48 protein-coding genes, 4 pseudogenes and 1 riboswitch (1 of these 53 cut by a window edge) are annotated in these 57349 nt (G+C 64.0%); of the genes and pseudogenes, 26 read left to right on the forward strand and 26 right to left on the reverse strand.

The window, feature by feature from the left end:
• Positions 1 to 654: 654 nt before the first annotated feature.
• The 4 genes from BHE01S_RS20855 to BHE01S_RS20870 form a co-directional block, all read right to left on the reverse strand.
• On the reverse strand, positions 655 to 1680 hold the full coding sequence (locus BHE01S_RS20855) for a ParB/RepB/Spo0J family partition protein (protein WP_042267292.1): 1026 nt from the start codon (positions 1678 to 1680) through the stop codon (positions 655 to 657).
• A complete protein-coding gene (parA, locus tag BHE01S_RS20860) occupies positions 1670 to 2356 on the reverse strand; it encodes a ParA family partition ATPase (protein WP_042267293.1) in 687 nt (228 codons plus the stop codon). Before parA ends, BHE01S_RS20855 begins: the two co-directional genes overlap by 11 nt.
• Positions 2357 to 3237: 881 nt before the next feature.
• The gene (locus BHE01S_RS20865) at positions 3238 to 4611 is read right to left on the reverse strand and encodes a replication initiation protein (RefSeq protein ID WP_042267294.1); all 1374 of its coding nucleotides are present in this window, start codon (positions 4609 to 4611) and stop codon (positions 3238 to 3240) included.
• Positions 4612 to 6131: 1520 nt separating this feature from the next.
• Complete coding sequence (locus BHE01S_RS20870) at positions 6132 to 6446, reverse strand: DUF4148 domain-containing protein (RefSeq protein WP_042267295.1); 315 nt, start codon at positions 6444 to 6446, stop codon at positions 6132 to 6134.
• Positions 6447 to 6879: 433 nt separating this feature from the next.
• Between BHE01S_RS20870 and BHE01S_RS20875 the strand changes: the two genes are divergently transcribed.
• The 5 genes from BHE01S_RS20875 to BHE01S_RS20895 all read left to right on the forward strand — a co-directional run bounded on the left by BHE01S_RS20875 (position 6880) and on the right by BHE01S_RS20895 (position 12103).
• The gene (locus BHE01S_RS20875; RefSeq protein ID WP_084069071.1) at positions 6880 to 8361 is read left to right on the forward strand and encodes a sensor histidine kinase; all 1482 of its coding nucleotides are present in this window, start codon (positions 6880 to 6882) and stop codon (positions 8359 to 8361) included.
• A gap of 15 nt (positions 8362 to 8376) precedes the next feature.
• Complete coding sequence (locus BHE01S_RS20880; RefSeq protein WP_042267296.1) at positions 8377 to 9075, forward strand: response regulator transcription factor; 699 nt, start codon at positions 8377 to 8379, stop codon at positions 9073 to 9075.
• A 154-nt stretch (positions 9076 to 9229) separates the two neighbouring features.
• Entirely contained in the window at positions 9230 to 9904 is a 675-nt protein-coding gene (locus BHE01S_RS20885) for a response regulator transcription factor (protein WP_042267471.1), read from the forward strand.
• Between the two features lie 42 nt (positions 9905 to 9946).
• Complete coding sequence (locus BHE01S_RS20890) at positions 9947 to 11341, forward strand: sensor histidine kinase (protein WP_042267298.1); 1395 nt, start codon at positions 9947 to 9949, stop codon at positions 11339 to 11341.
• A gap of 33 nt (positions 11342 to 11374) precedes the next feature.
• Positions 11375 to 12103, forward strand: coding sequence for a response regulator transcription factor (locus BHE01S_RS20895; RefSeq protein ID WP_042267299.1), 729 nt, complete (start codon positions 11375 to 11377; stop codon positions 12101 to 12103).
• 136 nt (positions 12104 to 12239) lie between these two features.
• Here the strand turns inward: BHE01S_RS20895 and BHE01S_RS20900 are convergent, their stop codons facing one another.
• The 9 genes from BHE01S_RS20900 to BHE01S_RS20940 form a co-directional block, all read right to left on the reverse strand.
• Positions 12240 to 12524 carry a DUF4148 domain-containing protein gene (locus BHE01S_RS20900; protein ID WP_042267301.1) on the reverse strand — a complete coding sequence of 95 codons (285 nt, stop codon included), beginning with the start codon at positions 12522 to 12524 and terminating at the stop codon, positions 12240 to 12242.
• Between the two features lie 216 nt (positions 12525 to 12740).
• Positions 12741 to 14195 carry an efflux transporter outer membrane subunit gene (locus BHE01S_RS20905; RefSeq protein ID WP_042267473.1) on the reverse strand — a complete coding sequence of 485 codons (1455 nt, stop codon included), beginning with the start codon at positions 14193 to 14195 and terminating at the stop codon, positions 12741 to 12743.
• Positions 14188 to 15405: an efflux RND transporter periplasmic adaptor subunit gene (locus BHE01S_RS20910; protein ID WP_042267304.1), complete on the reverse strand. Its 1218-nt coding sequence runs from the start codon at positions 15403 to 15405 to the stop codon at positions 14188 to 14190. Before BHE01S_RS20910 ends, BHE01S_RS20905 begins: the two co-directional genes overlap by 8 nt.
• Positions 15395 to 18658: an efflux RND transporter permease subunit gene (locus BHE01S_RS20915; RefSeq protein WP_042267306.1), complete on the reverse strand. Its 3264-nt coding sequence runs from the start codon at positions 18656 to 18658 to the stop codon at positions 15395 to 15397. Before BHE01S_RS20915 ends, BHE01S_RS20910 begins: the two co-directional genes overlap by 11 nt.
• 196 nt (positions 18659 to 18854) lie before the next feature.
• Positions 18855 to 19529, reverse strand: a complete 675-nt coding sequence (locus tag BHE01S_RS20920; protein ID WP_042267308.1) for a response regulator transcription factor — start codon at positions 19527 to 19529, stop codon at positions 18855 to 18857.
• 40 nt (positions 19530 to 19569) lie between these two features.
• The gene (locus tag BHE01S_RS20925) at positions 19570 to 20499 is read right to left on the reverse strand and encodes a LysR family transcriptional regulator (RefSeq protein ID WP_042267309.1); all 930 of its coding nucleotides are present in this window, start codon (positions 20497 to 20499) and stop codon (positions 19570 to 19572) included.
• Positions 20500 to 20628: 129 nt separating this feature from the next.
• Complete coding sequence (locus tag BHE01S_RS20930; RefSeq protein WP_042267311.1) at positions 20629 to 21018, reverse strand: hypothetical protein; 390 nt, start codon at positions 21016 to 21018, stop codon at positions 20629 to 20631.
• 209 nt (positions 21019 to 21227) lie between these two features.
• Positions 21228 to 22667 (reverse strand): MFS transporter, encoded by a 1440-nt coding sequence (locus tag BHE01S_RS20935; protein ID WP_042267313.1) that lies wholly within the window; start codon positions 22665 to 22667, stop codon positions 21228 to 21230.
• A gap of 46 nt (positions 22668 to 22713) precedes the next feature.
• Positions 22714 to 23316 carry a TetR/AcrR family transcriptional regulator gene (locus BHE01S_RS20940; protein ID WP_042267315.1) on the reverse strand — a complete coding sequence of 201 codons (603 nt, stop codon included), beginning with the start codon at positions 23314 to 23316 and terminating at the stop codon, positions 22714 to 22716.
• Between the two features lie 163 nt (positions 23317 to 23479).
• Between BHE01S_RS20940 and BHE01S_RS20945 the strand changes: the two genes are divergently transcribed.
• Entirely contained in the window at positions 23480 to 24571 is a 1092-nt protein-coding gene (locus BHE01S_RS20945; RefSeq protein WP_042267317.1) for an HPP family protein, read from the forward strand.
• 18 nt (positions 24572 to 24589) lie between these two features.
• On the opposite strand, the gene BHE01S_RS20950 is transcribed toward BHE01S_RS20945, so the two are convergent.
• From BHE01S_RS20950 to BHE01S_RS37945, 3 genes are all read right to left on the reverse strand, one after another.
• Positions 24590 to 25588 (reverse strand): sodium:calcium antiporter, encoded by a 999-nt coding sequence (locus BHE01S_RS20950; RefSeq protein WP_042267318.1) that lies wholly within the window; start codon positions 25586 to 25588, stop codon positions 24590 to 24592.
• A 105-nt stretch (positions 25589 to 25693) separates the two neighbouring features.
• Positions 25694 to 25869: riboswitch (yybP-ykoY riboswitch) on the reverse strand.
• 72 nt (positions 25870 to 25941) lie between these two features.
• Positions 25942 to 27114, reverse strand: coding sequence for a porin (locus tag BHE01S_RS20955; protein WP_042267474.1), 1173 nt, complete (start codon positions 27112 to 27114; stop codon positions 25942 to 25944).
• Positions 27115 to 27203: 89 nt separating this feature from the next.
• Entirely contained in the window at positions 27204 to 27575 is a 372-nt protein-coding gene (locus BHE01S_RS37945; protein ID WP_157025536.1) for a hypothetical protein, read from the reverse strand.
• Between BHE01S_RS37945 and BHE01S_RS20960 the strand changes: the two genes are divergently transcribed.
• The 5 genes from BHE01S_RS20960 to ugpB all read left to right on the forward strand — a co-directional run bounded on the left by BHE01S_RS20960 (position 27562) and on the right by ugpB (position 30843).
• Entirely contained in the window at positions 27562 to 27792 is a 231-nt protein-coding gene (locus BHE01S_RS20960; protein WP_245639810.1) for a DUF4148 domain-containing protein, read from the forward strand. The two genes, BHE01S_RS37945 and BHE01S_RS20960, sit on opposite strands and share 14 nt — an antisense overlap.
• A gap of 95 nt (positions 27793 to 27887) precedes the next feature.
• Positions 27888 to 28043, forward strand: a complete 156-nt coding sequence (locus BHE01S_RS38480; protein ID WP_167337699.1) for a hypothetical protein — start codon at positions 27888 to 27890, stop codon at positions 28041 to 28043.
• Positions 28044 to 28155: 112 nt separating this feature from the next.
• Positions 28156 to 28839 (forward strand): class I SAM-dependent methyltransferase, encoded by a 684-nt coding sequence (locus BHE01S_RS20965; RefSeq protein WP_218000422.1) that lies wholly within the window; start codon positions 28156 to 28158, stop codon positions 28837 to 28839.
• 46 nt (positions 28840 to 28885) lie between these two features.
• Positions 28886 to 29284, forward strand: a complete 399-nt coding sequence (locus tag BHE01S_RS20970; RefSeq protein WP_042267476.1) for a VOC family protein — start codon at positions 28886 to 28888, stop codon at positions 29282 to 29284.
• A 212-nt stretch (positions 29285 to 29496) separates the two neighbouring features.
• On the forward strand, positions 29497 to 30843 hold the full coding sequence (ugpB, locus tag BHE01S_RS20975; protein WP_042267321.1) for a sn-glycerol-3-phosphate ABC transporter substrate-binding protein UgpB: 1347 nt from the start codon (positions 29497 to 29499) through the stop codon (positions 30841 to 30843).
• 117 nt (positions 30844 to 30960) lie between these two features.
• Here ugpB and BHE01S_RS20980 read toward each other — a convergent pair whose 3' ends face one another.
• Entirely contained in the window at positions 30961 to 32808 is a 1848-nt protein-coding gene (locus BHE01S_RS20980) for an acyl-CoA dehydrogenase (RefSeq protein WP_042267323.1), read from the reverse strand.
• Positions 32809 to 33313: 505 nt separating this feature from the next.
• On the opposite strand from BHE01S_RS20980, the gene BHE01S_RS20985 reads away from it, so the two are divergent.
• Positions 33314 to 35413 carry a putative bifunctional diguanylate cyclase/phosphodiesterase gene (locus tag BHE01S_RS20985; RefSeq protein WP_042267324.1) on the forward strand — a complete coding sequence of 700 codons (2100 nt, stop codon included), beginning with the start codon at positions 33314 to 33316 and terminating at the stop codon, positions 35411 to 35413.
• A gap of 34 nt (positions 35414 to 35447) precedes the next feature.
• Here BHE01S_RS20985 and BHE01S_RS20990 read toward each other — a convergent pair whose 3' ends face one another.
• Positions 35448 to 36209, reverse strand: a complete 762-nt coding sequence (locus tag BHE01S_RS20990) for an aldolase (protein WP_062859877.1) — start codon at positions 36207 to 36209, stop codon at positions 35448 to 35450.
• A 270-nt stretch (positions 36210 to 36479) separates the two neighbouring features.
• Between BHE01S_RS20990 and BHE01S_RS20995 the strand changes: the two genes are divergently transcribed.
• The gene (locus tag BHE01S_RS20995; RefSeq protein ID WP_042267328.1) at positions 36480 to 37916 is read left to right on the forward strand and encodes a DNA-binding protein; all 1437 of its coding nucleotides are present in this window, start codon (positions 36480 to 36482) and stop codon (positions 37914 to 37916) included.
• Positions 37917 to 38062: 146 nt separating this feature from the next.
• On the opposite strand, the gene BHE01S_RS21000 is transcribed toward BHE01S_RS20995, so the two are convergent.
• Both BHE01S_RS21000 and BHE01S_RS39200 read right to left on the reverse strand, forming a co-directional pair.
• Complete coding sequence (locus BHE01S_RS21000) at positions 38063 to 38956, reverse strand: pirin family protein (protein WP_084069076.1); 894 nt, start codon at positions 38954 to 38956, stop codon at positions 38063 to 38065.
• Positions 38957 to 39596: 640 nt separating this feature from the next.
• A pseudogene (locus BHE01S_RS39200) lies at positions 39597 to 40286 on the reverse strand (APC family permease); the annotation flags it as partial.
• 374 nt (positions 40287 to 40660) lie between these two features.
• Here BHE01S_RS39200 and BHE01S_RS21010 point away from each other — a divergent pair.
• The 5 genes from BHE01S_RS21010 to BHE01S_RS21030 all read left to right on the forward strand — a co-directional run bounded on the left by BHE01S_RS21010 (position 40661) and on the right by BHE01S_RS21030 (position 45491).
• Positions 40661 to 41560 (forward strand): LysR family transcriptional regulator, encoded by a 900-nt coding sequence (locus BHE01S_RS21010; protein WP_042267330.1) that lies wholly within the window; start codon positions 40661 to 40663, stop codon positions 41558 to 41560.
• Between the two features lie 102 nt (positions 41561 to 41662).
• Positions 41663 to 42337 (forward strand): histidine phosphatase family protein, encoded by a 675-nt coding sequence (locus tag BHE01S_RS21015; protein ID WP_042267332.1) that lies wholly within the window; start codon positions 41663 to 41665, stop codon positions 42335 to 42337.
• A 22-nt stretch (positions 42338 to 42359) separates the two neighbouring features.
• A complete protein-coding gene (locus BHE01S_RS21020; protein ID WP_042267333.1) occupies positions 42360 to 43379 on the forward strand; it encodes a phosphotransferase in 1020 nt (339 codons plus the stop codon).
• Positions 43380 to 43418: 39 nt separating this feature from the next.
• The gene (locus tag BHE01S_RS21025; protein WP_042267334.1) at positions 43419 to 44183 is read left to right on the forward strand and encodes an SDR family oxidoreductase; all 765 of its coding nucleotides are present in this window, start codon (positions 43419 to 43421) and stop codon (positions 44181 to 44183) included.
• A gap of 69 nt (positions 44184 to 44252) precedes the next feature.
• A complete protein-coding gene (locus BHE01S_RS21030) occupies positions 44253 to 45491 on the forward strand; it encodes an acyl-CoA dehydrogenase family protein (protein WP_042267336.1) in 1239 nt (412 codons plus the stop codon).
• A gap of 106 nt (positions 45492 to 45597) precedes the next feature.
• Here the strand turns inward: BHE01S_RS21030 and BHE01S_RS39205 are convergent.
• Both BHE01S_RS39205 and BHE01S_RS21035 read right to left on the reverse strand, forming a co-directional pair.
• Positions 45598 to 45789: pseudogene (locus tag BHE01S_RS39205) on the reverse strand (ATP-dependent DNA ligase); the annotation flags it as partial.
• Positions 45786 to 46121: pseudogene (locus tag BHE01S_RS21035) on the reverse strand (DNA ligase-associated DEXH box helicase); the annotation flags it as partial. The pseudogenes BHE01S_RS21035 and BHE01S_RS39205, both read right to left, overlap by 4 nt.
• Before the next feature lie 64 nt (positions 46122 to 46185).
• On the opposite strand from BHE01S_RS21035, the gene BHE01S_RS21040 reads away from it, so the two are divergent.
• The 7 genes and pseudogenes from BHE01S_RS21040 (at position 46186) to BHE01S_RS21070 (ending at position 52790) form a co-directional block, all read left to right on the forward strand.
• On the forward strand, positions 46186 to 47064 hold the full coding sequence (locus BHE01S_RS21040; protein ID WP_042267337.1) for an SDR family oxidoreductase: 879 nt from the start codon (positions 46186 to 46188) through the stop codon (positions 47062 to 47064).
• Between the two features lie 178 nt (positions 47065 to 47242).
• The gene (locus BHE01S_RS36995; protein ID WP_042267338.1) at positions 47243 to 47404 is read left to right on the forward strand and encodes a DUF1328 domain-containing protein; all 162 of its coding nucleotides are present in this window, start codon (positions 47243 to 47245) and stop codon (positions 47402 to 47404) included.
• A 153-nt stretch (positions 47405 to 47557) separates the two neighbouring features.
• A pseudogene (locus BHE01S_RS21050) lies at positions 47558 to 47752 on the forward strand (Dps family protein); the annotation flags it as partial.
• A 386-nt stretch (positions 47753 to 48138) separates the two neighbouring features.
• Entirely contained in the window at positions 48139 to 49395 is a 1257-nt protein-coding gene (locus tag BHE01S_RS21055) for a phosphatidylserine decarboxylase family protein (RefSeq protein ID WP_042267341.1), read from the forward strand.
• Positions 49396 to 49503: 108 nt separating this feature from the next.
• On the forward strand, positions 49504 to 50733 hold the full coding sequence (locus BHE01S_RS21060; protein ID WP_084069077.1) for a DNA topoisomerase IB: 1230 nt from the start codon (positions 49504 to 49506) through the stop codon (positions 50731 to 50733).
• A 174-nt stretch (positions 50734 to 50907) separates the two neighbouring features.
• Positions 50908 to 52203 carry an NRAMP family divalent metal transporter gene (locus tag BHE01S_RS21065; protein ID WP_042267481.1) on the forward strand — a complete coding sequence of 432 codons (1296 nt, stop codon included), beginning with the start codon at positions 50908 to 50910 and terminating at the stop codon, positions 52201 to 52203.
• Between the two features lie 131 nt (positions 52204 to 52334).
• Positions 52335 to 52790 carry a divalent metal cation transporter gene (locus tag BHE01S_RS21070; RefSeq protein WP_042267343.1) on the forward strand — a complete coding sequence of 152 codons (456 nt, stop codon included), beginning with the start codon at positions 52335 to 52337 and terminating at the stop codon, positions 52788 to 52790.
• Positions 52791 to 52810: 20 nt separating this feature from the next.
• Here the strand turns inward: BHE01S_RS21070 and BHE01S_RS21075 are convergent, their stop codons facing one another.
• Complete coding sequence (locus tag BHE01S_RS21075) at positions 52811 to 54373, reverse strand: methyl-accepting chemotaxis protein (protein ID WP_084069084.1); 1563 nt, start codon at positions 54371 to 54373, stop codon at positions 52811 to 52813.
• Positions 54374 to 54791: 418 nt separating this feature from the next.
• Complete coding sequence (locus tag BHE01S_RS21080; protein ID WP_042267346.1) at positions 54792 to 55688, reverse strand: LysR family transcriptional regulator; 897 nt, start codon at positions 55686 to 55688, stop codon at positions 54792 to 54794.
• Between the two features lie 84 nt (positions 55689 to 55772).
• On the opposite strand from BHE01S_RS21080, the gene BHE01S_RS21085 reads away from it, so the two are divergent.
• Positions 55773 to 56591, forward strand: coding sequence for an NAD(P)H-dependent oxidoreductase (locus tag BHE01S_RS21085; protein ID WP_042267349.1), 819 nt, complete (start codon positions 55773 to 55775; stop codon positions 56589 to 56591).
• A 9-nt stretch (positions 56592 to 56600) separates the two neighbouring features.
• Here BHE01S_RS21085 and BHE01S_RS21090 read toward each other — a convergent pair whose 3' ends face one another.
• Positions 56601 to 56990 (reverse strand): hypothetical protein, encoded by a 390-nt coding sequence (locus BHE01S_RS21090; RefSeq protein ID WP_042267482.1) that lies wholly within the window; start codon positions 56988 to 56990, stop codon positions 56601 to 56603.
• A gap of 40 nt (positions 56991 to 57030) precedes the next feature.
• On the reverse strand, positions 57031 to 57349 hold the end of the coding sequence (locus tag BHE01S_RS21095; RefSeq protein WP_157025549.1) for a hypothetical protein. It continues 614 nt past the right edge of the window; the window shows 319 of its 933 coding nt (coding positions 615-933); its start codon lies beyond the right edge, outside the window; its stop codon occupies positions 57031 to 57033.

A 57349-nucleotide genomic window follows, 5' to 3' on the forward strand; every position in this document is an offset into this window, starting at 1 on the left:
GGCGTCGTACACACGCGCCGTGAGAATCTTGCGGAGATAGTCGTTTTCGTCGCGACGGGACTGAGCGGAATCAGCAGCTTCGGCGACTTCGGTGGCTTTGTTTGCTTGGGCGGTAGGGCGGCTTTGATGCACCTGCATGACGGCTCCTGTACTCACTTTCGTTTTGGCCAGGAGGCGGAAACAAAAAACCCGCCTCTTGGGGCGGGTTGTTGTCACTGCTACCAGACGTACGCTAACCCACCATTCGTTGAATGGTGCTAATAATCAGCGCAATCGTGAAAAGGCGGCAGTTCATTTTGAGGAGAATGACCTGGGGGACAGGGATTGTCAATCTCGCGCAATCTTGTCATCTGCGATGCACTACAAATTACGTAATTTTTGCTACTTTTTCCGTGTTGGATGAATGTCGCCATGACTGACAACGGAAAAAGTGGGATTTAATCCTGCCCCGGCGAGCATGTTTCGTGAAACATTCTAGAAAACTGGATCTAACTCATTGATTTCAAATAATTAAGCTTGATTCAGCATTTTTTCTCAGCTGTTTCACGGATTCGACCCCGGTGGTGGCTCGCGTTCGGCTCCTATCGCGGCTACCACGAAAAAGGGCGCCTGACGACGCCCTCCCCTGCTACCGTTAGCCGACGCTCGCGACATTCAGGCCGTGCCGGTGATGTCCATTTCCGAAGCCCACTGCTCGATGACCGCCTTCACGCGCTCGGCCAGACGTTGCTGATCGGAAGGCGCGATGCCCTTCAGACTCAACTCCGCGCGCCCATCGCCGAACAGCTTCAGTTCGCCTAACGCAACGCCGTCCGGCCGGTTGAACTGGACGCGGGACTGGTAATGCGTACGACGCGGTCCCACGCTGCGCGCGCCCGCTTCAGCCGAAGCCGCCGCCTCGAGCTTGCGTACGCTCGCCTTCCCTTCGATCACTTGCGCAAGCCAATGCTCGGCGACCGTTGGGCCCGCCCGGTCGAAGATCAGCTTGATGTTGTAGGCGTGTCCGAGTCCGACGTCCTTACGATTCTGCGCCATCCTCTGTAGCAGATACGGCGGCAGTGACGTGAGCGCAATCACCTTGCTGATGTGCTTCGGATCTTCGCCTACGGCCACCCCCAGCTCGATCTGGTCGACGTAGACACGATCGTCGAGCAGTTTCTTCCAGGCGAGCGCATCGTCGAATACCGTCTGTTCCTCGCGCTCCTTGTTAGCGTGATAGGCGCGCAGGTACAGGTTCTGGTTGTCGAGACCCTCGCGCACATCGGCGTCGATGAACTTGTCGCCGCGCGAACGCGCAGCGCGAATACGCCGCTCGCCGTCGACGATCACATACTTGCCGGGAAACGCCGAGAGTTTCGTGACCAGGATCGGCGTAATCTGCCCTTGCGTCGCAAAGCTTTCGGCCAGTTCGTCAATCGTCTCGGCACTGTAAAACGCGCGCGGATTGTACGGATTGGAGACGACATCTTCGACCGAAATCTTCCTGACCGCGTGCAGCGAAAGCGGCGCCTCGATGGCCTCGGCCGGCTGGGCGGACGGCGTGTCCACGGCGTTGGGTGCGCCCGCGTCGCGTTGCGCGATATTAACGACATCGGCTTCGGCGAGACGCTCGCCAGCCGAAACACGCTCGGCAGCCATGCCCGCGCGGACCTTGCTGGTGAAATTCAGCTTAGCGGCCATCGACCACCTCTTCTTCTTCCTGAACCAGCGCAATGATCTCGTTGTAAACGGCGCTGATTTCGTCCTTCGCGACTTTCGCCCCACGCACGCCGCGCACATCGAAGACGGTGCGGCCAAGCGCTGCCGTCTGGCGATAGAGCTCGCGCTGCTTGATGGTTGCCGAAAACACGCGGACGTTGCTCTCGGCGAGGATGGCGCTCATCTGCGTGTGCAGCAGCGTCTTCGAATTAGATTTATTCAGCAAAATTGCAAATTTTCCGGCCGGGTTGGCAACGCGGGTTCGCTCGACCAACTCCATCATCCCCTCGCTGCTCCAGATGTCGATCGGCGATGCATCCGTCGGAATGACAGTGGCGTCCGCGACGGCAAGAACTCGCGCAGTAGTGAGGTCATTGATATTGGGCGGACAGTCGACGATAACGACGTCGTAGTCGTTCGCCAGCGCGGCGATTTCTGGCCCAATCATCTTCTCCAGCTTGTGAATGCTGCCGACACGGAACGGCAGGGGTGTTTCAGGACCCGCCGCGGCACACCAACTCATGCAAGATTGCTGACCATCGGCATCGGCGACATAGACCTTATAGCCTTCCGCCTGAAATGCCCCAGCCAGATTCATGCTGGTGGTGGTTTTGCCAACCCCACCTTTTTGGTTCGCTACGGCTATCACGAGACCCATTCGTTTCTCCATGCAATTGTTCAATAGCGGACGAGCCTCCCAGACGCACTCTCCACGTGGAGACTCCAGCAGGTCATTCGAGAGTCTAATGGCAACTTAAAGTAAATTCTAGGATTTCCGTCTCTGACGTTGTCAGTTCACAACCAATTGGCCGAACGGATAAGGATTAGACAAGTACCGGAAGATCGGCGAGCGGGCGGATTAGCTAGATTGCGATGTTTCAACAACGCTCGGAACTGTCTCCACGTGGAGATCGCAGAAAACCATCGAAGATGCAGGGTCCCGGACTGCTCGCTGATCGATGGGTCACAATATCTTTGCACAGCCGCGTAATGCCGATATGACGGTAAATAGGAGGTTTGAGTTGGGTGGGTGCACTCAGTCGGTCCAGGCGGAGGGCATTGAGGAATGCATCGCGCAAATCTCCACGTGGAGATTCGTCGACTTGACCTGGAGCAACCCAGCGCTTTGACTGTGATGTAGACGAACTAGAAACGATCCGGCCAGTACGGTTGACCAGCGAATCTCCACGTGGAGATTCACTCATCGGGATTCGGGAAGGATATTGACGCGTGAGCTGCGCCATCCAGGACGACAGAATGCGTTGTAACAGCAAGTGGATCTAACCAGCCGGCATCAGCACCTGCGACAAGCGGAGATGAAACACGAACATCACTCCGAGGCACTCTAGCAGTCGAAACTGGCGCACCAGCAAAGATTCAGCCCCTCTAACGCACGGACGTTTCAACGTACATATTTATCTACGATTTCTACGTCGGTATATTTAGTCAAATTTCCTTGCACGTAACTCACGTGTACTCACAGCGATTTGCTCAAAAAAAACGGCGGCCGAAGCCGCCGTCCTGTTTCTTCGATTGCCTTCACCCGTCCCGCGCTTTCAACGCAAGATCGATTTCCGCGGTCTGCAAGCCTTCGCCCCCAGCCGGCGCCTGTTGCCCGCTCAACAGGAATTCAAGCAGGTCGGCAGCAGTCGGTTGGCCCCAGGTGTCCAGCACCACCCAACGGAAGAAGTTCGTCGATGCCATCTTGCTTGGCACCTTCGCCGTCGACACCTTGAGCTTGTCCATGCCGACCGTCTCGTTGTAGCGCTTGATCAGTGCAGTCTGGTCGTCGTACTCGAGCTCGTTGAAGTAGGCGCGCGCCTCATTGATCTTCGCGGCGATATAGCGGTCCTTCACCTGATCCTGACTCTCGCGCGCGCGGCCAGCGTCGGCGGCGGGCGAGGCGGCATTCGCGCCAGGCAACTCGTAGCCCTCGGTTAGCGCCTTGCGGAAATACGCCGCAACGTTAGCGAGCGGCGCTGCGTTTTTCTGCGCCACGCGCGCCGCGGTATAGGCCACGGCTGTGCGAATCTTGTCCTCGCCGTACTGCTTGAGCAGGCGCCGCGCCTCGGAAACCGGGATGCTGAACTTCGACATCTCGCCAATCAGCAGCGTTTCGTTTGCTCGCAGCTCCTGGGACGGATCGGTCTCCGGCTTGCGGGTCACACGGAACTGCAGGGCGACAACCGAGCGTCCCACCTTGTGCTCGATGAGCTCGAACAGGTGATCCGAAATCTCGTTGACTTCCTTGATGCAGGGCACCAGCACACGGCTCTTGAACTGCTTGTAGAGCTTGTACGATTGCGCCGAAGTATCTTGCCCAAGGATCAGGTCGCGCAGCGTCGCGAGCGGAAAGCGCGCCGTCACGCCCACGGCTTCGTAGCGAACGACGTTCTCCCACAGCGCAAGCGAATGTGCCTTCCTGAACTGACGCGTGATGCGCATGTCGATCATCGCGTAGATTTCGGGATTGAGCAGTTCGCCGCGAATCTGCTCGGAGAAGGTATAGCGCAATACCGATCGCTCGAGTTCGGCACCGGCAAGCAAACCCGACGCTTTCCAGATGCTGCGCTTGTCCTGCGTGAGGTAGTCCCAGTTGACGACCGTGCTGATGAGCGAGTTGATCGTTTCTTTGACGTATTCGGTGTTGTTGCTGTTCAGATCGACGTCCTGGGAGAGGGCGGAGATCGTAATCTCGAACGACGAGCGGCCGCGGTCGAGGGAATCCTGGCGAATGGCGTTCTTGATCAGCGAACTGAACATCTTGCGCTGCTGCAGGCTGATCGATCCGGATTTCGGCGCGATATGAATCGCCGGAACGGCCTTGCGGAACAGATCAGGCGGCTGGCCTTGCTGGAATACGAGTGCACCTTGCTTGTCGGCGTCGCCGGCTTCGGCCTTTTTTCTTGCCATATGACCCACGTTGAAAGGGAACCTGGTCGGTGGGTAACTGTATACCAACCGACCAGGTGACTCAAGGCCGCAAACGCAATCGTGACGTGGCACGACACCCAAGGGCAAAGAGCATTGACAGCCGGCGATTCCCTGTCTCGACGGCCACAGGGAAGCCGTCCCGGGCACTCAAAGCGGAGTCCGCCGACGAGCCCATAACTGGTGACCTTTGGATCGGCGCGCCCTGAAAACCATCCCATAGCCGGTGACCTTCAGGCTGGATGTGAGTACTCACTCTATGAATTCGTGCTCGTCAGGTAGCCGTCCATGGGATTACTCACGTCGCTATTCCGGTTGCCGCCCGAAATGGGTCGGCCAAGCCTGGGCACGCTCATGGCGCCCATAAATGGTGACCTGAACCGGCTCCCATGAATGGTTACCCACGCATCGGCAAAATGTGGCTTCGCAGATCTGCAAATCAGCACCTTCCCCCATAACCTGCGACCCATAGCACATCCCATAGGCTGTTACCTTGGTTCAGCTACCTTCCTTACACGCAAGGATTCACGCGGAGGCGCCGATTCGGCGCTCGGTGACGCCCGATATGCCTCCCCGAAAGCCCACCATATCCGGTTACCCTGGCAGATTCCCAAAAACGGTTACCTGAACTCGGGCGAGGAGGCCCCGGAAACGCCATCAGGAAAGGCACCCATCCCATAAGTGGCGACCTTCGGTGATTCCCATAAACGGTGACTTGAACGCCAAACCGAGCCATTTCCCATAGCGGGCGACCTTCCCCCCATATCCACAACCCGTCAACCCCATGCCCGGTTACCGAAGTCCCATATCCACAACCCGAAACTCCCATACCCGGCACCGCAAATCCCATAACACGCCACCAAATCGGCCGCAAAGCCTTGCCTGGTAAGGGTTTGTGGCGTCTAAAGGTTTACTAAAGTTGTTAAAGCGTAAAAGGTAAACACTGAAACACGCGTTCGATGAGAAAGACGTCTCCCAAAACCGGGGACCTAAACACATGTAAGTGGTCACCAACCTCCGTGGCCCCATTCCTGGTTACCTGGCCCATTGACAACGCTTTGCGGGCACCACAAATCATTACCTACGTCCTCTTTTCCTGAGAATCTACATCGAGATCCATAACCAGATCATTGATTTATTGGAGAAACCACCCGGATGGTCTCCGTCTATGGTGTCATTCTTCGTTCAAAGGTAACGGCCTATGGGATCGGCTGGACGGCTACGCAACCCAGTGGAGTGCGGCTGCGAAGCGCTGTGCCGGCCCAGGACAATCGCTGATTCCAGATCACGGGGACGAGCGACCTGGAATACGCGCGCCTGGATCCGACGTTCCTCCCATTTCCGGTTACCCCACTCAGGTCACCAGATATGGGAAACACCGAGGGTCCGAGGGTCCATTTGAGCAGCAACCCAAAGCGATCACGGAAAACCAGGCGCAAACCGGCCAAGGTGCACTGCACAAACTCCATCGGTGACCTATGGCCCGCTGCGCGCCTGCGATCTCAGTCTGACTTCGCGGGAAAGGTAGCCGCGGCCGCGGTGTGCTGCGGCAGGCAATCGCTGCGGTACACGTCGGCAAGACGCTGCTGGGCGGCTTCGATATTGGCGGGATAATCGTTGTCGTCCATGTTCGGTTCGTAACCTGCCGCCTCGAGTTCCCCGAGTTCCCGCATCAAGTCCGCATGCGTGACCTCGTGGGCCGGTTTGACGAACGGGTAGCTGTGACATTCCTGTTGTGTCAGATGCGGGGCGGCGACCGCGCTTACGCTCACCGCTCCCACAAACGGCACCCATACGAACTTCAGCCATGACCTCATGATGAATCCTCCTTTTGATGAACCCGCAACGAGATGACAACGCGCCAACGCGCGGAAAAACGGCTTCGAGGATAAGGAGGTGCCGACGCCGGATCGGGCTCAGCCGGATGACAAAAGGTTTATCTGTCTCACACGCGCACGACACGACACTTCGCGTACGCACGAATTGACAGGATGACAGGTGCGCGTTATGCGCCAGTAAGAAGATGACGCGCTCTTCATTGCCGTGATGCCGTTGTGTCGAGGGCGCGCCACTATGATGGCCAGGCACGAGCGCATCCGCATTCGTGGGTTCGCCAGTGAGTCGTCGAGCCGACCATTCATTGCCATCGGGGGTAGCCATGTCAGTCAGCGAGAAAGCACCGCGCGCACGGCGCGCGGCCGCACGCGTGCCAGCCTTGCACGACTCGGGGCCGCGCATGCGAGGCGCACGATGAACCTGCCTGCCTGGGTGGCGCTCGGGCGTGGCTTGTTCGTGCCGGCGTCGTCGCGGGCAGCACCGGACGTGCGGGACATTGGCCGCGACCACTGGCAGACGACCACGTTCCGCTGGTTCACCGCTTACGCAACCATCTTCTCGCTCGCGTTCATGGCGCTGCTCGGCGTGATCGAATACTCAGTCACACGCGCCATGATGCGCGAAACCGACAGCGGCCTGCGCTGGCAACTGCGCTACTTCGATTCGCGCAGCGATACGAGCCTTGCCGGCGCCATCGACGCGCGCCTCAGACGTCCCGACCGGCGCGATAACTTCTATGGCCTGTTCGCACCGGACGGGCGCTGGCTCGCCGGCGATATCCGCACGATGCCCAAGGGTCTTGTGCTGGGACACTATGGCCAGTCGCACGAGCACACGCGCGGCCAGACGTTCGCGCTCGATCCCGGCTTCGCGCGATCGTCCCTGCGCGCCATGGGAGAGATTCGACCCGACGGCGCGCGCCTCGTCGTCGCACGCACGCTCTCCGACGTGCGCCACGTTCATGATGAACTGATGAAGGCGTTGATCGGAGGCGGCTTCCTGTGTCTCACCGCTAGCCTATGCGCCGGACTCGTGCTGAGCATGCGGCAGATCCGGCGCGTCGCCCAGATCAAGCGCGCCACGCGACGCATCGCGAACGGCGACCTCGCGATGCGGCTGCCGGTCGCCGGGCGCGACGAACTCGACATGCTCGCGCACCTCGTGAACCGCATGCTCGACGAAGTCGAGCGCCTGATGGGCGAGGTGAAGAGTGCATGTGACGGCATTGCCCACGATCTGCGCACGCCGCTCACGCGATTGCGCCTGCGCCTCTCACACGCGGCCGTTGCGATGGAGCAGCGCGGCGAGGCGGTGCTCGCCGGCGTGCTGGTCGGCGCGCGAGGGGAGGCCGATGCCGTGCTCGACCGTTTCTCCGCACTCCTGCGCATTTCGGAGATCGGCGCCATCGATCGCCGCCGCGGCTTTGCGAGCGTGGCCCTGTCCGATCTCGTGCACGAGCTATGCGAACTCTACGCCCCGCTTGCCGAGGAAAAAGCCATCGACTTGCACGCCACTGTAGCGCCGGTCGAACCCATACACGCCGACCGCGCGCTGCTCTTCGAAGCGTTGAGCAATCTGCTCGACAACGCCATCAAATTCGCCCCGCGCGGCGGCGCGGTGCAGGTCGAGTTGCGCGCGCTCGCGCGCGGACCGCAACTCGCCATCGCCGACAACGGACCCGGCATCGCGCCCGGCGAGCGCGCTGCGGTGCTCGGAAACTTCTATCGCAGCGAGCGCACGCGCCACCTTCCGGGCACCGGCCTCGGGCTCGGCATCGTCTCGGCGATCGTGCGGCTGCACGATTTTCGCCTTGCCTTCGGCGCGGCGAATCCCGGGACGATCGTCACGCTCGACTGCTGGACGCATCGAGCGCGCCACGGCCAAGCGGGCCAATGATTGGGCCGATGATCCATGAGGCTCCTGCTGTGTTCGTCCTTGGCTGCCGAACGAAGTTATTTCTACAAGGCGCTGAGCGAGAGCCTGAACAGCGTCGAGGTTGCCGATAACGTCGAGTACGCCGTCTATCTCGCATCGCAGGAGCCGTTCGACACGGTGTTCCTCTGTGCTGCCGCGCCTGAGGCGCACGACGGCATCGCTACCGCGCTCGCAGCCTTTACGCGCTTGTCCGACGCGCCGGCGATCGTCGTTGCGCTCGCGCGCGCGACACCCGCGGACTGCGCGCGCCTGCTGCGCGCGGGTGCCGATGCGTGCTTCGTGCAGCCCTGGTCCATTATCGAAATTCAGGAGCGTATGCTGGCGCTGCGCCGCGGCGCGCTCGTTCACGCGAGCGCACCGCTCGTGCGCCTCGACCCCTCCACGCGGGACCTCGTGGAGGGCGTCCGGCGCATGCCGCTCACCACGCGCGAGTATCTGCTCGTCGAGTGCCTGCTGCGCCATGCGGGCGCGCCCGTCGCGCGCGAGCAGCTGATTCGCTATGCGTGGCCCGACAAGGCCGACGTCGAGCCGTCGAGCGTGAACCTCGTGGTGTCGCGTTTGCGGCGCAAACTCGCGTCGTACGGCGCGCAGGCGAACGTCGAGACGGTGAGCCGCTACGGCTATCAACTCGATCTGCACGCGCGGCAGACGATCGTCGGCGTAAACGATACGTAAGCGCTCAGGCGCCGCGCGCGCGACCGTATTGCCGTTGCAACCTTAAATTTAATTTCATGAAAGGAATCGCGGCGCGGCGCGGGCGCAACGGTAAACTCGAGGCTCCCGAATAGTCGTGCCGCCGGCACGACGGAGTGCGAGAAAGATGAGTCAGGTGCGCGTTTTGACGGTGGAGGACGATGCCGTCACAGCCAACGAGATCGTCAGCGAACTGACGCAGCGCGGCTTTGCGGTCGAATGGGTCGATAACGGCCGCGACGGCATGGCGCGCGCGATGAGCGACGAATACGACGCCATTACGCTCGACCGCATGTTGCCGGGCGTGGACGGTCTCTCGATCCTCACGGCCATGCGCACGGTCGGCATTCAGACGCCGGTGCTGATGCTGAGCGCGCTCGGCGACGTCGATGAACGCGTACGCGGCCTGCGCGCGGGCGGCGACGACTACCTCACCAAGCCTTTCGACCCCGAAGAACTCACCGCGCGCCTCGAAGTGCTGCTGCGCCGCCGTCAGGCCGCGAACGTCGCTCGCGAAACCGCGTTGCGCGTGGGACCGCTCGAACTCGACCTCATTTCGCGCAAGGTGCGCCGCGACGGCGAAGAAGTCGTGCTGCTGCCGACCGAGTATCGCGTGCTCGAATTCATGATGCGCCATGCAGGCAAGACCATCACCCGCACCATGCTGTTCGAAGCCGTATGGGGCTACCATTTCGATCCGGGCACCAACCTGATCGACGTGCATATGGGCCGCCTGCGCAAGAAAATCGATCCGCCGGGCGTGCCGCCGCTCATTCAGACCGTGCGCGGCTCCGGCTACATTCTCGGATAAACCGCTTTGTCGAGTCGTTCTTCTCCCGCCGCGTCTGTGCCTTTGCGCCGGCGCTGGCCCACCACGACGTTCCGCTGGCTGTGCGCCTACACCGCGCTGTTCGGCGTTTTTCTCACGCTGCTGGTCGGCTTCATTGCATGGACCGCGAGCACGACGATCGAGCGCGACGCCGATTCGATCATGGGCTGGCAACTCATCTATTTCGATTCGATCCCCGATGCGCAGTTGCCAGAGGCGATCCATCAGCGGCTCGAACACGAGCGCATGCACGTCAATTATTGCGGGCTCTTTACGAGTGACGGCCGTTACGTCGCGGGCGACCTGCTCGCGCCCCCGCCGAACCTGACCTATAAGCGCGAAGGCAGCACCCACGCGCATACGGTGAAGCTGCGCGATCGCGACGTTTCGCCTGTGGTCCGCGCCATGGGCGAGGTGCGGCCGAGCGGCTTGCGCCTCGTCGTCGCGCGCGACATGACGAGCGTGCTGCGTATTCGCAAGATCATGGTGCGCACGCTCGCGGCGGGCGCCGTGCTCGCATTGTTGGCGGCGGCGGCGGGCGGCCTCGTGTTCGGCATGCGCCAGATCCGCCGCGTACGCGAGATCCGCCGCGTGACCGAATGCATTGCGCGCGGCGACCTGGATCGGCGCCTGCCCGTAGGCGGCGACGACGAGCTCGACATGCTCGCCCATCTCGTGAACCACATGCTCGACGAAGTGGAGCGGCTGATGGGCGAAGTGAAGGGCGCCTGCGATGGCATCGCGCACGACCTGCGTACGCCGCTCGTGCATCTGCACACGCTGCTCGCACGCGTGGCCGAGCGCGACAGTGTGCGCGGCGACGCCGCCGGTACGGTGCTGCTCGATCAGGCCCGCAGCGAAACGGGCCAACTGCTCGAACGCTTCCGCGCCATGCTGCGCATCTCCGAGATCGGCGCGCTGCAAAGGCGCGGCGGCTTTGCGACCGTCGACCTGCACGAACTGGTACAGGAGCTTGCCGACCTCTACGAGCCGCTCGCCGAGAGCCGCAAGCTTGAATGGCGCATCGCAGCCGAGCCCGTCGCCGAGATTCACGGCGACCGCGCGCTGCTGTTCGAGGCGTTCAACAATCTCATCGACAACGCCATCAAGTTCGCGCCACAAGGCGGCGTGGTGAGCGTGACGCTGCGCTCCACGCCGCTCGGCCCCTTGCTCGATGTGGCGGACAACGGTCCCGGCATTGCGCCCGGCGAGCGCGCGGCGGTCCTGCAACGGTTCTATCGCGGCGAGGCGGTGCGTCATATCGCCGGCTCGGGCCTGGGGCTGTCGGTCGTGGCCGCCGTGATGCGCGTCCACGATTTCACGCTGCGCATCGACGACGCACGCGAACTGGCTGGCGAGACGCCGGGCGGCCCGGGTACGCGCATGAGCGTGGAATGCTGGCCGCGCTCTCTCGTCTGACATTTCCCGACCAGCCGTCGGGCTCTCGCCGTCATGCGCATACTCCTCATCTCCCCGAATCACGCCGAAGGCGCCTGGCTCCAGAAGGCCCTGCAGGAAAGCGCGCATAGCCTGGAACGCGCGGAAGACCTGCGCGACGGGCTTTTCGTCGCTGGCGAGGAGCCATTCGATGCAGTGATCGTCATGGCGCTCGACAGCGCGCTGCTGCCTGTGCTGCACGGCATCCTTCCCGGGCTCTCGACGGTCGCGGCCGGCGCGACGATCATCGCCGTGCTCGGCATCGAAGCGAGCGCGACCGAGCGCTCGAAGGTGCTGCGCGCGGGCGCCGACGCGTGCTTTCGCTACCCGTTCTCTTTCATCGAAATGCACGAGCGCATGCACGCGCTGTTGCGCACCACGGCGGCGTGCGGCGGCGGCGTGCAGGGCCCACAGCCCGCGCAGGCCGCAAGCGGCGCACAGCCCGTCCAGAACGCGCCGCAACTCGATGCGGGTACGCGCGAGATCGTGGAGGGTGCGCGCCGCGCGGAACTCACGCGCCGCGAGTACCTGCTCGTCGAGTGCCTCATGCGTCAAACCAACGTCCCTGTGCCGCGCGAGCAGATGATCCGCTACGCGTGGCCCGATAAGGACGACATCGACGCTTCGACCGTCAACCTCGTCGTTTCGCGGCTGCGCCGCAAGCTCGCGCGCGAGGGCGTCGACGTGCGCATCGATACCATCAGCCGCTACGGCTATCAACTGACCTTGCCGACATCCGACTGATGTGCGCTGAGGTAACCGTTTGTGGGAACCGGTTACCTATCCGGGCGTGAACGCATGAGTTTGTGAACATCGAATAACAAACGGCACGCTGACAGCGTGCCGTTCATCCGTGCCTGACAAGCCCTGCCTGTCGTGCTCAGTGCGCGTAGAGCGTGGAGTTCAGGTACGCAAGCTGGCCATCCTGCTCCGCCTGAACAAGCTCGTGGTACACCTCGGCGCGCGTCTTTTCATGGACCGGTTGCCCATAAGGCGGTACCCATGTGCCGGGCGCGACCGTGGGGGCGGTGTTGTTCGCCGCGACCTGGGTGGCTGCTGCGGGCGGGCTGGTCTGCGCGCCGCCCGCAGGCGCCGGGGTTTGGGCAAAAGCTGACGTGGTGGTGACGACACCGGCGAGCGCAGCGATGATCATGAGCGTCTTCATGTGACTATTCCTCCAGGAGTGAGATCGGTTAGCCGGTCAGCGAATGCGATAGATCGCATCCCGGTGTGAGTAGAATAGTTAGGTCACCCTATCGAACCCGATGCAGCATCATGAAGAAACGTTTATCGGCGTGAGAGGATTCGGTGAAAAGAAAAACCCCGCGCAGAGGCGGGGTTCGAGCGGCGATCAATGCGGCTGGCGCCGCTTCGCGCGCGTTCAGGAAGCTGCCTTGTCCTCGTGCAGATCCTGCGTGCTCCAGCCGCCGCCTATCGCCTGTATGAGGCCCACGGTGGCATCGAGGCGCCGTGTGTCCAGCTCCAGCGAAGCGATCTGCGTAGAGAGTTCGGTGGTTTGCGCCGTCACGACGTCGAGGTAGCTCACCACGCCGTCGCGGTAGCGCGACATCGAGAGCGTAAGGGTGCGCTGCGCCGCCGTAAGCGCCTCGTCTTCGCGCTGGGCTTCGTCGCCGAGATGGTGCAGCAGGGCGAGGTTGTCCTCGACCTGCTGGAACGCGCCCAGCACCGTCGCCTTGTACTGCGCGCCGTTCTCGGCGAGCTTTGCCTGGGCGCCGCGCACAACGGCCGCGCGGCGCCCGCCGTCGAAGATCGTCATCATGAGCGTGGGCCCGATCGACCACATCTCGTTGGGCGCGACGATCCACGGCGAGAATGTGTCGCTCTGGAAGCCGCCGTCCAGGCCGAGCGAGAGATCGGGGAAGAACGCGGCCTTCGCCACGCCGATCTGCGCGTTGGCAGCGGCGACGCGCCGCTCCGCGGCAGCAATATCGGGCCGCCGCTGCAGCAGCGCCGACGGCAGTCCCGCGGGCAGATTCGGCAGGTGCGGGCGGATCGTGTCCGGTGCGACGTTGAACTGCGAGGCCGGCACGCCGATGAGCGTGGCGATGGCGTGCTCGTAAAGCGCGCGGCGCGCGCTCACGTCATCGGCCGCGGCCTGCGCGGAGGCGAGCTGTGTTTTCGCGCGCGAGACGTCGAGCGAAGAAGCAATGCCGCCGCGATGGCGGCTCTCTGTGAGCTCCAGCGCGTGACGATAGGCGGCGATGGTGTCGTCGAGCAGCTTCGACTGCTGGTCGAGTCCGAGCAGATCGAACCACGTCGTGGCGAGCTTCGCCTGCAGGCTCAGTTGCAGCGAAGCGATATCGGCTTCGCTCGCCACGCTCGAGGCCTCGCCAGCCTTTACCTCGTTGCGCACCTTGCCCCACAGGTCGATGTCGTAGCCGATACCCACGTCGAGCGTGTTCGAGTCGTACACGTTCGGCTGATCCGGACCACGTAGCGGGCGCAGCGCCGACTGGCGCTCGCGCGACACGTCCGCCTCTGCGCCGACGGTCGGCAGCAGTGCCGAGCGCGCCTGCGCGACGAGTGCATCGGCTTCGTCGTGACGCGCGAGCGCTGCGGCGACGTTCGGATTCGCCTTCGCAACCTGCGGCTCGAGCTGGTTCAACACGGGGTCGCCGAACGCGCGCCACCATCCGTCGCGCGGGAGCTGATCTGCGGGGCGTGCCGTCTGCCAGTCGCCTGCTTCCTTGAAGTGCGTGGGGATGGCCGTGGTGGGCGCGTGATACGCAGGTGCGAACGAGCACGCCGAGAGCAGCAGGGCGGCCGCAAGTGCAACGGCGGGCAACGTGTGCGCAGGCACGAACGGCTTAGCCATGCGCACGCTCCGGGTCGTGCATGGCGGCGGTTTGCGTCGATTGCGCGCCCGGCGCATTGGCGGACGCGAGGCGCACGAGGTCGCCGCTCGCGAGCGAATCCGGCGGATTGTCGATCACGCGCTCGCCCGCATGCAGGCCGGAAGTGATCTCCACGCGCGTGCCGAGATCCGTGCCGATCGTCACGTCGCGCAACTGCACGTGCTGATGCGCGTCCGCGACGGCGACCTGCATGCCATGCGCGCGGAAGATCAGCGCGCTTGCGGGCACGAAGAGCGCGTGCGCGTCGCCCGGCATCGCGAGATGGACTTCGGTGTACTCGCCGGGGAAGAGCAGGCCTTGCTTGTTGTCCACGGCGAGCTGCACGAGCATCGTGCCCGAAGCGGGCGAGATCGACTGGTCGGTGTCCACGAGCTTCGCGTCGAACTTGACGCCGGGGCGCTCGGGCACGGTGAGCGTGGCGTGCATGCCCGGCTTGATCGAGGCGGCGTCGCTTTGCGGCACGCTTACGTACACGCGCAACTGGCTCGCATCGGAGACCGTGAAGAGGTCGGGGCCGCTGCCGCTGCCGGCGTCGATCAGCGCGCCCACGTCGGTCTTGCGTGCGGTGACGATGCCGTCGAAAGGGGCCGTGATGCGCTTGAACGACTCGAGCGCCTCGAGCCGCCGCACGTTGGCCTCGTTCGCTTCCATGGTGGCTTGCTTGGCGATCAGGTCGGAGGTTTTCTCGTCGGCCTCCTGCTGCGAGACCGAGTCTTGCTTGAGCATCTCGGTCCAGCGCCTGGCCGTGGTGGCGGCAAGCTTCTCGTTGGCGACGGAGTTCTGCAGATCGGCGCGCGCCTGCTGGAGCTGCTGGTCGAGGTCGGGCGTGTCGATCAAGCCGAGCAGTTGGCCCGCCTTGACGTGCGTGCCGATATCGGCGTACCACGCATGCAGATAGCCGGACACACGCGCATAGATCGGCGCGTTGATATAGGCGGCGAGGCGCCCGGGGAGCACGAGCGGCTCCAATGCCGGGCTCGCTTGCGGCTGCACGGTCGCGACGGTGGGAATGGCCTGCGCGTCGGTCCACGTGGCGAGTTCCTGATGCGCGTGAACACGGCTGAAGATGCCGCCGGACACGATGCCGGCCGCCACCATCAACGCGATGGCGGCAGTGGATTTCAGGTGGCGCAGCGGCTGCGGCGAGGCGATGTCGATTTCAGTAGACATGGGCTTCTCCCGATTCGAGGGCAGGTTGATCCGTGGATGATTCGTCAGGCTTACTATCTTCGTTGTGGTCCTGGTTGCCCTTGTGCACGAGGCTGAACACCACGGGCACGAACAACAGCGTCGCGCACGTCGCGCAGAGCAGGCCGCCGATCACGGCGCGTCCGAGCGGCGCGTTCTGCTCGCCGCCGTCGCCCATGCCGAACGCCATCGGCGCCATGCCGATGATCATGGCGAGTGCGGTCATGAGCACCGGGCGAAAGCGCGTGAAGCCGGCTTCGAGCGCGGCGCGCATGGCGTCGCCGGTAACGGCGAGCCGCTCGCGGGCGAACGACACCACGAGAATGCTGTTCGCGGTCGCCACGCCCATGCAGAGAATCGCGCCTGTGAGCGCCGGCACGGACAGCGGCGTGTGCGTGGTGAAGAGCATCCAGACGATGCCCGCAAGCGCGGCGGGCAGCGCGCTCACGATCACGAACGCATCGCTCCACGAGTGGAAGTTCACGACGATCAGCAAATAGATGAGTCCCACCGCACCAACGAGACCCAGCAGAAGACCCGTAAATGCGCTGTTCATGGTCTGCACCTGGCCGCGCATCGTGACCGTCGAGCCCTTCGGCAAGTCCTTCGCGCTCGCGTGAATCACCTTGTTGATCTGCGAGGAGACGGCGCCGAGATCGAGGCCCTGCGTGGTCGCATAGATGTCGTAGAGCGGTTCGATGTTGTAGTGCGAGACGACCGCGTCGCTCACGCCGCGCGTGATCGTGGCAATGCCCCCCAGTATCTGCGAGCTGCCGCTCCTGCCCGTCACCGGCAGGTTCTGCAAGTCGGAAAGCGTAGTCATGCGGTATTGCGGTGTTTGCGCGACGATCGGGTAGGACACGCCATTCTTCGGATTGAGCCAGTAAGTGGGGGACACCTGGCTCGTGCCGGAGAGGCTCGCCACCACGGAGTTGGTCACGTCCTGCTCGGTAATGCCGAGCTCGTCGGCGCGCGAGCGGTCGACGGCAACCGTGAGCTGCGGATAAGTCGATGCCTGCTGGATGCGCGGGTCGGCAATGCCGGGGATCCTGGCAATCCGGTGCAGTAGCGCGTTCGCGTAGACCTTGTTTGCGGCCTGGTTCGGTCCACTCACCTGCACGTCGATCGGCGCGGGCGAACCGAAGTTGAGGATCTGGCTCACGATATCGGCGGGCAGGAAGGAGAACGTCGTGCCCGGAAAGCGGCGCGGCAATTCCGTGCGCAGCTCGCGCACGTACTGTGCGGTGGGCGCGTGCGACTCGGCGAGCGAGATGAGGATGTCGCCATCCTGCGGCCCGATCGTCCCGCTGTTGTTGTAGGTCAGGTTGATACCGCTGTTTGGCAGTCCGATATTGTCGATCACACTTGTGAGCTGGTCAGGCGGAATGGCTTCGCGAACGGTGTCTTCGATATGGTCGAACAGATCGGCGGTTTCCTCGACGCGCGTGCCGATCGGCGCACGCACGTGCAGCGCGATCTCGCCGGAATCGATATTGGGGAAGAAGTTGCGGCCAAGGAACGGTGTGAGCGCGAACGAAAGCGCAACGATAACGAGAAAGCCCACGACAAAGCGGCGCCGGTTCGTGAGCGCGAGACCGAGCACGACGCGATAGCCTGCCCGTACGCGTTCGAAACGACGTTCGAACGCGCGTTGAAACAGCACGAGCAGATTGCGCGTGGGCGGCGCGTGGTCGTGCGCGCCATGCGGCGCCATGACGGCCGCCAGTTCGCCCGAGGCGTGGCCTTGCGAAGCGTGCGGCTTGAGCAGGTAGCGCGCCATCATGGGCACGAAGGTGCGCGAGAGTACGAACGAGGCGATCATCGCGAAAATCACGGCTTCGGCCATCGGTACGAAAAGAAAGCGCGCAATGCCGTCGAGCAGCAGCATCGGCACGAAGACGATACAGATACAAAGCAGCGAGACGAGCGCCGGCATGACGATTTGCGCTGCGCCGTCGAGGATCGCGCTGCGCACGTCCTTGCCCTGCTCGAGGTGCCAGTTGATGTTTTCGATCGTGACAGTGGCGTCGTCCACGAGTATGCCGACCGCGAGCGCGAGGCCGCCGAGCGTCATCACGTTGAGCGTTTCGCCGCACGCGGCGAGCCCTGCGATCGCGGCCAGCACGGCGAGCGGAATTGAGGCGGCGATGATGAGCGTCGAGCGCCAGCTGCCGAGAAAGAGCAGGATCATCGCCGAGGTCAGCGCGGCCGCAATCAGGCCTTCGCGCGCCACGCCGCTCACCGCGCCCTTCACGAACACCGACTGGTCGGAGAGGGCAACGAGCTTGAGCCCCGGCGGCAACGACTGCTCGATGAGCGGCAGCTTCGCTTTCACGCCGGCAATGATGTCGAGTGTCGAAGCCGAGCCGTTCTTCATGATGCTCATGAGCACCGCGCGGTGGCCGTCCACGCGCACGATGTTGTTTTGCGGCGGATAGCCGTCGCGCACGTGGGCCACGTCGCGCATATAGATCACCGTGCCATCCACGGTCTTGATGGGCAGCGCGTTGAGCTGATCGATCGTCAGCGGACTGTTGTTCAGGCGTACGTTATATTCATAGCGGCCGATTTTCTGCGTGCCTGCCGGAATGATCTGGTTCTGCTGAGCGAGCGCTGTCGCCACATCCTGCGCCGACAGCTTCTTCGCCTGCAGCGCTTGCGGGTCGAGGTCGATCTGCACCTCGCGCACCTTGCCGCCGTAAGGCGTGGGAATGGCGACGCCCGCCACGGAAAGCAGTTGCGGACGGATGAAGTTGGTCGCGTAATCCGCGAGTTTCTGCTCGTCGAGCGTATGGCTCGTGAGCGCGAGCTGCAGCACCGGCACCGTGGACGCGTTGTAGTTGAGGATCTGCGGCGGCGTGGTGCCGGGCGGCATCTGCTTGAGCACGGTTTGCGAAACCGAGGTGACCTGCGCGGTGGCCGTGCGGATGTCCACCGTCGGCTGGAAGAAGATCTTCACCACGCCGTAGCCGCGAAACGACTGCGACTCGATATGCGCCACGTCGTTGACGGTGGTGCCGAGCGTGCGCTCGTAATAGCTGACGATGCGGCCCGCCATGTCGTCGGGCTGCAGGCCCGCGTAGTTCCACACGACACTGATCACGGGAATGCGGATGTCGGGAAAGATGTCGGTAGGCGTGCGTAACGCCGCGAGCGGGCCCGCGATCAGGATCAGGAGAGCCAGCACGATGAACGTATACGGACGGTTCAAGGCTAGCCGGACGATTTTCAGCATCAGATGGGGCTCCGTTCATGCGCAAGGCTGCGCGCCACGCGTGGGTGCAGACGACGCCGGTATTGTGTCCGGCGCGTCCTAACACGCGGGAGCCAGGCAAATGAAAAAAGATTTAGCTGCGCGCCGGTCTCATGACGCTTGCAGGAGTGCGAAATGAAACGCAGCAGTGAGACCGGCGGCAAGATGGAAGACGGCGTCAGCCGAGCAGATAACCCGAGCCGCGTATCGTGCGGATGAGCGAGGGTTGACCGGGTGTGTCCACGCGATTGCGCAGGCGTCCCACGTGAACGTCCACGAGATTGGTGCCGGGGTCGAAGCGGCCGCCCCACACGCCTTCGAAGATCATGGTGCGCGTGAGCACCTGGCCCGCGTGGCGCATCATGAATTCGAGCACGCGCAACTCGGTGGGGCGCAGGCGCAGCACCTTGTCGCGGCAGCTGAGCCGGCGCTTGACGAGGTCGAGTTCGAGCGGGCCCACACGCAGTACGGTTTCTGTCGTGGCGGGGCGCGTGCGCCGGCGCACGAGCGCTTCGACACGGGCGGACATCTCGTCGATCGAAAACGGCCGGGTGAGATAGTCGTCGCAGCCGGCCCGCAGACCCTGGATGCGTTCCTCCACACCGGTCGTCGAACTCATCACGATCACGGGTGTTTCGATACCCACGCCGCGCATGGTGGTGACGATCGTGAGACCGTCGAGGTCGGGCAGGCGCCGCTCGAGCGCGACGACGTCATAGTCGCCCGCCATCACCATCGCAATGCCTTCGCGGCCCGAGCGGGCAACGTCGACGGTGAAGCCGGTCGAGGCGAGCGTGGGCACGACGCTGCGCTCGGTAACGGCGTCGTCTTCAATGGTTAGTATTCTGGGCATGGCTTTGCACGCGTAGTGACGAAAAAAACGGGAAGCCGCATCAGGCAACCGCGCGCAGCGGCGCAGACCGCGTCTGCGCCACGTTCGTGCGGAACTGCTCCACGGCGAAGTCGATGAAGCTGCGGATCTTCATCGTGAGGTAATTGCGCCCGGAATAGACGATCGAGATGTGCTGCACGCCGCCGTTGACGTCGAACGCGTTGAGCACGGGCAAGAGCGCACCGCGCGCGAGGTCGTCGGCGACGAGGGGCAGCGGCAGCAGCGCGACGCCCATGTCCGCGAGCGCGGCGGCACGCACGGTTGCATAGCCGTTGGCCGTCATCGGGCCGTTCACGTTGATGCGCTGCACACCCTCGGCGTTCGAGAACTCCCAGTGGCGCGGCGCATCGGAAACCGCGAGCAGGCCGTGCTCGGCCAGTTCGGCGGGTTCGCGCGGCATGCCGTGGCGCGCGAGCCAGGCGGGCGTGGCCACGAGCATCTCCTTGATCGAGGTGAGCTTGCGGCTCACGAGCGAGGCGTTCACGCTCTGGCGGTCGGTCGCGAAGCACACGTCGAAGCCGCCTTCGATCAGGTCGATGTGCGTGTCGTATGCCGTCACGTCGAATTCCACGCGCGGATTGACCGCGCGATACGCGCCGAGCATCGTGGGCAGTCCCGAGCTTGCGAACACGGCGGGCGCGGCGATGCGCAGTATGCCGCTCGGGTCGCGTGTGGCGCGCACGAGTTCCGATTCGACCTGATCGAGCTTTTCGATCACGGCACGACAGCCATCCAGGTAGAGGCGTCCGGCTTCGGTGAGCGAAAGGCTGCGCGTGGAGCGGTTCAGGAGGCGCATGTTCAGATGCGCTTCGAGCATGCCGACGCTGCGCGTGACGGCCGCGGCCGACATGCCGAGCTGCTTGCCGGCCAGGTTAAAGCTGCTCAGATCGACGACGCGCGTAAAGACGCGCATGGCTTGGAGCTGGTTCATGGGCGATAGTCCTGGGAAGACGCGCCGCCACGAGGGCGAGCGCGGGCATCGACGCCGGGCAAGGCGGCGACGTTTCATTCACGCTTCGTGCGTGATCAGACGGGAAGAATGAGCGGGCCGGCAGCGCGCCTAATTGGGCAGCGCCTGCCCATAGGCGTGCGCTTCGCGCTGCGCGGCGGCCTCGTGCGCCGAGAGCGCGGCCTTGAGCCGATGCATGCTTTCGGTGGGAATGGCGAAACCTGCCCAGCCGAGACCGGTATGGCGCAGAAACAGCACGACGCCGTCGAAGAGCGGATTGCGTTCCGTGTACCAGCACGGATCGATCTCGAGCACATATTGATGCGACCGCAAGGGCTGCTCGGGCACCGCCGGCTGCATGTGCGCGCGCAGCTTGCTGAGTTCTTCGATCAGGCCGTCCACATCAGGCGTGTCGAGCAGGGCGGCTTGACCGCTTACCTTTACGCATACCGCGTGCTGGCCGTATTCGTTGACGAGTTCGATCGACAGCGGCTTTTGCATATTGCGCTCCTCTCAGTGCTGAAACTGGGAGGTATTATCGGTGCCCAATCGGAACGCATGCTTTAAGTTGCGGCGCACTCCAGATGAAAACAAATTTAGAAAGCGACGATTCGCTTGCCCGTTATCGCGGCATGGCGCGCAGGCCGTGTTAATCACGCGGCCCGGCGCATGGCCATCGTTTCATGCAGACGCGATGGAAGCCGTTAATCTCATACGTGCTGTTTGCGCAATTGCGGCACGCGATTATTGCTGCCACCGGCGAGAAACGCTGCAACGAAAAGCAGAATGCCGATAATTGCAATCGTCGTCGCAAACGCGCGAGCGACGTGCGCGCTGCTCGCATCCGGCCCGGCGAGCGCGAAAAACAGGCCACCGAGCAGCGCCACGGCGAGCGCGGCACTCACCTGCAACATCGAGCTGACGAGCCCGGCGGCAAGACCGGACCAGCGTCGATCGACACATTCGACATTGCGCCTGACGAGGGCAGGCAACGCGACGCCCTGGCCGAAGCCGATCAGAAAGAGCGACGCGCCCAGCGCGTGAAGACGTCCATCGTGAACAAGCATGGCAGTCCAAAGTAATCCGCATCCCTCGACTGCCATGCCTGCCGCCGCCGCACGGTGCCCGAGCCGGCGTGCAATCAGGGGATTGAGCAGCGGCCCGACCAGAAAGCCGACGCCCAGGGGCAGAATACGCAATCCGGTTTCGAGCGGCGCGAGCCCGAGTGTACGCTGCACGTAAATCGCGAACATCATGAAGAACGGTGCGAGCGAATAGAAGAAGAGCGTGGCAACGAGCCCGCGCACGAGACCTGGCGCGGTGAAGATGACGGGCGGCACGAGTGCGTCGCGACCGGCGTTCGCGACGCGCGCCTCGTAGCGCCAGAAGATCGCGAACAGGGGCGCGGCGGCAATGAGCAACGCCCACGTCCAGACCGGCCAGCCGTGCTCGCGGCCTTCGATCAGCGGCACGACCAGCGCGGCCAGCGCCAGGGCCAGCAAGACCATGCCGCCGGGATCGAGCTTCGCCGGGTGGTCCGAGCGGCTTTCACGCACGAGCCAGTATGCTGCGGGCGCGGCCACCATCACGACAGGCAGGTTGATCAGAAAAATGCTGCGCCAGCCAGATTCGAAGACGTTGACCGACACGAGCACGCCGCCGAGCGCCTGGCCGGCGACTGCAGCAATCCCATAGGCCGCGCCAAAGAGGCTGAGCGCAAGCCCCTTCTGAGGTGCCGGAAAGAGCGCGTGGATCGAGGCAAGCGCCTGGGGCGCCATGACGGCCGCGGCGCCCCCCTGAAGGATGCGCCCCGTCACGAGGGCCGCGGGCGAACTGGCGAGCCCGCAAACGGCCGAAGCCGCCGCGAACGCGAGGATCCCCACGAGAAAGATGCGCCGCCGTCCGTACAGGTCGCCTAGCCGGCCGCCTGTAATGAGAAAGATCGCGTAGGTCGCCGCGTAGGCCGAAATCACCAGCTGCGCGATGGCGGCGCTGGCATGCAGGTCGGCCTGCATCGACGGCAGCGCCACGTTGACGATGAAGAAGTCGAGCGGCGGCAATAGCGTGCCCATCAGCAGCACGGTCAACGCCCACCAGGTGCGCGCGCCCGCTCGCGTGGGCGGCAATTCCACAGTCGAAAGGTTCGTCATGCGGCCTCCGTATGGAACCATTCAGTTCCTAATTGGGCAAAAAAAACTAGCGGATGGCGCTCAGCGCGATTTCAGCGATTGCATTCATCGCACGCTCGCCGGCGTCGGTCTTGCCCAGCACGCGCATGCCTTCGATCGTGCAGAGCAGGAAGCGCGCGAGATCGTCGGCATTCTGGCCGGCGGCCAGTTCGCCCGCCGCCTGGCCACGCCGGATCGCGCTCGCGAGCAGCGCCTGCATGCGCGCGAACATGTCCGTGACGCGGGCTTTCACCTCGGCGTCGAAGGGCAGGCACTCGGTGGCGGCAGCCGTCACCGGGCAGCCCGCAAGCCCTTCGAGGCCCGCGGAAAGGCGCACGTAATGACGCAGCGCCTCGCGCAGCGCGATGCGCGCAGAGGCGTGCCGCAGGTTGCGTGTGAGCCGTGCGATACCGCGCTCGGTGTAGTAGTCGAGCGACGCGAGAAAGAGCTGGTGCTTGTCGCCGAACGCCTTGTAGAGGCTGCCGCGGGAGAGCTGTGTGCCTTCGATCAGGTCGGGCAACGACGTTGCGGCATAGCCGCGCGCGCGGAATACCTCGAGCGCGTTCTGCACGGCTTCCTGCTCGTCGAACTCGCGTGGACGGCCAGGGCCAGAGCGGGTATCGGATTTCATGCCACTATTCTAGACCAAACGATTCCGAATTGCAGGGAAAACCGCGCGTGGCGCAGATAAACATGCATACAGAATGAATTATATGTACGCACAGAAATATCAATTGTTGATATTCGGCGTGCGTCGGTAATCTGGCCGACATACCGACCAGCACGCCCCAGCTATGCCCCGCACCGCGCTCATCGAATGGTTGACGAGTTTCGTGCCCAACCCGGCCGCCCCGCCGTGGCGCGAGCGGGTGCGGCGCTGTGGTGGAGCGTTGCTCGGCATCGCCTTCACGGGACTCGCAACGCATTGGGCGTTCGGCGCGGCGGGCGATATCCCGCTGCTCGTGGCGCCCATGGGCGCTTCTGCCGTGCTGCTCTTCGGCGCGTCGGACAGCCCGCTTGCGCAGCCGTGGTCGATTCTCGGCGGCAACTTCGTCTCCGCGCTAGTGGGCGTGGCGTGCGCGCAATGGATCGCGTCGCCGGTCGTGGCGGCTTCCGTGGCAGTGGCGCTCGCCATCTGCGCGATGTTTCTGTGCCGCTGCGTGCATCCGCCTTCAGGCGCGGTCGCGCTGACCGCCGTGCTCGGCGGCCCCGCCGTTCATGCGCTCGGCTTTCACTTCGTGCTCGCGCCGATTGCCTTCCAGTCCGTCGCGTTGCTCAGTGCGGCGCTCGCGTTCCACGCCCTGACTGGTCACCGCTATCCGCGCGCTGCGTTTCGCCCCACGCCCCAGGCCGCTGCCGCGCCGCTTGCCGCGCTCTCGCAACCTCTGCTGGAGCCGCTGGATTTTCCGCTAAAATCGTTCGAACAACTAACTTGCGAGGAAATCATGTCGATTGGCTGTCCCGCCGTGCCCGCGACAATGGGCGCGCGGGCGGCGCACGAGATGTTCCGCCGCCACGGTGCTTCGACGCTGCCGGTGGTCGATGCGATGGACCGCGTGGTCGGCGTCGTCACGCATCACGCGCTCGGCGACCTTGCGCCGGCCGCAGGCCTCAGGCGCGTCTGGAACACGTTGCGCCGCGCGGTGCTGCGCGAGTCGGCGCGCGTGGAAGAAACCGTGGAAGCCGTGATGGCGGCCGGCGTGCACGCGGTCCATCGGGCCACGCCGCTCGCGCATCTCGTGCCGATCTTCATCGAGCACGCTTACCACGACATTCCGGTGATGGACGATGCGCGGCGGCTGGTTGGCGTGGTCAGGCATTCGGACATGATCCGCTGGCTCCATCACCGCGCAGGCGCCGCCCAGGCGGCCGCGGCGGCAGCCTGAGCCTGGTGCCAGGGCGCGTCACATCACGAACAGCATGGCCGCGAACACAGCATAGAGCCAGCCGACATGCGTGAGCTGACGGCTGCGCACCTTCGGCGCGCGAAACGCCCATTGCAGGAACAGAATCGCGACCATGGTCGTCACGGCCGCGAGAATCGAGGGCGTGCCGAGATGCCACGGCGTGAAGAAGAGGCCGAACGCCGTCGGAATGGTGGCCTGAATCATCATTGCGCCGCTGATGTTCGCCAGCGCCAGCCGCTCCTTGCCCTGACGTACCCAGATGATCGCGTTCATGATCTCGGGCAGCTCGGTGGCGATCGGGCTGAACAACACGGCAGTCAACTGCGGGCTGAGGCCGAGGAACGGCCCCACGGCGCCGATCTGCTGCACGAACAGGTGCGAGGCCGCGAAGATCACCGCGAGCGCGCCCAGCGTCTGCAGCAGAATCCACACCATGGCCGGATTGTCGTCGTGCGGGCGCAGCTTCAGCGGCTCGAGATCGCCTTCCACCTCGCCGCTGTCTTCGGCGGAAAGCTCCTTCCAGCAATAGAACGCGTAGGCCGCGAGAAAGGCGATCCCCAGTACCGGCTTGAAGCTGAACACCACGAGCCCGAGCGCGATCTTCGCCACGAAGATCGCGAGGAACCAGAGTTGGTCGCGCCGCAGACGGCGCGTATTCACGTCGACGGTGGCCGCACGCTCGCGGCCCACGCGCTTCGCTGTCGCGAGCAACGCAAAACCCACCACGGCATACGCTATCGTGCTGAGCGCGAGCGGCCCGCCAATCGCGGCGCCTACGCCGATTTCCTTGTGGGCGGGATCGCCGCCGAAGGCGACCGCAACGAGCGTGACCACGCTCTCGGGCAGCGCCGTGCCGAACGCGGCGAGAATCGTGCCGGTGGCGGTTTGCGTGACCTTGAGCTTGTAGCCGAGCCACTCGACGCTATTGACGAAGGTCTCGCAGGACAGGTAGATGATGCCGGCCGCGGCAATGAGCAGGGCGAACGTCAAGATCATGACGAACGCTCCATGGCGCAAACGAGAAGTGGATGCGGGGCGAGACGAGTCATTGTTTTTGCCGTGTTGTGCGAGCCGGGCACCGAAACCATGACGCTTCCCTTCGCCCGGCCCGGGTGAAAGGGAAAACGTCATAGGTCTCGTCAGGCCGCGCAACTGCAGCGATTCGCTGCAGTGATTCGCAATACGGCTGCCGGCGCCATGGTGCAGGGGCACCAATTATGTTGACGGCGGCGCAACGCCAAAGCAGACGTTGCAGACTACTCCCCTAAGACAGGGGGTGATTATAGCCGAAGTTCATGGCGGCGAGCGATTATCGGCGCGCCCGCCGCATGCCTCTTGCGCGAAGCGAATCAGAACTTGTGACGCAACCCGACCATCACCATCGCCTGCTTGTCGTTGGTCGCGTCGTTGCCGAAGTCGGCGAACGAGGCGACCGCGTTGACGAGTTCGCCCGTGTTCGCGTCGATGGTCTTGCCCGACGCCTTCTGGTAGCCCGCGAGCGCGTAGATATCGGTGCGCTTCGAGAGGAAGTAGTCGCCGCCAAGGCTGAACTGGTTATAGCTCGCGTCCACGCCGTTGCCGTGACCCTTCGTGTAGTTGTAGCCGAAGCCCACGAGCGCGACCGGCGTGACCTGATAGTTGATGAAAGCCTGGCCCGTGTTGAACTTCGTGTCGCTGTTCGCGCCGGCTGCGCTCTGATAGTTCGCGTACTCGACATTGCTGTACGCAAGGCCCGCCGTCACCGGCCCATACGTGTAGTCGCCGGCCGCGCGAATGATCTGCAGCGAATTCGCGGAGACGAAACCGCCCGTGATGGCGGTCGAATCCACGTTGACGTCGGTGTTCGGGTTCAGGCCGTCGAACGTCGCAGCCGTGCCGCCGTTGCTGTTGGCCTTGAAATAGCCCGCGCCGAAGCCGAACGGACCATGGTTGTAGGCGGCCGCCACGGCCCACGTCTGGCCCGCACCGATGCTGCCCGCCTGGCCGCCGAACGCGTACATCGCGCTCATCTGCAGGCCGCCGAAGTTCGGGCTCGCATACTTGATCGAGCTGCTGGTGCGGTAGCTGTTGTCGTAGTTGTCCATGTCGCCCGGCGTGGCGAACGTCGAGCCGAATGCGCCGTCGTTGGTGAGCGGCTGCAGCAGGTCGATGAGCGGATCGTACTGGCGGCCGAGCGTGACGGTGCCCGCGGTGCTCGAGTTCAGGCCGACCATGGCCGTGCGGCCGAAGAGGCGGCCGCCCTGGCCCTGCTTGCCGTTGTCGACGTTGAAGCCGCTTTCGAGCTTGAAGATCGCCGAAAGGCCGTTGCCGAGGTCCTCGGTGCCGCGCAGGCCCCAAAGGTTCGGCGACAGATTGCCGGACATCATCTGGAATGTGCCGCCCGAACCGTTCTTGCCCTGCTGGTTGCCGAACCAGGCAACTGCGGTGTCGAGCGAGCCGTAGAGCGTCACGCTGCTTTGCGCGTGGGCGATGGAGGCAAACGATGCCAGCGCGAAGGCGGCGGCGAGAGCGGTTCTTTTCATTGAATGGTCTTCGTTGGTGAGTGGCATGTGTGAGAGTGAAATCGCGGCGCGAAGGCGCGCTAAGGCATGGTTTTGCCGACGGCCGAAATTCAGCGGCGATTATGCGTAACGCCTTCCGTGGACGAATTTGAAAAATGGAAAGACTGCGTTTCATGATTCGCATGAGCGCGAACGCGCCGCCAGTGCGGCTTCACAAGGCTTTGCCCTGCGCAGGCGTTGTTTTTTTGCGGCGAATTCTTCTGATTGGTAAGAATGACTAAACGAATATCGAAGCCAGAATTCATCGCGTGAGCGATTAAATATTTCTTCATTTTCCTGCGGATGTTTGGCGAAAGTCGCGCCTCTATCCTTGCCTCACGAGTCGCAACCCGATTCGATGCCGGAACGGGCAACGCTTCCGGCCATGACCGATAGCCCCGGCCCGCGAGGCCGCACAGGAGAAACGAGGTGAGGATATTCAAGAGCGGCGCGTGCACCGCAATCATGCTGTCGATATCGGCGCTCGCGCACGCACAGGCGGCGAGCGCACCGCAGGCGAGCGTGCGGCAACTGGCGAGCGCACAAGTCTCGCAGGCCGACGCGCCGGTCACACGCGCACAGGTGCGCCACGAACTGGTGCACGCCGAGCGTGACGGGCAGATCCAGACGCTCGATCGAACGCTGTACGCGCATCACTGAAGCCGCAGCGCTTCCGTCGCAGCGAAGCAGGCCGCGCGCCGTGACGGAACCTCGCATCGCGGCCACCCACAACGTCGGCTCAATCCATCCCATTCATGAAATCACGCATTCTTTCCTACGTGTTGCGTGCCGCGCTGTGCGTTGCAGTCGCCGCCGCCTTCTCCGGATGCGCGAACCTGCATCCGCAACCCAACGGTCCCGGCGACTGCGTCGGGCCGGCGGGCTTCTGCGTGCCGTTCTTCGGTTCGTAATTCGCGAGGCCGGTCTTCCTGGCGCCGTGTTCGCGTCCCGCTGCGGGGGCTGGCGGCGCGCATAATACGCGTTTCGACGGCACATCCACGATCCGTGTCCAGGAGGAGACCCATGAGTCGCGATATGCGCACCGACGCCGAAGTCCTCGCATCGTGGCACCGCAACGCGACGCCCTGGATCGCCGCGGTGCGCGGCGGCGAGATCGCGAGCCGCCGGCTCGCGACCGACTCAGCGGTGCTCGATGCCGTGCTCGCGTGCGCGCCGCGCAGCGTGATCGATCTCGGCTGCGGCGAAGGCTGGCTCGCGCTGGCGCTCGCGCGCCGCGGCGTCGCTGTCACGGGCGTGGACGCGGTGCCCGAACTCGTGGAGGCCGCGCGCGCGGCGGGACTCGCGGACTGCCGCCTGCTGACCTACGAGCAGGTCGCGCAGGGCGCATTACCCTGCCGCGCCGATGCGGTGGTGTGCAATTTTTCGCTCATCGGCGCGACCTGCGTCGATGATTTGCTGGGCGCGGTACCCGCGTTGCTGGAGCCGCAAGGCACACTCGTCGTGCAGACGCTGCATCCGCTCATGGCATGCGGCGACGAGCCTTATATCGACGGCTGGCGCGCCGGATCGTGGGCCGGATTCAGCCGTGCGTTTCGCGACGCGCCGCCGTGGTACTTTCGTACGCTCGAAAGCTGGATCGCGTTGTTCGACATGAGCGGTCTCGATTTGCGCGCGTTGCGCGAGCCGCTCGACCCGCGCAGCGGCAAGCCGGCTTCCGTGTTGTTCATGGCGCAACGGCGCGGTTGACTCCGCCCCGCGCGCCGCTGCAAACGAGGAGACAGCGGCAATGGCGATGATTTCTCACGTGTATATCGGCGTGAACGATTTCGAGCAGGCATTGACGTTCTATTCCCCGCTCATGCAGGCACTGGGCTTCGTGCAGAAGTTCCGCGATCCCGGCTACCCCTGGGCGGGCTGGATGGAACCCGGCGTGCCGCGTCCGCTCTTCCTCGTTGGCCGGCCGTGGGACGGCAAGGCCGCGCAACCCGGCAACGGCCAGATGGTCGCGCTGCTCGCGCCTTCGCGCGCGGCAGTCGACGCCGCCTACGCCGCCGCGCTCGCGCACGGCGGCGCCGGCGAGGGCGCGCCCGGCCTGCGCCCGCACTATCACCCGAACTACTACGGCGCGTACTTTCGCGACCCCGAAGGCAACAAGCTCTGCGTCTGTTGCCACGATCCCGCGGACCATTGACCCGCCGCGGCAAGTCATCACACGGGCGTCCCATTCGCTGTGCTACCCTTGCCTCGCCTTGGGCCGAGGGTGCCGTGCAGGCGTGCGAACGTCCGACGGCGGACGGCCTGATGTATCGAAGTCGCCAATCGAAGTCCTGAACCAGCGTCCCGATCCGCGCCTCATTGCGCGCATGCGCCGTGACAACGACCAATAACAGGAAGAAGACCCAGATGAAAAAGCACGAGATACAACGCGCAGGTTCGCGCGGCCGCTTGCGCGCACTGATTGCCGCCGTGGTGCTGGCGGGCAGCGCACAAGCCGCGCATGCGGCCACGGAAATCCAGTTCTGGCATGCCATGGAGTCCGAACTCGGCGAGCGCGTGAACGCGATCGCGCAGCAATTCAACGCGTCGCAGAGCGAATACAAGATCGTGCCCGTCTTCAAGGGCACCTACGACCAGACGCTTGCCGCCGGCATCGCGGCCTATCGCAGCGGCGACGCGCCCGCCATCCTGCAGGTGTACGAAGTCGGCACTGCCACGATGATGAACGCGAAGAAGGCCGTGCTGCCCGTGTACGACGTGATGAAGACCGCCGGCGTGCCGCTCGACGAAAAGGCCTTCGTGCCGACCATTGCGAGCTATTACAGCGACGCGAAGACGGGCCACCTGGTGTCGATGCCGTTCAACAGCTCGACGCCGGTGCTCTACTACAATCGCGACGCCTTCAGGAAGGCCGGCCTGCCCGACGCGCCGCCGAAAACCTGGCCCGAAGTCGCCGAAGCCGCCGCGAAGCTCAAGGCCTCGGGCATGAGCTGCGGCTTCACCACCGGCTGGCAGGGCTGGATCCAGATCGAGAACTACAGCGCGTGGCACGGCGCACCGATCGCGACGCGCAACAACGGCTTCGACGGGCTCGACGCGCAGCTCGAAATCAACAAGCCGCTGCAGGTCGCGCACATCGCCTTCCTGCAGAACATGGCAAAGCAGGGCACCTTCACCTATGTGGGCCGCAAGGACGAAGCCACCGCCAAGTTCTATAGCGGCGACTGCGGCATCATGATGGGCTCGTCGGGCGCGCTGGCGAACGTGCAGCAGTACGCCAAATTCAAGTTCGGCACCGGCATGATGCCGTACGACCCGAGCGTCAAGGGCGCGCCGCAGAACGCCATCATCGGCGGGGCGAGCTTGTGGGTGCTGGGCGGCAAGAACCCCGAGGTCTACAAGGGCGTGGCGAAGTTCCTCGCGTATCTGAGCTCGCCGGCCGTCGCCGCGAAGTGGCATCAGGACACGGGCTATCTGCCGGTGACGAAGGCCGCGTACGAACTCACGCAGCAACAGGGTTTCTACGCGTCGCATCCGGGCGCCGACACGGCCACGAAGCAGATGCTCAACAAGCCGCCGCTGCCGTGGACCAAGGGCCTGCGCCTTGGCAACATGCCGCAGATCCGCACGATCGTCGACGAAGAGCTCGAACAGGTGTGGACGGGCGCGAAGACGCCGCAGCAGGCGCTCGATTCGGCCAACTCGCGCGGCGACGATCTGCTCAGGCGCTTCGAGCAGCAGGCGGCGAACTGACGGTCCGACGCGCGTGAAGTGATCCGGTGCCTCGGGCGAGGCACCGGGCAGCGCCCCGGGAGGCGGCCGCCGGTCCGGTCTTTGGGGGCGCTTTGCTTACGCGCCAGGGTCGCGGCTTTAGAACCACGCGTCCTGCATGTCGAGCGTGGTGCGGTCGAGCGAGGCGAGCAGATCGAACTGCGCAGCCGTTTTCGGCAACTCCCATGCGAAGAAGTAGGCGGCGGCCGCGAGCTTGCCGTGATAGAAGTGCGCCTCGTCGCCGTGCGTTGTGTCGAGCGCCGCGCGTGCCACGAGCGCCTGTTCGAGCCACACCCAGGCGACGACCACGTGGCCGAACGCTTCCAGGTACACCGAAGCATTGGCGAGTGTCACAGCCGGGTCGCCGGCTGCCCACAATTGCCGCGTGACTTGCGTGAGCCGCTCGAATGCGGCTGCGAGCGCATTGGCGTGGGCGGTCCCGTCTGCCGTGCCCGAAGCGTGCGCGCGTTCGAGCGTGGCTTGCACGCGCTGCGCGAAGATCCTGAGCGCCGCACCGTCCTTGATGACGACCTTGCGGCCGAGCAGGTCGAGCCCCTGAATGCCGTGCGTGCCTTCGTGGATCGGATTGAGACGGTTGTCGCGATAGAACTGCTCGACGTTGTACTCGCGCGTGTAGCCATAACCGCCGTGCACCTGGATGGCGAGATCGTTGGCCGCGAGACACCATTGCGAAGGCCAGCTTTTCGCGATCGGCGTGAGCAGGTCCAGCAGCAGCGAGAGCGTCTCGCGTTCCGTGCCGCTGGCGGCGCCCGCTTCATCCACGAGTTTGGCGCACAAGAGGTTGAGCGCGAGCGCGCCTTCCACGTAGCTTTTTTGCGCGAGCAGCATGCGGCGCACGTCGGCGTGCTCCACGAGCCTGACCTGCGGCGAAGCCGGATCTTTGCCCGCGGCGCCCACAGGACGCCCTTGCGGACGGTTGCGCGCGTAATCGAGCGCATGCAGATAGCCGGTATAGCCGAGCATCGTCGCGCCGAGCCCCACACCGATGCGCGCCTCGTTCATCATGTGGAACATGTACGCGAGCCCGTGGTGCGGCTCGCCCACGAGATAGCCGATCGCGCCCGCGCGGCCGCCCGGTGTGTGCCGCGTGCCTTCGCCGAAGTTCAGCAGGCAGTTCGTCGTGCCGCGATAACCCATCTTGTGATTGAGGCCCGCGAGCACGACGTCGTTGCTCTCGCCGCGCGAGCCGTCCTCGTTCACGAGGAACCGGGGCACGACGAACAGCGAGATGCCTTTGACACCCGCAATGAGCTTGCCATCGGGGCCGGGAATCTTGGCGAGCACGAGGTGCACGATGTTCTCGGCAAGCTCGTGCTCGCCGCCCGAGATCCACATCTTGTTGCCGCGCAGACGATATTGCGCGCCGAGCGGAGAATCGCATTCGAAGTCGGCGCGCGTGGCGACATCCGAAAGCGACGACCCCGCTTGCGGCTCGGAAAGGCACATCGTGCCGAAGTAGCGGCCTTCCAGTTCGGGGCGCACGAAGGTGTCGATCTGCTTTGCGCTGCCATGCGCGAGCAGCAGGTTCGCGTTGCCGATGGTGAGGAACGGATAGGCGCTCGTGCCGACGTTCGCCCCCTTGAACCACGCGAAGCCCGCCTTCTCGACGACGAGCGGCAACTGCATGCCGCCGTATTCGTAGTCCTGGCCCGCGGCCATCAGACCTGCGTCGCTGAACGCTTTCAACGCCGTCTTCACCTCGGGGATGATCGTGACCGTTTCGCCGTCGAAGTGCGGCTCGTGCTGATCGTTCTTCTTGTTGTGCGGCGCGAAGAGGTCAGTGGCGATTTTTTCGCAGGTGTCGAGCGCGGCGTCGAAGGTCTCGCGCGTGTGATCGGCGTAGCGCGGAATACGCGTGAGGCTTTCGACATCGAGCCATTCATGGAGCAGGAAATTCAGATCGCGGCGGGAAAGGATCAGCGACATGGCGGAACGGTCTCGCATCATGAGTGAGAAGGCGCCTAGCGTACCTAAAATAGAACGATCGTGCTATTGGTGGTTGCTCCAACGCCACCACGGTCTCCATGCCCAAATAAATGGGGCGCGTGCCGCGAAGAGGAAAAGAATTGGACCAGGGTGCTGAAAAGGTCTGCAAAAAACTTGTCCCGTAAAGGGGTTTCCTGAAGTTTCTCCATGTGCTGCCGTAAACGCGTGCGCGGGTCCCGATTTTCTTGTCGAGCTCGCCAACGAGTCGCGCCGACGCCATGACGGCGGCTCTTTTTGCAGCCGAATTGAATCAGGCGCATCAAGGTCCACCAGCCGCCGCCGCATTAACGCCTACCTGCAACTTTTTTCTCATCCAAATGCCGTTCATGCTGGCAGATTCGCCAGATCGCGCGCGCCATGCACGAGGTGTCCGGCCTCGTCGCATTGTCGTGATCATGTCGTGCGGCGCCCGGGGTGAACGAGTGGTGAACAAGGAGATCCTTCCATGATGAGCGTGGCGGGCTGCATCGTCTACAAGCACAATCTGTGGCTCGTCGTAGTCGCGTTGCTGATCTGCGCCGCGGGCTCGTGGGTCACTGCGCGGCTCGTTCTGCGCGCGTTCGCCACGCGTTCGCGGCAGCGCATGGGCTGGTCGTTCATCGGGGCCGTCGTTGCCGCCGCCGATATCTGGTGCACGCACTTCGTCGCCATGCTCGGCTTCGAACCGGGCGTGCCGATCGCCTTCGATCCCGTGCTGACCATCACGTCGCTGCTCATCGCGCTCGTGGGCAGTTTCGCCGGGTTTCTGCTCGCCACGAGCCAGGCCGCGAACCGTCTCACGCGCGCGGCGCCCGCGCTCGGCGGCGCGGTCGTCGGGCTGGCGGTCGCGCTCATGCATTACGCGGGCATGCTCGCGTATCGCGTGGAAGGCATCGTGATCTGGAATCGCATTGGAATCGCCTTGTCGATCGTGTTTGCGGTCTCGATCAGCGGGCTTGCGCTGCACCTCGCCGGCGCGGCCGCAAGGCGCCTGCAGGCGAACGCGGCGAGCGCCGGCGCGTCCGCGCGTCTCGTGGCGGGTGTGCTCGCCCTCGCCATCGCCGCGCTGCATTTCACCGGCATGTCCGCGTTCCAGGTCGTGCCGATGCCGATCGACGGACACTTTTCGAATCCTGCCGCGCTGCATGCGCTCGCGCTCGCCGTGGCGTGCATGGCGCTCGTGATCGCGGGCGCGGGCTGCGTGAGCTTCCTGCTTGACGACAGCGTGCGCGCCGAATCCGTCGAGCATCTGCGCACGATGGCGATGAGCGACATGCTCACCGGCTTGCCCAATCGCGCGAGCTTCAACGCACGCATCGACGCCGAACTGGCGCGCACGCAGGACACGCGCAAGCTCGCGCTCATCGGCATCGACCTGAACCGCTTCAAGGAAATCAACGACCTGCACGGCCATCATGCCGGCGACGAAGTGCTGCGCATTCTGGCGCGGCGTCTTTCGAGCCTGATGCGCGAAGGCGAGTTCGTTGCGCGCATGGGCGGCGACGAGTTCGTGGCGCTCACGCGTTTCGCCTCGCGCGAGGAACTCGGCGATCTGCTCTCGCGCCTCGAAACGGCGCTGTACCGGCCGGTGCGATACGACGACGCCGAACTGCTCTCGGGGGCGAGCCTTGGCGTCGCCATCTACCCCGACGACGCCACCACCAAGACCGTGCTCATCAACAACGCCGACCTCGCCATGTACCGCGCGAAGGCGGACCTCTCGCAGTCGGTGTGCTTCTACGAGCCGGCGATGGACGAGATCGCGCGGGCGCGCCGCTCGCTCACGCACGACTTGCGCGAGGCGCTCGCGCGTGGGCAGCTGAGCGTGCACTACCAGGTGCAGACCTCGATCGCGAACGGCGAAATTTGCGGCTATGAAGCGCTGCTGCGCTGGGAGCATCCGCGGCTCGGCTTCATCTCGCCTGCCGAATTCATCCCGCTCGCCGAGGAGAATGGCCTCATTCTCGGTATCGGCGCGTGGGTGCTGCGCGAGGCATGCACGCGTGCCGTTTCGTGGTCGCCGCCTTACAAGGTGGCCGTGAATCTTTCGCCCGTGCAGTTTGCGCACGCGGACCTGCCGAAGCTCGTCGAGACCGTGCTGGTCGAGACTGGCCTCGCGCCCGAGCGGCTGGAACTGGAACTCACCGAGACGACCATTTTCGCGGACCGCGAGCGCTCGCTCGACGTGCTGCAGCGGATCAAGGCGATCGGCGTGAGTATCGCGCTGGACGACTTCGGCACCGGCTACTCGTCGCTCGACACGCTGCGCTCGTTCCCCTTCGACAAGATCAAGCTCGACCAGTCCTTCATAAGCGAGGCCGGATCGAGCCGCCAGGCCACCGCGATCATTCGCGCGGTGCTCGCGCTCGGCAAGAGTCTCGGCATTCCGGTGCTGGCCGAAGGCATCGAAACCGAGGCGCAGTTCACGCTGCTCGCCGACGAGGGCTGCGACGAAGTGCAAGGGTATCTGCTCGGCCGCCCGGCGCCGCTCAGCCATCTCGTGGCGAGCGGACAGCTGTCGCTCCTCGCCGACGACGAACAAGCGCTGAGCGCCGTGCGAGGGTAAACGCTTTCGCCACCGCCGTAAAACGCTCCCCTGGTCAGGCGTGCGTGAGCGTTCTTCGCAGTGCCGCGAAGAACAGCTCCGACTGCAATCGCTCGCTCTGAATCTGGTCGGCCACGCGCTGCGCGAGATCGGCCGCCACGGGCCGTAATGTACGTCCGGTGGAGCCCGCGAGCACCTGCGCGGCGCACGCGCGTTCCAGGTAATAGAGGTCGTCGAACGCGTAGTCGATGCGCTCGCCGCACACCACCACGCCGTGGTTGCCGAGGAAGCCGATATCCTTGCCGGCGAGCGCATGCGCAATGCGCTCGCCTTCCTCGGGGCCGAGCGCGAGCCCGTTGTACTCGCGGTCGAGCGCGACGCGGCCGTGGTAGCGCATGGCGTTCTGCGACAAGGTCGTATCGAGCCCGCAGTCCTCCGTGAGGGTGAGGGCGGTGGCGTACGGCATGTGGGTATGCAGCACGCAGGCCTTTTTTGCGATTCCATGGATGGCGGCGTGGATAAACATCGCCGTCGGCTCTACGGCGTGGCGGCCCGCCACTACGCCCCCCTGTGCGTCGACGATGACGATATCGTCGGCCATCACCTCGCTCCACATCAGGCCGCGCGGGTTCAGCAGAAAGAGGCCGTTTTGGCCGGGAAGCTCGACGCTGAAGTGATTGCAGACGCCTTCACCCAGGCCGAAATGCGCGGCGGCACGCAGCGCGAGCGCGAGGTCGGCGCGCAGCGTCGCGACTTCCGGGTCGTGGAACAACTCCATGTGTTCAATGGCTCCGGCATGATGCACTGCGTGGCTCATGGATCGTGGCTCCTGTTTTTCAGATGACCGCGTTACGTTGTTGTCCGGGAAGCATAGCTCGCGCGTGCGTTCAGTGTACGGGCCGATGTTGCGCACCGCGAAACGCGGCGCCCGTGCGGGCGTCGGCAGCGGCTCGAAGCGGCCCGTTCCAGACGGCCCAATCCTGTGAACACCTCCCCTTAATCCCGGCTTTTCGAGCGATTAACCGGGGGGTGGTTGCCTGACAATCTCTAGAAACGCGGGGTGGGCTCGCACTTTATCGAGGCAGATATGTCAAGCAGCAGCATTGCGATCACGGACGAACTGGTTGCTGAAATCGCGAACCGGATGGCCGACGAGGGCCAGAAGGTTTCTCCCATGGCCATCTGGTCCGAAGTTCATACCGGCTCGGTGGTCGCAGTGGCTGCCTCGCTGCGCAAGTGGCGCGAAGAGCGCGCGCCGCGCCTGCAGCAGGTCGTCGAGCGCCCCGCATTGCCGGAAACCGTGACTGTCACGATGCGCGACGCGCTCGACCGGCTGTGGACGTCGGCCCAGGACGAGGCCGAGCGCGCCGTGGCGCGCCGCCTGCAGTCGATGCGCGAGCGCGTCGAGGACGCGTGCAACGAGCGCGACAACGCGCTCGAGGAATTGCAGACGACCGTCCAGGAACTCGACGCCCTGCAGGTCCAGCTCGACAAGATGACGCGCGCCTACGAGACCAAGGCCGATGCCGGGTCGGGTCTGGAGGAAGACATCGCGAGCGCGATTCAGCGCGCGGACGCTGCGGAAAAGCGCGCCGAGGAACTGGCCGGGCGCGTTACGGCGCTCGAGGCAGAACTGGAGCGCGCGCTCGCCGAACTGGCCGCCGAGCGCGAAGCGCACGCGAGCCAGGCCGCCGAAGCCGAAGCGGCAGCAGCAGCGGCCGCGGCGAGCGAGCAGGCCGAGCCGGCAGCCTTGACCGGGAACGACGAAGCGGAGCGCGCAGCGCGGGAAGCCGCCCATGCGGAAGCGGTGGCGAAGCTCGAAGGCGAACTGGAAGCGATTCGCGCGGCGCTGCAGGCCGAGCAGGAAGCGCACGCGGCCCAGCGTGAACAGGCCGCCGGTGCGCAGGCCGAGCGGGATGCCGCCGCAACCGAATTGCTGAATGCGCAGCAGCAGCTCGCCAGCCTGAGCGACGAGCGCACGGCCGACGCCTCCGAAATCGCACGTCTCACGGCGAGCCTGACCGAGGCGCAGGAGCGCGCCGACGCCGCGCAACAGCGCGCGACCGAACTCGCCGAACTGGGCGAATTCGCCGGCGCCGCGGCGTCGAGCGAAGCCGCCGAGGGCGCAGCCGAGGCACAGCCCGCGACTGCCGATCCCGAAGAAGTCGAGGCGCTGAAGGCCCAGCTCGCCGGCGAGACAGCGAGGCACGCCGCCGCGATTAGCGATGCGCGCGAGAACATCAAGCGCTGGTCCGAGTACGCGAACGGACTGAAGCAGCAACTGGCCCAGGCCAACGAAAAGGCGATCGTCGGTCTCGCCCGCAGCGCCGGCGAAGCCTCGCTGAGCCGCCGCCTCGCCGCCGAGCTGGGCCAGGTCGTGCCGGAGCATGAACTGCTGCGCAAGGAATCCCAGCAACAAGTGGTCGTCGAAGCGGTCAGCGCCCATCTCGAGCAGCAGGGCTATGCCTACGACGCCAAGACCGGCATGGTGACGAAGCTGAGCACCGAGAACGCGCCGGCCTGAGCACAGCCGTAGACCGTCCGCTTGATGGCGCACCGCGCGCGCGGTGCGCCAAGCCGTTTCTCCGTGACCGCTGCCTGAGTGCAGCGGTTTTTTTCGCCCTTCCCGATGGCTTCGACAGGTCGTTCAAGCGTCAGCTTTGGCAGCGCTTACTGTGCCGTAATGTGTTGCTCCTTCACGGCCAGCTGTCCAAAGCGCCCGCTGTTGAAGTCTTCTACCGCCTCGCGAATCTCTTCGGTCGTGTTCATGACAAACGGGCCATGCGCAGCGACGGGTTCGTCGATGGGTTCGCCGCTCAACATCAGAACGACTGCGTCGCTCATGGCGTCGAGCTGGACGTCGGTGCCCTCTCGTGCGAGGAGAACCAGTTGCGCGTCGCTGATGACCCGCTCGTCGCCGTTGACGCGAACCTGGCCTCGCAGCACGACTGGCGCGAGCGTGCGGCCCGCCGGTAGCGTCAACGCTGCGCCACGCCCTGCGTTGAGCCGCACATCCCAGACATCCATCGGCGTGAAGGTGTGCGCTGGCCCCGCCTTGCCCGCGAAGTTGCCGGCGATCACGCGCACCTGTCCTGCGCCTGCCGGCAGGTCCACTGACGGAATCTGGCTGGCCACGATGCTCTGGTAGCCGGGGGCCGTCATCTTGTGCTTCGCCGGCAGATTGACCCAGAGCTGCACCATCTCGAGCGTCCCGCCTGTTTTCGCGAACGCGCGCGAGTGGAACTCCTCATGCAGAATGCCAGCGCCCGCCGTCATCCACTGCACATCGCCGGGACCGATCTGGCCACCGCTACCCGTTGAGTCGAGGTGCTCCAGCTCGCCCTCGTACACGATAGTCACGGTTTCGAAGCCACGGTGCGGATGCTGCCCAACACCCAGCCGGCGGCCCGTCGGCGCAAAGCTTTTCGGTCCCGCGTACCTGTTGCAACTCAAGGCGGGCGTGAAGACGTCGCCCGGCTGCAAGCCGCCTTTGGTCCGGGAGTCGGCATCCTCGTGTTTGCGCGGTGCGTGCGCTCGCGCCGACGCGCCGGTTACACGCCCCACGCGGCTTTCTCGTGGGGTTCGTTCTGGGAATACCCGGCCGATATCGACTACGTCGGCGCAGGCACCGAGTGGCGCGGCGGGTGTGAACCGGCTCGCGTCGTATGAAAAGGACAGGCTCCGGAGGAAGAACGCGTTGTGGACGCCACCGATCAGGCCCCGAAATACGACTGCGCCGAGTCCCGTGACGATGCCTACCAGGAATGCATGGAAACACAGCTTGTAGAGGCCTACCGGATTCGTGTCGTCGTCTCGCACGGCGGCGGGGGCGGCGCTCACGGCTGCCATCCGCACCGCCTGGCGAGCTGCCTTTCCTGTGCTGTCTGATCCTCCGCCGTGGTCCATTGCCATGTGCTCCTTGTGCGCGCAGCTGAGAGTCGAAGTCCTGGCTGGTGCTATCCATCCGGGCCATCATGGCTGATGTTTCGCCGCGACTCAGTGACGATCGAAGCGCGAGCAGAAGGACAATAACGCTCCAGATCGCGACCACGAGAATGTCCCAGCCGAAGGTGATCAACCCGCGGCCGCCACCGATTCCCCCGAGCCACGATAGCAGCCACAGCCCACCGAACCAGGGAAGCAGCCAGGCGATGTGGCGCCAGCCGAAATCGTGAGCGGAGCGCCGTGCGATGTTGGCAGTTTCACCGCCCAGGTCGATCGCCGTACGAAAGCCCAGGTAGCTGAACACAATCCCTGCGGCGGGCAGCGCCGTGAACATTCCCGAGAGCTTGTAGCTGTCTGGTGCCGCGTGCATCACGTTCCAGTGCGTGCTTGCCGTCATCAGCGCGACGATCGTGACGAGCGGTACAAGCACTTTCCACCAGGTGATGGTCGAGTTGACGTTAAGCAGCCAGCGCACCACCATCAGATTCAGCAAGGCCGTGACGCCAAGAAGGGCGGCGCAGGTGATGAAGCCCGTGAGCGTCGGGAGTCCCGAGCTGCCGGGGTGAATGAACCATGGGAGATAGTTGTTCGCGTACGTGACGATTGCCTCCGCCTCAACCGCAGGTACGGGCACATAGGCCAGGAAGAGGAGCCAGCACCAAAGCTGGCCGAGCCCTTCACCATGGCTGGCATGGCTCATATGGACGAGTGCACCGCTTCGCGGGAAAAGGGCGGCGAGCTCCGCGAAGCACAGTGCAATCAGCATGATGATGACGGCACCGATGATCCAGCTGCCGATACTCAGCGGACCGGCGATACGCGAGGCGTGATATGCGCCGGACAGCCAGCCCGAGCCAATCATGCTGGTCGTGCTGGCAAACAGAAGCCCTACGATTCCGGCGTCGCGCCGGAGTTTGCCTTCGAGGGTCAGGCTTGAGGGTGTGCCCATGCCGAACTCCTTGCGTTCACTAACCCCTGACCGAAATGTCCGTTGCCGGCGGCGCCTCCGTGCGCACTCGGTCCTGCGTCGCGCCGAATCAACAGGATGAACCACTGCTGTCCTGTCTGTTTGATAAGAATTCCTCTATTTATCAACAATCTTTTTCGGATCGTCTATTTGCACCCGATCCCTCGTGCCCGTGCCGCGCGACACCATCCGGCAGATAGCTGCAGCGAAGTGTGACTCGTAGGCTAGAAAGCGCTTTTCTGCGCCGGCTCGATCGAACCTGTCCGGGATATGCGCACTGACGTGGGGGCGACGCAATCCGCGCTCGATCACGCCGTCGATTGACGGCACTGCTAGGGGCCGGTTAGGCTCGGGCCATGCGCCCATCCAAACTCGATCTGAATCTCTTCGTCGTGTTCGAGGCCGTCTATCGAACGCGCAACCTCACGCGCGCGGCGGAGTTGCTTTTCATCACGCAGCCCGCCGTGAGCAACGCGCTCGCGCGCATGCGCAAGGCATTCGACGATCCGCTGTTCGTGAGCACGCCGGCCGGCATGATGCCCACGCCGGTTTCCGAGAACATCATCGGCCGCGTGCGGGAAGCGCTTCAGCTACTCGATTCGAGCACCCACGCCGGCGAACGCTTCGATCCGGCCTCGTCGCAGCGAACCTTCCGGCTCAGCATGAACGACCTGACCGAGACCATGCTGCTTCCCGCGCTGCAAGAGGTGTTGCAACGTCTCGCACCAGGCATCCGCATCGAGAGCTACTTCACGACGCGCCGCGACGTTCCCGAAGCGCTGGCGAGCGGCGCGGTCCATCTGGCGATCGACGCGCCGCTCATCGACGATCCGTACCTGGAGCAGGAGCCGATGGGCCGCGACCGTTACGCGTGCATGCTGCGCCAGGGCCATCCGTTCGCCAAGAAGAAGCTCACAATCGACGACTACCTGCGCTTCGGCCATATCCACGTGTCGAGCCGCCGGCAGGGACCCGGTCTCGTCGATACCGAACTCAACAAGCTGGGACTCAGACGCACCATCCAGACCCGCGTTCAGCATTATCTCGTCGCGCCGTTGATCGCAATGCGGACCGATCTCGTTCTGACTGCGCCGCTCATGTTGCTCAAGCGCCATGACGCACGCATCCTGGCGCTGCCGTTCGATCTCCCAGATCTCGAGACGCATGGCTACTGGCACCGCAGCGTCACGGCCGATCCGGCCCATCGCTGGCTGCGCGAGCAGATCGGCCGTCTCATGCGCAAACAGAGACCATAGACCCTGGGTGTCACGAATCGTTATGACGCAGTATCACCAGAATAAATTTCCTGAATAGCCGGTGTCCCAGTATCGTTTCCGTCATGTTCAGACGAGGTTGGCATGGCGGAACTTTACCTGGTACGGCACGGGCAGGCGTCGTTCGGCGCCGGAAACTATGACGAGCTTTCATCCCTTGGCGTCGCCCAGTCGCGCTGGCTGGGCGAATACTGCGCGCAGGCGCGCCTGACGTTCGATCGTGTCGTGACCGGCACGATGCGGCGGCACGCGCAGACCGCCGACGCCTTGCTCACCGCAATGGGCGGCGCGCCTGTGGAAATCGTGCCGGACGCGGATCTGAACGAGTACGATTTTCACGCCCTTTTTTCCGCGCTCGGCGAGAGCGGTCTGGCGCCCGGCCTGCTGGCCGAAGGCTCGATGAAACACTTCTCCAGGGGGCTCAAGCAGGTCCTGCAGCTTTGGTCCGAAGACAAGCTCCCAGGGCGCGTTCCCGAGACCTGGGGGCAGTTCCAGGCGCGCGTGGAACGCGCGCGTCTCGCCATTCAACGCTCGGGCGGCAAGCGCGTGCTGGTGGTGAGTTCGGGCGGTCCGATTGCCGTCTTCACGCAGCGGGTTCTGCAGGCGCCCGCCGCGGCGGCCATCGCGCTTAACCTGCAGATCCGCAACAGCAGCGTGAGCCAGTACGTCTTCAATGACAGCGCCATGTCGCTGCTCACCTTCAACACGCTGCCGCATCTCGAACAGGCCGGGCGGCGCGAACACGTCACCTATGGCTGATTCGAATCCGGATTCCCGCTCCATGATGAATACAAGTCTTCAGTTCGACGTCGATGCACTCGCGCGCTATCTGGCTGCGCACGTACCCGGCTTTCGGGGGCCCATGGTCGTCGAGAAGTTTGCCGGCGGACAGTCGAACCCCACGTTCCTTCTCGAGGCGCAAAGCGGCCGCTATGTGCTGCGGCGTCAGCCGCCGGGCGAGTTGCTCAAGTCCGCGCATGCCGTGGACCGCGAATTCCGTGTGCTGGGCGCGCTTGGCGACACGCCGGTTCCTGTCGCACGGGCCCTGCATCTTTGCGAGGACCGCGAGGTGATCGGCAGCCTGTTCTACGTGATGAGCTTCGAAGAGGGCGAGATTTTCTGGGACCCGTCCTTGCCCGCGTTGTCCGCCGGAGAACGCGGTGCCGTCTACGATGCGTTGATCGGCACGATGGCGGCCTTGCACGAGGTGGATGTCGAGGCCGTGGGCCTTGCCGGCTACGGTCGCGCGGGCAACTACTTCGCACGGCAGATCGAAGTCTGGACGAAGCAGTATCGCGCGGCGCAGACCGACGACCTGGAGGCCATGGAAGCGCTGATCGACTGGCTGCCGGCGCACTGTCCGGCCCAGGCGGGCAAGCCTTCGCTCGTGCACGGCGACTTTCGCATCGATAACCTGATTTTCCACCGAGGCACGCCGAAGGTTCGCGCCGTGCTCGACTGGGAACTCTCCACGCTCGGCAATCCGCTCGCCGATCTCGCGTACTTCTGCATGTGCCTGCGGTTGCCGCCCAAAGGCCATATCGGCGGTCTCGCGGGGCTGGACAGGGCGGCGCTCGGCGTGCCGGACGAGGCCGCGATCGTAGAGCGGTATTGCAGTTTGCGTGGCATCGGCTCGATCGGAAACTGGAATTTTTACCTCGCCTTCAGCTTCTTCCGGCTCGCGTCGATCGCGCAGGGCGTGAAGAAGCGTGCCCTGGGCGGCAACGCATCGAATGAGAAGGCGCGCCAGGTCGGTGAAATGACCGGTACGCTCGCGAAGATGGGTGTGGACGTCATCTGACGACGTCTGTCTACACGTCGATATAGTGAGGAGACAATTGTGACTACGAATTTATTCGACCTGAGCGGAAAGATTGCTTTGGTCACCGGTGCGAGCCGCGGCATTGGCGAGGAGATCGCGAAGCTGCTCGCGGAACAGGGCGCCCACGTGATCGTGTCGAGCCGCAAGCTCGACGACTGCGAGACCGTGGCGCGCGGGATCAGGGAAGCGGGCGGCAGCGCCGAGGCGTATCCGTGCCATGTTGGGCGTCTCGAGGACATCCAGGGCGTGTTCCAGCACATCCGCTCGAAACATGGCCGGCTGGACATACTCGTGAACAACGCGGCCGCGAATCCGTATTTCGGCCACATTCTCGACACCGATCTTGCGTCCTTCGAAAAGACCGTGGAGGTCAATCTGCGCGGCTACTTCTTTATGTCGGTCGAGGCGGGCAAGCTCATGCGCGAGCACGGCGGCGGCGCGATCGTCAACACAGCTTCCGTCAACGCGCTGCAGCCAGGCGACAAGCAGGGCATCTATTCGATCACGAAGGCCGCCGTGGTCAACATGACGCGGGCGTTCGCCAAGGAGTGCGGCCCACTCGGCATCCGCGTGAACGCCTTGCTGCCGGGCCTCACCAAAACGAAATTCGCCGGTGCGCTGTTCGAAGACCGGGCCCTGTACGAAAGCTGGATGACGAAGGTTCCGCTGCGCCGCCACGCGGAGCCCCGCGAGATGGCCGGCACCGTGCTCTATCTCGTCTCCGATGCGGCGAGCTACACCAACGGCGAGTGCATCGTCGTCGACGGCGGCCTGACGATCTGACCATGAAGGCGGCGGGCGTCATGCATGCCCGCGCCGCCCGACATTCACCTGGATTCAAGGAAGAGCAAGATGGACTTTGCCTATAGCCCGAAAGTCGAAGCGCTGTGCACGCAATTGCGCGCGTTTATGGATACGCATATCGTGCCGCGCATCGGCCAATGGCACGAAGAAGTGAGCGCGGGGCAGTATCCCGTTTCCTTCATGGAGGACCTGAAGGAGAAGGCGCGAGCCCAGGGCCTCTGGAACCTGTTCCTGCCACATCTGCGCGACGACGAGCCGGGCACGCGGCTGACCAACCTCGAGTACGCACCGCTGGCCGAGATCATGGGGCGCGTGTCGTGGGCCTCCGAGGTATTCAACTGCAATGCGCCGGACACGGGCAACATGGAACTGCTCCATATGTTCGCCACGCCCGCGCAGCGCAAAACGTGGCTCGAGCCGCTGCTCGACGGCAGGATCCGCTCGGCGTTTGCGATGACCGAGCCCGCAGTCGCCTCGTCGGACGCGACCAACATCACGACGTCCATTCGCCTCGACGGCGACGACTATGTGATCGATGGCCGCAAGTGGTTCATTACGAACGCCGCGCACCCGAATTGCCAGATCTTCATCGTCATGGGCAAGACAGACCCGGACGCGCCCGCGCACCGTCAGCAAAGCATGGTTCTCGTGCCGCGCGACACGCCGGGGGTGAAAATCATCCGCAATATCACGGTGGTCAATCACACTGCGCCGGAAGGCCACTGCGAGATCGAATTCAGGGGCGTACGCGTGCCGCGCTCGAATTTGCTCGGCGAAGAAGGCAGCGGCTTCGCGCTCGCCCAGGCGCGCCTCGGACCGGGCCGCATTCACCACTGCATGCGCTCGATCGGCGCCGCCGAACTGGCGCTCGAACTGATGATCGAACGCGCGCAGGCGCGCACGGCGTTCGGCAAGAAGCTCTATCAGCAAGGCACGGTTGGGGAGTGGATCGCGAAGTCGCGCATCGAGATCGATCAGGCGAGGCTCTTTGTGCTGAAGGCCGCCTGGATGATCGACAACGTGGGCGCGAAGGAAGCGCGCAAGGAGATCGCGATGATCAAGGCGCTCGTGCCGGGCGTGCACACCGCCGTATGCGAGCGGGCGATCCAGACCTTCGGCGCGATGGGGCTGAGCCCCGACACGCCGCTGGCGGACAGCTGGACCTGGGGGCGTGCATTGAAGTTCGCCGATGGCCCGGACGAGGTGCATCTCCAGAGCATTGCGCGCATGGAGGTCAAGGCGCGGCCTTATGAACCGGGGCATGAGAGTCCTTACCTGACGCGTTAGCGAGCCGTCGCCGGTGTTGGTGGTCACCGCGCCGGACAGGCGTAGTCCGAAATGGATCGTCACTCCGCTTCCACCCCGGTTGCCGGGGCGGGTTCCCGCCCTTCAGGCGATCGCGCGCGCATTCGATCAGCACGCGCGTCGCTACCGACTGGCGAGGCTTGCCGCCTGCGAGGAAGTACGAGGCCCACGCCGCGTCTTCGGGTTCGGCGCCGCGGAAATACGTGATCAATGCGTCGAGCTTGTCGTTGGTGGAGGTCGTCGCATCAAGGGCCGAGTAAAGCGCTGCAAAACGTTTCATCGCAGTGCGTTCTCCGCAGCGGCGGGGCTGCTATCTGTCTCGATCGTGTCGCCGCCATACTCGGTCGTGAAGGTACCGGCGTCGAATCCGCGTTGGGAAAGCCATCGCACCATTGGCTCGATATACCCATGCGTGACGATCACGCGTTCGGCGCCTGTCGCGTCGACGGCGTGCAGCGGACCGGGCCAGTCCGCATGGTCCGACAAAACGACTCCCCAATCGACTCCGCGTCTGCGTCGCGCGCCGCGCAACCGCATCCAGCCGGACGCCAATGCGTCGCGGTAGTCGCCGAAGCGGCGCGTCCACGCGCTGCCTTGCGCGGACGGTGGCGCCGGGCAACTGCGGAATGGCACTTGCGGCGCGTGTTCATTCGAACGGTTCTCAAGGAGTGATGTCATGACCATTCTCGTTGCCGGAAGTACAGGGCTTGTTGGCGGGAACATCGTCGAGCACCTCGCGGGGAAGGGCGCGGAAGTCCTCGCGCTCACGCGTGCTCCAGAGCACGCGGAATTGCCGGAAGGAATCGTCCCGGTAAAAGGAGACATATCCGATATCGGCGCGATGCGATCGGCGTTGAAAGGCGCGGATACGCTATTCCTGCTCGTCCCCAACGTGCTCGGCGAACACACCCACGTGCTGCAGGCGCTGAGCGTGGCCCGTGAAATCGGCATCAAAGGGATCGTGTACCTCTCGGTATTTCGCGCGGAAGACTATGTAGATGTGCCGCATTTTTCCAGCAAATATTCAGCAGAGCAGATGATCGAACAGGTGGATCTTCCTGCGACGATTCTCAGGCCCGCGTATTTCATCCAGAACGATGCCTGGCAGAAGGAGCCCTTGCTGTCCCAAGGCGTCTATGCCATGCCAATCGGCAATCAGGGTATTTCGATGGTCGACGCACGCGATATCGGCGAGGCGGCAGCGCTCGAGTTGCTACGCCGTGAGCGCAGTCACGATAGTCTGCCATCCGAAACGTATACGTTGGTTGGCCCCGATGTCATCGACGGCGAAACGGCGTGCAGCATCTGGGCCGCAGTGCTCGGCCGCCCGATCCGGTACGGTGGCGATGACCTGGATGGTTTCGAAACGCGCCTGAAGTCAGTAGCCCCCGAGTGGATGGCCTATGACATGCGACTCATGATGCGCCGGTATCAGCAGGATGGTGCGATCGCCGTCAGCGCGGATATCGCGCGGCTGACCGAACTGCTGGGCAGGCCGCTGCGATCCTACCGGGACTTTGCAGCGGCGAGCGCGGCCGAATGGGGCGGGCATTGACCCGGCGGCTTCGAATATTTGACAGGAACCCACCGGGGATTTCATCGGGGGCGGGCTCGTTTGGCGGAGTGGGTCATTTGCGAGAGCGACGCGCCGCTGAAGCGACGGTGCGATGAAGGCAGCTCCTTTAGGCACATCCGGTGCGCAGGCACCGTCAGGCCTTTAAGAGGAGCCAGCCATGCTTTACTACGCGATCGTATTCTTCGTGATAGCCATCATCGCGGCTGTCTTTGGGTTTGGAGGGATTGCCGCAGGCGCGGCGAGCATCGCCAAGATCCTGTTCGTCATTTTCGTGATCCTGTTCCTTGCCAGCCTGCTTTTCGGCATTACGAGGCGCTGACAGGGTAGGCTGCGACAGCGGCGCGAGACGTCGTGTGCCGTGGCGAATCGTTTATGCAATACGCTCCGCGAGCGGTCGGTGCCATCGGGCATGTCCGTTGCGTGGCTCGCTGGACCCCATCCACGGAGCGAACTCAGTCTCAACGGAGCCACCATGCCAAATACCGATTCGAAACACAAAGGTCCCGCCGCGACGAACCTGGCGACCCCGACTGATCTGGGCAACGATGCCCGCAAGGAAGTTTCGGCAGGATTGACGAGACTGCTCGCGGACGTATTCGCGCTTTTCGTGAAGACGAAGAACTTCCACTGGCACGTAAGCGGTCCACACTTTCGCGACTATCACCTGTTCGAAACGACGCGGCATACGCAGGCGCGCTGAGACCACGCACTCACTGTGTAGGAGGTTGACATGCGAAACGGAAACGCCCCCCTCGGCGCGGTGCAGCGAGATGGGCCCAAGCGCGACGACCCTTCTGCAACGCCACCGGCCCACACAGGGCAAGCCGAGCGCGACGAGCGCGAAAAGCGTAAGCACGAAGCATCTGAAAGCGAACTGCCGTCCACGCAGGAAAAGAACCCGATACCGCCAGGGACGACGCGGCAAACGTCGTGAGAAAAAACGATTGGCATGCGATACGCGGTTTCCCTCGGCGCGCAAAACGCCCCGGCTGGACGCTCGAGCGTTCCGGGCCCGGCTCGCGCGCTCTTTTCCGAACGACGGAGCATACGAATATGAACGGCGCAAACAAGGAGCCGGCATCCCGGCGACGCCTGGGAAACTGGATGCCGGCCAGGGAAGAGCACACTGCCGCTTTTCGGATCGAGATTGCCGGCCGCGCGCGGGAGCGACGCGCCGGCATCGCGCTTTCGAGCGTTGTCCAGGACCTCGGCAAGCTCATCGACGGCGACCCCGTGCTCAGGATGAACCTTTCCCGCGCGATCGATGACGCGATCGAGCAGGGCAAGCAACTGGGATATTCAAACATCGGCGAGCTGCTGGACGTGATCGACTACCTGACGACGTTCAGCCCGCCATTCAGCGAGAGCGCTCCGGTGGCCACGCCGCTGAACGCCATGCTCGAATGGCCCATGTGCATGCCCACCGGCTATGCCGTGTTCCGCGATCCCGCATTCAATGCCCGCTTGCGGCGCGTCCTGAGCACGTGGGCCGGCTTCCTGAGCGGGCCGCGCTCCCGTACCTGGCTTGTCGAAGACGAGCCGCAAGGCTGGTTCAGCGCCCCCGCTCTGGCAAAACTCGGAATGGATGACTTCGTACACGACCGCTCGCTCGAGCATTGGGGATTCGACTCCTGGAACGCCTTCTTTACGCGTCATCTCAGGCCGGGCGCGCGGCCGGTCGCGTCGCCCGACGACAGCGCGGTTATCGTGAACGCCTGCGAAGCGTCGCCTTTCGACGTGCGGAAAGACGTGAAACTCCTCGACCGTTTCTGGATCAAGTCCCAGCCATATTCCCTGCGTGAAATCCTGACATCAAGCGACGAGTCGCTCGCGCGCCGGTTCGTCGGCGGAACGGTTTATCAGGGCTACCTGAGCGCTTATAACTATCATCGCTGGCACGCCCCCGTCGACGGAACGGTCGTCGAGGCCTATAACGTGGACGGCACCTACTACTCGGACGCCGAATCCGAGGGCGAAGACCCGAGCGGGCTGAACGATTCCCAGGGCTATACCAACGCAGTGGCGGCGAGGGCCGTCATTGTCATCGACAGTGCCGATCCGCTGATCGGCGAAGTCGCGTGCGTGTTTGTGGGGATGGCGGAAGTATCGTCCTGCCAGGTCGTCGTGCGCCCGGGTGACGACGTCAGGAAGGGCGACGAGCTGGGATTTTTCCAGTTTGGCGGAAGCACATACTGCCTGTTGTTCCGGCGGAATGTCATTGAACGCTTCGCGCCCCAGCCGCCATGGCACGACGATGTCCCGCCCCTGAAAGTCAACTCGGCTCTGGCCTATGTGCGCCGGAGCGCATGACTACGAGACGTCGGCGCGCGCAGGCCGGAGACCGCGGCCATCCGGACAAAGGCACGCGGTTTGCTCGCCGCTTCGCACAGGGGATGAGGCAATGGACGGAGGCGAACCGTGGCGAGACAGCAAAAGCGCGTCGAAAGGGGCGGCCCGCCTGGCGCGGTTCGAAATACCGACGCCCGCGACGCGGACCTCCCGGCGAACCTGCGCTACATCGATGACTCGCGCCCAGGCTTTACCCGAAGGCGGACAAACGGCGGGTTCGCGTACTTCGATACAGCGGGAAGGCGCATAGACGACGAAGGGGATATTCGACGCATTGGCGCGCTAGCGATCCCGCCCGCTTATACCGACGTCTGGATCTGCCCGGATCCGCGAGGCCACCTTCAGGCGACCGGACGTGACGCGCGCGGCCGCAAGCAATATCGCTATCACCCGCGATGGCGGGAAACGCGTGACGCCAACAAGTACGACCGGATGATGGCCTTCGGCGCGGTGCTGCCGAGGCTGCGCGCGCAGGTCAAACGCGACCTCGCGCTCGAAGGCATGCCGCGCAACAAGGTGCTGGCGACAGTCGTGCGCCTGCTCGATACGACACTGATCCGCGTGGGCGGCGAGGCATATGCGCGCGAAAACCGCTCGTATGGTTTGACGACGCTTCGCAAGCGACATCTGAAGATTTCAGCCGGTACCCTGCGCCTGAAGTTTCGTGGCAAGAGTGGCATTGAGCACGATGTCGCCGTTAGCGATGTGCACGTTGCACGGATTGTAAAGCGCTGCATGGACCTGCCGGGCCAGGATCTTTTCCAGTATCTCGATGCCGACGGCATGCGCCACTCGATTGGCTCGTCCGACATCAATGACTATTTGCGCGGGCTAACCGGTGCAGACTTTACGGCGAAGGACTACCGCACATGGGCCGGCAGCGTTTGCGCGGTCGCGGCGTTAAGAAAGGTGCAATGGGAAACCCTGACCGAGGCGCATAAGCATGTTGTCGGGACGATCAAGGAAGTCTCCCAATTGCTGCGCAACACGCCGGCAGTCTGCCGAAAATGCTACGTACATCCCGCAGTCATTGAGGCATTCGAGGCTGGCGACCTGACGGGAATGCTATCCGGCCCGCGCCGACGCGGGCTCAAGACCGATGAAGCCGCCCTCCTCGCTTTCCTGGAGAGAGATGCGAAGCGGCGCGCGCGCGAGGTGACGCATCGTAGCCGCAAGGGCAGGGCATTGAGCGACCCGCGGCTTACCCCCCTGCTGACGTCCGAATCGAGTCGCAAGGCCCGCGCTCGAGTAACGCCGTCTCAAGCGCAGACCACGGCGTCCAAAGCGGCTACGGCGTAAGGAGCCGGAGTGAGCGATGTCACTGCGTCCATCGCCGGTCGCAGCTTGTGCCGGGCATTCAACCACAATCGGCATTCCGGGTCGGCGTTCGTGATGCTGCACATGCTGCTGGGCAAGCCGCTTGCGCATGCACAGTGCCGCCATTTGGCAGCGGCATCTCCGAGGGGCGTACCCGTGGATGACAACGAAAGACTCGAGCCCGAAGTCTCGGTTACTGACCAGACAGAGCGCTCGTGGCTGTCCCGACTCGGGCCCGGCCTCGTCACGGGAGCGGCAGATGACGACCCGAGCGGGATTGGCACCTATTCCCAGGCGGGAGCGCAGTTTGGGTTCATGCTGTTGTGGACGCTTCTGTTGTCCTATCCCCTGATGGTTGCGATCCAGATGATCAGCGCGCGCATCGGACGCGTGAGCGGAAAAGGGCTAGCCTCCAACATGCGGGCGTACGGGCCGAAATGGCTCGTGATCGCATTGGTGCTCGTGCTCGCTGCCGCGAATACCATCAACATTGCGGCAGACCTGGCCGCAATGGGGGCGGCGCTCCATCTGCTCGTGCGCGGTCCCCAGCAGCTTTATGTGGTCGCGCTTGGCCTGTCGTCTGCCATCCTTCAGATATGGATTCCTTACGATAACTATGCGCGCTTCCTTAAGTGGTTGACCTTGGTCCTGTTTTCGTACGTCGCTGTTGCGTTTGTCGTGCCGGTGAACTGGGGGCAAGTCGCGCTTTCGGTGATCTGGCCGCGCGCCAATCTTTCCAGCGCGTATGTCACTACGGTCGTCGCTGTTCTCGGCACGACGATCAGTCCGTATCTGTTCTTCTGGCAGGCGTCCCAGGAAGTCGAGGAGCTTCGCTCAAAGCCTGGCGAGCGGCCGCTGCGCTGGGTCTCATCATTTCGGGCTTATCGGCAGATCGACAGGATCACGGCAGACACGTGGATCGGAATGGGAATTTCGAATGGCGTCGGTTTTTTTATCATGCTCACTGCGGCTGTCACGCTTTACGCCCATCATATTGAAGTTCACACGTCCGCCGATGCCGCTCGGGCGCTCGCACCCATCGCGGGCCGCTTCGCTTCGATCGTCTTCGCCGCCGGCATAGTCGGCACCGGGCTGCTCGCGTTGCCGGTATTGGCGGGCTCCGCCGCATATCGCGCAGCAGGCGCATTCCGGTGGCGCAGCAGCCTTTCCCTTCACCTCACGCTCGCTCGCGAGTTCTACTCCGTCATTGCGGTGGCAATCATCGGCGGTGTCAGCATGACTTTCTTTCACCTTGATCCCGTCAAGGCGCTTTACTGGAGTGCTGTGATCAATGGGCTGGCTGCGGTGCCGGTCATGGTCGTCGTGATGCTGATGGGAAGCAGCGAGAGGATCATGGGCAGGTTCGCCATATCAGGCTTCCTCAAAGCAGGGGGCTGGATTGCCACGCTGTTAATGGCGATCGCGGCGGCAGGCATGTTCGTGCCCGGCTAGCGGGCGGCCAGCGACGTTCGATGCCCGGAAACATGCTCGCCGTGGGAGACGCCGCCCGCCTGATGTTCCGCGGTCCGGTCGCACCGTGCATCATTCTGTTTGCCGCGGTATCGACCGCGCTTCAATGATGGGTGCTCTATGCGCGCTGCGCGAACGTGCTCAAGTGGTTCGCGCTTATCCTCGCCGCTGCCGCCGTTACGCTTCATGCCGCGCACCAGCCGGTCGGGGGCACTCAGGCCGCCGCGCTTGCGATTGCGCCGATCGCGCACGGCTACGCGGGGCTCGTACTCGGTCTTGCGCTCGTGGGCACCGCGCTGCTTGCGCTCCCGCCCCTGGCGGGTTCCGCAGCACACGCCGCGGCGAGTTCGTTCGGCTGGCCGCAGGGTAACCGGCGCGACCACCGAATCGCCGGCGTCCTTGTGGCGCTCATGATGGCGAGTGCGGCAATCGCGTTGCTGTTCTACGTGTGCGGCGTCGATCCGGTCAGGGCCTGCTATTGGAGCGCACTGGCCACCGGCGCGGCGTTGGCAGTGCATCCTCATAGTTCGAGCAGACGACAGCAGCGTGATGAATGCGAAGAAGCATGACGACGAGGCCCATTTGCACGTCAACGAAACACGCTTACCGCCTCCACCAGACGCGCCGCCTGCTGTTTGAGGCTTGCGGAAGCAGCGGCACTTTGCTCGACCAACGCCGCGTTCTGCTGCGTGATCCCGTCGAGGCTACCGATCGCCTGATCGACCTGCGCAACGTTACTGCTCTGTTCCTCTGTCGCTGAACTGATCTCCACGATCAGGTCCGAGACACGCCTGACTTGTTCGACAATCTGATCCATCGTCTTGCCCGCATCGTCGACGATGCGCGAACCGGCCTCAACGCGATCAACGCTCGCGCCGATCAGCTCCTTGATTTCCCTGGCCGCATTCGCACTGCGCTGCGCCAACGCACGCACTTCGCCTGCCACCACGGCAAATCCGCGTCCTTGTTCGCCCGCACGCGCCGCTTCCACGGCGGCGTTCAGCGCGAGAATGTTCGTCTGGAATGCGATGCCGTCGATTACGCCGATGATGTCCGCGATTTTGTGTGAGCTTTCGGTAATCTCGTTCATCGTTGAAACCACTTCGCCTACGGCCTTACCTCCACGACTGGCCGCCGAACTCGCATCTCCTGACAGCCGGCTCGCCTGTTGCGCCGTTGCGGAATTTGCCTGCACGGTCGCGGTCATCTGCGCCATCGATGATGCGGTCTGTTGCACGCTCGATGCTGCCTGCTCGGTACGCGCGCTCAGATCCATGTTGCCCTGTGCGATTTCATCGATAGCAGTTTGTACATTGACGACCTGTGAGCTAACGTCGTCAATCAGCCAGCGAAACATCAGGCCCAACTGACCGATGCTACGCAAGGTCATACCGATTTCGTCGACTCGATCCATGTGATCTATGCTCGTGCTCTCGCCGCTCGCAACTTTCAGCGCCTGCTCGAGCACCAGTTCGAGCGGAGCCGCGATCTGTCTTTCGAGCAGCGTTGAAACCAGAAAGGACAGCACCAGCATCACACCGCAGAAGCCTGCTAAATACGCCCGATCCCCGGTCGACGGAAGGTGCTGCACTGCCATCAAACCGGCTGCGACAATCACACAGAACATCAACGCCATGATCGAGCGAATGCGCCAGCGCGCGGGCATTGTCTTCAGGAACGAGGTCCAGCCAAATAGCCCGGTGCGGACAATCAGACCTTTGTGGAAACGCTTGTTGCCCTGTTTGCCTTCACGAAACTGGCGGTACAGCGTCTCAGTAGCTTCAATTTCCTCGCGCGACGGCTTGGTCCGCACCGACATATAGCCTGTCGTCACCCCATTGCGTACCACAGGCGTCGCATTGGCTCGGACCCAGTAATGGTCGCCGTTCTTCCGGCGATTCTTGACGAGCGCAGTCCACGGCTCGCCGCCCTTGAGCGTCGCCCACATGTCGGCAAATGCTTCGGGGGGCATGTCGGGGTGACGCACCACGTTGTGCGGCTGCCCCTGAATTTCTTCTGGATCGAAGCCGCTGACCTGCATAAACGCTGCGTTGGCGTACCTGACGTAGCTCTGCGTGTCAGTCGTCGACATTAGTGTCGCGTCGGCGGGGAAATCGTACTCGCGCTGAGTAACCGGCTGATTGTTTCTCATATTGTCAAACGCCTCCATCGCAACTATTAGTCAAACTGCGGGCTCAAAACACCGAGCCAATGCAAGCGTTATCTACCGCGACAACGACTCCACAAGATATCGGCAGCGTGAGGCGGAAAGTTGAGTGGCAACGGTTGCCGGGTTGGCAGTCTGCGACGGTGGATAACAAATCTCGAGCAGTTGAATGGGCTTAGGGACGTGAAAGCGCTTGTCTTCCGGGTCGGTTGTTCATATCGACGCCAACTCGAGTCGTTGCTCGCGAATCGTGGTCAGGACTTGCGCGAGGTGACACTCGTTGAGGAAGCCGTCCAGGTTGAAGCCCAGGGTGCGTCTTACGCGGCTCTGTTGCGCCGCCTGCGACCCGCTACGGACTCGGCGCGTAACAGCCAGCCGCTGCGCCTGAACGCGCCGCACGCAGCTACACAGCCCGGGCGATCTGCTCGCGCAGCCAGCGATGCGCGGGGTCGCGATGCGAGCGTTCATGCCAGAGCATGCACATTTCATAGCCCGGCACCTCGACAGGCGGTTCGACCGCGCGCAGTGCCGGGCTTGCGCGCACGAGCCGCCACGGCAGCATCGCCACCAGGTCGCTGCGTTCGAGTACGGAAATGACAAAAAGAAAATGCGGGACGGAGAGGACGACGCGCCGCGTGAGTCCGGCTTGCGAAAGCATTTCGTCGGTGATGCCGCGAAATCCGCCGCCATCGGGCGAGACGATAACGTGCTCCAGTGTGCAGAACTGCTTGACGCCCGGACGGCGCTTGAGGCGCGGATGGTCGGCGCGTCCCGCAAGCACGTAGCGCTCGGTGAAGAGCGCGCGGCGACGCAGGTTCTCGGGGGCACCGCTGGCGGTATGGAACGCCAGGTCGATTTCGCCCTGCGCCGCCTGCTTCGCGACACGCGCAGGCGCGAGTTCCACCACGGCAAGACGCGTATGCGGCGCAGCCTCGCGCAAGCCGCGCAGCGCCGGCAACGCGATGGTGGACTCGCCATAGTCGCTCGCGGCCACACACCAGGTATCGCGGGCGCTGGCTGGATCAAACGGGCTTTCGGGCGCAATGGCGCGCTCGAGCGATTCGAGCGCCGCGCGCAGCGGCTCGCGCAATGCCAGCGCGCGAGCCGTGGGCTGCATGCCGCGCGGGCCTGGCAGCAGCAGTGGATCGCCCAATATCTCGCGCAGCCTCGCGAGATGCACGCTAACCGACGGTTGCGAGAAGTTCAGGCGCCGCGCCGCGCGCGTGACGTTGTGCTCGGCGAGCAGCACGTCGAGCGTGACGAGCAGGTTGAGATCGAGGCTACGCAAATTAGCAGGCATAATGGCTGGTATTTCCGTTATTCATTTCCACTATAGCAGCCGGGCGGCTAAGCTGGGTTCCTGTCAGATCAAGGAGCCCTTGCAATGAATATCCTGCTCGTCTACGCGCATCCCGAGCCAAAGTCGCTCAACGGCGCACTCAGAGATTTCACCGTGCAGCGTCTCGAGGCGGCGGGTCACGCCGTTCAGGTGTCGGACCTCTATGCCATGAACTGGAAGGCGACGCTCGACGCGCAGGACAGCGTCGAGCGCCGGAGCGACGCGCCATTTCATCCATCGCTCGATTCGAAGCATGCTTTCGAGAACGGCCTGCAGACCGGGGACATCGCGCGGGAGCAGGCCAGGCTTTTGTGGGCCGATACGCTCATCCTGCAGTTTCCGCTTTGGTGGTTCTCCATGCCTGCCATCCTCAAGGGCTGGGTGGAGCGCGTTTTCGCGTACGGCTTCGCCTATGGCGTGGGTGAGCACTCCGACGTGCGCTGGGGAAGCCGCTACGGCGAAGGTACGCTGGCCGGCAAGCGCGCGATGCTCGTCGTGACGATGGGCGGCTGGGCGTCGCATTACGGGCCCCGGGGCGTGAACGGCCCGATCGACGACATTCTCTTCCCGATTCATCATGGCGTGCTCTATTACCCGGGCTACGACGTGCTGCCGCCGTTTCTCGTGTATCGCACGGGGCGCATGGACGAGGCGCGCTATGCCCAAACGCGCGACGCGCTCGGCGCCCGGCTCGATGCGCTGGCGCAGACCGAACCCATCGCGTTTCGCAAGCAGAATGGCGGTGCGTACGAAATTCCGTCGCTCACGCTGCGCGAAGACGTTGCGCCGGACCGCACGGGGTTTGCAGCGCACGTCGCGCAAGCCGGTGGGGTCGCGCTTGCGTACCCCGTGGGTGATCGGTAAACGATCTCCCTACCGCCCCATGCGCCGGTCGTAGCGGCTCACGACCCGGTGAATGAGCGTGGGGTCGCGCGCGTCGGCGGTATCGAACTTTACGACTACGCTGCCGTCGGATTGCCGGTACACGTTCGCCGTCACGGTGCCGCCGTCGAGCGTCCCGGCAATCATGCCTGTGCCGGGGTCCTGCACGGTGATGGCGAGTCCCTCGTCACGCATGGCGCCCGCCGCCGCGGCGAATGACCGGTCGTAGCTTGCGGGCGTCATGACCACGGTGCCGGGCGGCGCCGCGTAGTAGGGACATCCGGCCAGTGGCAGCAGGCAGGCGCAAACGCCCGCGAGCACGAGACGCCTCGCGACTGAACACACCGTTGAGTGCAGTTGTCGTTCACCTCGTGGACTCATCGCCATTCTCCTCACGTGCGCGCTTCCATCGTTCGACATCCTAAAAGCTGACCGCCAGGCCAAACGACACGCCGTGCACGTTGTGGCCGAACACGTAGCGCACCATTGCCCGCGTACGGGTGATGATGATGGGATACGTACTGCTGTCGAGTTCCAGACCTACGCCCAGCGAGGTGAGTTCGTTGAAGCCGAGCACCCCGGCGCTGTCGCCGAAGTAATGCGAGTAGGCGAACTCCAGCACGTAGCGCACCGGCTTGTCCAGCGCGTGCCAGCCCGTTGGCGCGCGCCAGCGCGTCCAGAGGCTCACTTGCTGCGCCATCGCAGACCCCTGAACGGCTTCGGAACTCCCGCCGAAGCTT

The sequence above is a fragment of the Paraburkholderia heleia NBRC 101817 genome, assembly GCF_000739775.1.
Lineage (GTDB): Bacteria > Pseudomonadota > Gammaproteobacteria > Burkholderiales > Burkholderiaceae > Paraburkholderia > Paraburkholderia heleia.

What these genes read in the sequence shown, in the direction of transcription:
- BHE01S_RS20855 (WP_042267292.1), bottom strand. Translation starts at nt 1,680, where the DNA reads ATGGCCGCTAAGCTGAATTTCACCAGCAAGGTCCGCGCGGGCATGGCT.
- parA (WP_042267293.1), bottom strand. Translation starts at nt 2,356, where the DNA reads ATGGGTCTCGTGATAGCCGTAGCGAACCAAAAAGGTGGGGTTGGCAAA.
- BHE01S_RS20865 (WP_042267294.1), bottom strand. Translation starts at nt 4,611, where the DNA reads ATGGCAAGAAAAAAGGCCGAAGCCGGCGACGCCGACAAGCAAGGTGCA.
- BHE01S_RS20870 (WP_042267295.1), bottom strand. Translation starts at nt 6,446, where the DNA reads ATGAGGTCATGGCTGAAGTTCGTATGGGTGCCGTTTGTGGGAGCGGTG.
- BHE01S_RS20875 (WP_084069071.1), top strand. Translation starts at nt 6,880, where the DNA reads ATGAACCTGCCTGCCTGGGTGGCGCTCGGGCGTGGCTTGTTCGTGCCG.
- BHE01S_RS20880 (WP_042267296.1), top strand. Translation starts at nt 8,377, where the DNA reads ATGAGGCTCCTGCTGTGTTCGTCCTTGGCTGCCGAACGAAGTTATTTC.
- BHE01S_RS20895 (WP_042267299.1), top strand. Translation starts at nt 11,375, where the DNA reads ATGCGCATACTCCTCATCTCCCCGAATCACGCCGAAGGCGCCTGGCTC.
- BHE01S_RS20900 (WP_042267301.1), bottom strand. Translation starts at nt 12,524, where the DNA reads ATGAAGACGCTCATGATCATCGCTGCGCTCGCCGGTGTCGTCACCACC.
- BHE01S_RS20905 (WP_042267473.1), bottom strand. Translation starts at nt 14,195, where the DNA reads ATGGCTAAGCCGTTCGTGCCTGCGCACACGTTGCCCGCCGTTGCACTT.
- BHE01S_RS20910 (WP_042267304.1), bottom strand. Translation starts at nt 15,405, where the DNA reads ATGTCTACTGAAATCGACATCGCCTCGCCGCAGCCGCTGCGCCACCTG.
- BHE01S_RS20915 (WP_042267306.1), bottom strand. Translation starts at nt 18,658, where the DNA reads ATGCTGAAAATCGTCCGGCTAGCCTTGAACCGTCCGTATACGTTCATC.
- BHE01S_RS20920 (WP_042267308.1), bottom strand. Translation starts at nt 19,529, where the DNA reads ATGCCCAGAATACTAACCATTGAAGACGACGCCGTTACCGAGCGCAGC.
- BHE01S_RS20925 (WP_042267309.1), bottom strand. Translation starts at nt 20,499, where the DNA reads ATGAACCAGCTCCAAGCCATGCGCGTCTTTACGCGCGTCGTCGATCTG.
- BHE01S_RS20930 (WP_042267311.1), bottom strand. Translation starts at nt 21,018, where the DNA reads ATGCAAAAGCCGCTGTCGATCGAACTCGTCAACGAATACGGCCAGCAC.
- BHE01S_RS20935 (WP_042267313.1), bottom strand. Translation starts at nt 22,667, where the DNA reads ATGACGAACCTTTCGACTGTGGAATTGCCGCCCACGCGAGCGGGCGCG.
- BHE01S_RS20940 (WP_042267315.1), bottom strand. Translation starts at nt 23,316, where the DNA reads ATGAAATCCGATACCCGCTCTGGCCCTGGCCGTCCACGCGAGTTCGAC.
- BHE01S_RS20945 (WP_042267317.1), top strand. Translation starts at nt 23,480, where the DNA reads ATGCCCCGCACCGCGCTCATCGAATGGTTGACGAGTTTCGTGCCCAAC.
- BHE01S_RS20950 (WP_042267318.1), bottom strand. Translation starts at nt 25,588, where the DNA reads ATGATCTTGACGTTCGCCCTGCTCATTGCCGCGGCCGGCATCATCTAC.
- BHE01S_RS20955 (WP_042267474.1), bottom strand. Translation starts at nt 27,114, where the DNA reads ATGAAAAGAACCGCTCTCGCCGCCGCCTTCGCGCTGGCATCGTTTGCC.
- BHE01S_RS38480 (WP_167337699.1), top strand. Translation starts at nt 27,888, where the DNA reads ATGAAATCACGCATTCTTTCCTACGTGTTGCGTGCCGCGCTGTGCGTT.
- BHE01S_RS20965 (WP_218000422.1), top strand. Translation starts at nt 28,156, where the DNA reads ATGAGTCGCGATATGCGCACCGACGCCGAAGTCCTCGCATCGTGGCAC.
- BHE01S_RS20970 (WP_042267476.1), top strand. Translation starts at nt 28,886, where the DNA reads ATGATTTCTCACGTGTATATCGGCGTGAACGATTTCGAGCAGGCATTG.
- ugpB (WP_042267321.1), top strand. Translation starts at nt 29,497, where the DNA reads ATGAAAAAGCACGAGATACAACGCGCAGGTTCGCGCGGCCGCTTGCGC.
- BHE01S_RS20980 (WP_042267323.1), bottom strand. Translation starts at nt 32,808, where the DNA reads ATGTCGCTGATCCTTTCCCGCCGCGATCTGAATTTCCTGCTCCATGAA.
- BHE01S_RS20985 (WP_042267324.1), top strand. Translation starts at nt 33,314, where the DNA reads ATGATGAGCGTGGCGGGCTGCATCGTCTACAAGCACAATCTGTGGCTC.
- BHE01S_RS20990 (WP_062859877.1), bottom strand. Translation starts at nt 36,209, where the DNA reads ATGAGCCACGCAGTGCATCATGCCGGAGCCATTGAACACATGGAGTTG.
- BHE01S_RS20995 (WP_042267328.1), top strand. Translation starts at nt 36,480, where the DNA reads ATGTCAAGCAGCAGCATTGCGATCACGGACGAACTGGTTGCTGAAATC.
- BHE01S_RS21010 (WP_042267330.1), top strand. Translation starts at nt 40,661, where the DNA reads ATGCGCCCATCCAAACTCGATCTGAATCTCTTCGTCGTGTTCGAGGCC.
- BHE01S_RS21015 (WP_042267332.1), top strand. Translation starts at nt 41,663, where the DNA reads ATGGCGGAACTTTACCTGGTACGGCACGGGCAGGCGTCGTTCGGCGCC.
- BHE01S_RS21020 (WP_042267333.1), top strand. Translation starts at nt 42,360, where the DNA reads ATGATGAATACAAGTCTTCAGTTCGACGTCGATGCACTCGCGCGCTAT.
- BHE01S_RS21030 (WP_042267336.1), top strand. Translation starts at nt 44,253, where the DNA reads ATGGACTTTGCCTATAGCCCGAAAGTCGAAGCGCTGTGCACGCAATTG.
- BHE01S_RS21040 (WP_042267337.1), top strand. Translation starts at nt 46,186, where the DNA reads ATGACCATTCTCGTTGCCGGAAGTACAGGGCTTGTTGGCGGGAACATC.
- BHE01S_RS36995 (WP_042267338.1), top strand. Translation starts at nt 47,243, where the DNA reads ATGCTTTACTACGCGATCGTATTCTTCGTGATAGCCATCATCGCGGCT.
- BHE01S_RS21055 (WP_042267341.1), top strand. Translation starts at nt 48,139, where the DNA reads ATGAACGGCGCAAACAAGGAGCCGGCATCCCGGCGACGCCTGGGAAAC.
- BHE01S_RS21075 (WP_084069084.1), bottom strand. Translation starts at nt 54,373, where the DNA reads ATGAGAAACAATCAGCCGGTTACTCAGCGCGAGTACGATTTCCCCGCC.
- BHE01S_RS21080 (WP_042267346.1), bottom strand. Translation starts at nt 55,688, where the DNA reads ATGCCTGCTAATTTGCGTAGCCTCGATCTCAACCTGCTCGTCACGCTC.
- BHE01S_RS21085 (WP_042267349.1), top strand. Translation starts at nt 55,773, where the DNA reads ATGAATATCCTGCTCGTCTACGCGCATCCCGAGCCAAAGTCGCTCAAC.
- BHE01S_RS21090 (WP_042267482.1), bottom strand. Translation starts at nt 56,990, where the DNA reads ATGAGTCCACGAGGTGAACGACAACTGCACTCAACGGTGTGTTCAGTC.